We start from the raw sequence: 55,888 nt of genomic DNA, 5'->3' as shown, positions 1-55,888 counted from the left end.
TGGTGCCTTCGGAGCCGGCCTTGGCGATCCCAGTGTGCAGGTACGCAAGGATCTCTGGCCACCATGTCCCGACGGTTGTGGCCAGGCGCTGCAGTTCGGGAAGGTCGGCGTCGGCGCATCGGCGGTAGAACCGGTACAGCAGATCGCGGACCTGTTCCCGGTCTGGGCGGGTCCGGGCGGTGGCAAGCAGGTCCAGGAGGTCTTCCTTGGCGTTCCACGCAACGGTGATCGGCGCGCCGATCACCCTGGGCAGGTTGGACAGCTCGTCGAGGAGAGCGTCGACGTGCTCGCCGCGCATCCGGGCGGCGGAGCGGGTGAGCCGGTCGCGCAGTTCCCACTCGCGGTTGCCCTTGCGGCCGCACCGGCCGCGGTGGGTCACGGTGACCCGGCGGCGGACCTCGGTGAGGGTCTGGTTCGCCAGCTGCACCAGGTGGAAGTAGCCCACGACCAGGGTGGCCTGCGGCAGGACCCGGCGGATCGCCGGCCTGAAAATCGTGCACGTGTCGACCGCGACGTACTAAACCGCGTCGCGCCAGGCTTGGTCGCGGTCGGCCAGCCAGTCGATGACCGACTGGGCGTGCGGCCTCCGACCTGCCCGAGCAGGCCCTGCTTGCCTGACAGGTCGACGAAGCCGACGTGCCAACGGTCCACGGCGGTCTGCCAGATCCCGGTGGCCTCATCGGGGATCCATCTCGGCCGGCCTCGGCGGATCTCGTCGATACCGAGCGCCTGCACCGGCTCGGGCTGGGCCGGCAGCACCGCCCGGGCGTGACTGGTGAACGCCGCCGCAACGACCGGCCAGGAAAGCGCATAGTCGCGGGCCGCCTGGACGACCGTGCGGCCCTGATCGGCCACCGCCGCCCCGGCCGCAGCCCGTAATCGTGTGGTAAGCCGCTTACGTGGTGGTACTGGCGGGACCGACCCGGTGAACGAGCGACGCCGGCGCCGGCACGCCAGCTCGTCGCCGCGCCAGCGGCGCTTGGCCCACACCAGCCGCGGTCGGCGGCCACCGACCGACAGGTCACGCGGCCGGGTCACCCGCCGGCCCCTCGACCGCCGCACCCGGGTGCCGCAGTCTGGGCAGTGGCGTGCCCGCTCATCAGCGGTGACCAGATGCACCACCGGCCCGTCGGCGACCCCGACCACGGCCAGGCCGTCAAGGCCCAACAACCGCGTCCTATCGTTTGCCACGTCCGTAGCTCTTCTGTTGTGATCATCTTGCTTCGACAACAACATGACCTACGAGAGCTGCGGGCATCTGTCAGCCAGGGTCCACAGTGGAACCCCGTCCGGCGCTCAAACCCCCACCAATTTCGAAGAGCCTCTATGCGGGGGCGTGGCCTGAGTGGGTCACTCCCCCATTGAACGACGGCATTGAGGTGTTCGCTCTGCCGGTCCGGTTGACCCGAGCGTTGGCCAACGCCAGTCCCAGCGAACTGATGCCACCTCAAAGCCTTCTTGTGGTCCAGCGAGTGGCAAGCTCGACCCATCGCCTTGAGGAGCCGGTGGTCAGTGCGCGCGGCTTCGGGTGGGCCCCGCAGGGTGAGGCGTCCGCGGTCCCGGCGTGACACCCGGGCTCCGGGCCCTGGCCGGAGACCTCGGGAAGACAGGTGTTGCCCGGGACGCTGAAGCGTTCCTGGCCCAGGGCTTCCCCACCGGATGTCCCTGAACGGCGAATGAGATCATGGGGGCCGGAAGCGCCGCCGTGCGGCGACGCGGGGGAAGGACACAGCGTGGCCCAGGGGCGGATGACGTACAACGTGCGGTACGGGACGTCCTTGCCGGTCGTCGTCCGCCACGGAGACGGCGCGGAACGCGAAGGGCATATCGCCATCGGGCTGCTCTGCCGCATGCCCGACGGCCACGGAGGCGCCGCGCACCCCTCCGCCCGTACCTTCGACGTCGTCGGTGACGGCCAGACCGCGATCGCCCGGGTGTCGACGGAGGAGACAGGCTCGCGCGTGAACGGACGCCCCGCCGTGTACCGTGTCGACGACCCGTACGGCGCCCCGCTGGGCCGGATCACGTACCGACGCGGACGCGCCCTGCTCGGCGCCCGCGCGCGCTGGACCGTCGAGTCGGTGACCGGACACTCCGTGCGCGGCTTCCGTGGGCGCCTGTTCTGGTGGGCGGTGTGGTGGCCCGTCGGCCTGCCCGTGAGCCTGGTGTGGCTGATCCTGTCCCTGCTCGGCGAGGGCGACGACGCCTTCGGCAAGCCGCGCAGGGTCATCTGGCGCGACTCCTCACGCCGGGCGCACCTCGTCTTCCGGGGGGTCGCGGACGAGTACCGGGTCCTCGACGGAAGCTGGGACCCCCGGCTGGTGGCCGCGCTGCTCGGACTGCACCAGTCGTACGACCCGTCCGAAGGCAGCGGCGAGAACGGCTGGTACGCCAGGCCCTGAGCTTGTCGTCTGACGTCCGGTCCGCTCCGGGGCGGGGCAGTCGAGCCGGGCGATCCGGTGCCTGCTGCGGCGCCGGGGCATCGCCGCCATGATCCCCGCACGCCGCGACCAGCCGGCCAACGGCAGACGACGTGGCGCTCACGGTGGCAGGCCGCCCGCGTTCGACAACGTCGTCCAACGCGACCGCAATGTGGTCGGACGATGCTTCGCCCGCCTCAAGCAATTCCGCGCGATCGCCACGCGGTTCGACACACTCGCCGACCGCTACCGAGCGGAATCGTCCTGGTCTCCCTGATCAGCTGGCTCGGCGAACCAGCCAGATGATCTTTTATCGGGCGGGGCCTGGGCCACGGGGGACCACGGGTCCCGACTACCAGCGGACGGCACTCTGCCCGTAGCCGAGATCCGTCACCTCGGCTCCAGCAAGGACCTCCGGGACGGCACTGAGCCGGTCCGTCCGGAACTGCACTCGGTCCGGGCGCGGGCCCGTCGGCAGCCGGCCGTACAGGACCAGCGCGTCATCGTCCTCTTCCGCTGTTTCGCCGCCCAGATCGACGAGCAACGCAACGGTCATGTCCAGCTCCCGCGCGATCAGCCGCTGAATGGCGCCCTCTGCCCGGTCATGCTCATTCTTGGTCAACCCGTGGAGTACGAAGGTGAGGATCTGGGTGTCCGGCGCCACGTACCTGACATCGCACACCACGTCCACGTCAGCCGACAGCCAGAACTGCAGGCAGAGCGGCCCTACCGACAGGCCGACAAGCTCCAGAATGCGCTCGGGGGGCAGCTTCACCTGCTCCCCCACGACGTCCAACAGCATCCCGCAACCCAGCGTCGGGTGCTCGACGGTCATCCCGGACTCGGCCAGGAGGTCGGTCACCGGGCGGAACTCGGCCTCGTCCATCCGTCCCTCGCGGTACCAGGACAAGTAGGTCTCAGACACCGTCAGCACTCCTAACTGTCAATTTGTCATTGCCTGACATCTTGGAGAAGACACCCTCACGGATACCGGCCACCCTCCTTCAACAGGCATCTGACGTCGAGAACCGCACAAGTGATCAATTATCAGACAGGTTCCAGCCCCCCGTCATCTGACACCTCTGGAGGCACCCGTGTCCGTCCGCCGAGTCGTTCCCAACATCCTCACCGACGCCGGAACCATGGTCCGAAGCGCGGAGTTCTACGGCCTGCTGGGCTTCGAGGAGGTCATGAACCTCGGCTGGATCATGACCCTCGCCTCACCCACTCACCCGACGGCCCAGATCAGCGTCATCACACAGGACAGAACCGCCCCCGTCACACCGGACGTGAGCATCGAGGTGGACGACGTGGACGCGGCCTACGCGGCAGTCCTGGCGAGCGGCGCGGAGATCCTGCACCCCCTGCGGGACGAGGAGTGGGGGGTACGCCGCTTCTTCACCCGCGACCCGAGCGGACGCGTGATCAACGTACTGAGCCACTGACAGAACTGTCCCTCGGACGTGCGGTACGCGCCGTGCCCGGGCGCGCCCCGGCGGTCCGTCACACAGTGAGGACGACCTCTGAGCGCGCGTGCTCCACTTCGACATACCGGATGGCTTCGGCTGCCTCGCTCAAGGAGTACGTCCGGTCGATACCCGGGGCAAGCTCCCCGAATCCGCGAGCTCACCCAGGGCCGCCAGGTTCTCCCTGCTGGGTGTCGCCGTGAGTACGAGCAGGCGGTGGCGGACGAAGCGATTCGTCGCGTGCCCCTTGCGGATGAGGCCCATCGGCCCGATGAGACCGCCGCCGCCGGATGTACCCCCGCCGGAGAGCACGAGCGTTCCCGCGGGTGTCAAGGCGCGTCGGCATTCGGTCAGCGAACGGTTACCCACCAGGTCGAACACGACGCCGTACCGCCGCCCGTTCGGGCGATGTCCTCTTCGGTGTACTCGATGACGTGATCCGCGCCCAGCGACCGGACCAGTTCCACGTTCCTCGTGCTGCACACGCCGGTCACCTCCGCGCCGATCGACTTGGCGATGTGTACGGCGGAGGTGCCCACACCGCCTGACGCCCCATTGACCAGCACGTGCTGTCCCTGACCACGTCCACCCCAACCGCACCAGCCGTGGCATCCCCGCCGCAGCCGTCGCCGAGGCGATCGGGCAGACACTCGCCACGTAGCCACGACCTCGCGAGAGCGCCCCGGCGACCGTACGGGGCGCTCTCGCGCAACCCCATCCCTGGACAACGGGCAACACCAAACCCTGTCCATAACTCGGTTCGCCCGCCCAGCCCGGCCGCAGTTCAGGTTCGGGCACGGGAGTGCTCAGCATCGGGTCCGGCAGCGTCCACGTCACACCGCATTCCCTTCCACCAAGATCCAGTGCCATCCCATCCGGTCGGCGGTGGCTGCGCCCGGGCGGAACCGCACGCCGGCCAACCGGCGGCCACGGCGTGAGGAGGGTCGAGCTTGTCTGCCTCTGCGGGAGGTAGCGACGCGGACAGCCCCGGCCCCTGTCGGGCCGGGGCTGTCATCGGGAGGCCGGGTCAGCTGGGCTGGTCTCCGGTGTAGCGGTAGATGCCGCCGGCGGAGTTGACGCACCACACGGTGCCGTCGGCGGCGGCGCCGATGTCGACGGCGGCACCGGGGATGCCGACCCAGGGGTTCGCGTCGTGGTTGGTGTAGCGGTAGATCTGGTCGGAGGAGTTGACTCCCCATACGGTGGTCCGGGATCCGGCGGTGATGCGGGTCAGGCCGCCGGAGACGCTCACCCAGTCGGTCGAGCTCTGGTCTCCGGTGTAGCGGTAGATACCGCCTGAGGAGTTGACGCACCACACGGTGCCGTCGGCCGCTACGCCGATATCGACGGCCTTGCCCGGGATGCCGACCCAGGGGTTCGCGTCGTGGCCGGTGTACCGGTAGATCTGACCCGACGAGTTCACGCCCCACACATGGGTGCGGGAACCTACGGAGATCCGGGTCAGGCCGCCGGAGACGTTGACCCAGCTGGTCGAGCTCTGGTCCCCGGTGTAGCGGTAGATGCCGCCGGCGGAGTTCACGTGCCACACGGTGCCGTCGGCGGCGACGCCGATGTCGACCGCGCTGCCCGGGATACCGATCCACGGGTTCGCGTCGTGGCCGGTGTACCGGTAGATCTGACCCGACGAGTTCACGCCCCACACATGGGTCCGGGACCCCACCGAAATCGTCGTGAGACCGCCAGAGATATTCTTCCAGTCAGCCATGCCAGGCCCCTTTTCGTTCGGCTGTGACGTTCTGGTACGTGCCGAGCATCAGGGACACACGGGCGGCGGCATAGACCGATAGGCCGTTAAAATGATCCAGAAAACGTCGTTTGATTCCCCCCTCTCCACCGGGTGCACGGACAGATCGTGATGCGTACTGGTTGCGGAAGTCCGAAAACGCCGTAACCCACAAGGATCCCTCTACGGCGTCTAGTTGACGTTCGGCTCTTCGGCTCTCAGCGCAGGCCGGCCGGAGCGCGCAGGACCCGGGACCGGATCAATCAGGTCCAAGTTCACGCGTGCTTCACCAATGCTGACGTATAGGTGCGCCCACCCGGAAGCACGCCGTGCAATTCGGTGTTCGGTGGTGATGGCGACCTGGTCACCGCAGGTCCGCGGCTCATCGGCGATCCGGTCCACAGCCGCGGCCGGAGATCGGCACCCCGTCCACGTAGGCCGGGGTGAGCATGGCGCGTCCCCGGGCTTCACATCTGTTGCCGGGGTGGTCTCCGACCTGAACGGGGCTGGACCCTTTGCCTGGGGCGTGAACTCCTCAGCCAAGCTGCTCCCCTTGCCAGTCGGCGCCATGCCGATCCGCGCGGATCACTGCATGACTGCAAGTTATGAGACCATCACCGAGTGCGAGAGGTCCGGTCGGGCCGCCTGCACCAGGGGCACCCCTCCTCGACCAGTCCCGCAAGGACAGCCTTCATCCCAGCTACCGGTTCTCGTTCAAATGCTGCCGTGCCCACGGCAGACAAGCACGGCCGTCAGGGGCCCACTTCGAAGCTGATCCCCAGTTCCGGCTTGCGCATCGTGACCTGATCGGAGACTTGGTCGAACAGGATCACGGAGGGTGTCGCCCGAGCTGCGCCCCACTGAGCGTCACCGCCCCCTCCGGCGTCGCAGTATCGGTCGCCTGCGGCAGCGGTCAGCGGCTCATTGGCCCCGGGGTCGATCCACAAAGACACCTGCGGAAACGTCAGTCGGATCGGTTCGGTCGCCAGCACCTCGCCGCTCTGCGATCGTCGCCTACCGCGAACCCGACAAGAAGCGGGGCAAGCAGATAATGCGAGCCGTGACCGACTCCGTCGCCAGCGGCGTCCCGGCCGGGTCCGGATGGCATTCAGCGACCGGGAATGAACCGGGAACCGGACGGGAATGAGCTTGCCCCGCCCGTGCGAGTCAGCACCCGGGACGCCGCCCCGAAGTAGTACGCCTGCGCCTGGCCGTACCGGCTACTGAGATCAGCGCACAAACGCAACGCATCATCGCTTCGTTCGCCGTCGCACAGATCGCACCACGGCCGATCACCAGCGTCCAGCCGTCGAGTTCGGGGCTTACGCACACCCGGGCAAGTCCGTCCGAGTTCTCCTCCGTCTCTCCGTGGCCGTCCTCGTCGATGGCGGCGGCGGCTTCCGCGAAAGTGGCGCTCTCCCCGGTGTCGGGCACGAAGGCGGCGATGTACACCAATGCCTTGACCTTCGGTCGTCGGCCGGAGCCTGACTGCTGACCGCTCTGCCGTAGGAGTGACCCACCAGCACGACAGGCCCGGTGACGCTGTCCAGAACGCTGCGGATGTAGGCGGAGTCGCTCGGCAGTCGGCGCAGCGGCAAGGCCGGTGCCAGCCCACGGCATGCGTTCGACGACCGCGCTCCAGCTGGAGGCGTCGGCGAACGTGCCGTGGACCAGGACGATGGTGGGCCGTGAGCTCGAGAGAACGCGGCATGGTCATCAACTCTCGTACGTCAAATGCACGTGAGGCCAAATGCGCGCGCTTACACCCACGTGAGATGGCCTTGCCGCCGGGCCGGGCCGGATCGAATGATCGAGAACCGGCCCGGCGGCAACAATGGTGATCAGCTGGCGATGGTGGCGAGATTGCCGGGCTCGTAGGCGCCCCCCTGGTTGTTGAGGATCACACCGAGCCGGTTGGTCGCGTTGATCATGGCGACCAGGGAGACGAGCGCGATGGTCTGGTCGTCGTCATAGTGCTTGCGGACCTGGGCCCAGGTCTCGTCGGAGACGCCTTCGTAGCTGTCGATGAGGCGGGTGCCCTCCTCGGTGAGGGCCAGCGCGGCCCGCTCGGCCTCGGTGAACACGGTGGAGTGAGGCCAGGTGGCGACCAGGTTCAGTCGGGCCGCGGTCTCGCCGGCGGCTGCGGCGTCCTTGCCGTGGATATCGACGCAGAATCCGCAGCCGTTGATCTGGCTGGCGCGCAGCTGCACCAGCTCCTGGGTGGGCTTGGGCAGCGGCGACTCGTGGATCACCTGGCTCACGGCGAAGATCCGCTTGCCGATCTTGGCGCCGGTCTCGTTCGCGAACAGGTTCATACGGGGTTCCATCACAACGTCCTCGTCTGTGGAATCGTGTGCCGCGCGGATCGTCCGCGCAGCGGCTTGACGCCCATACGGCGCCGGCCGCCCCGGCGCTGTGACAGCACGGCGATGTGACGAAGGCCACCGAGCTTCTGTGTCACGAGAGAGCGCGGAGCGGCGACTTGTGCGCGACACCGAGAAGAGAAGCAACGGACAGGAGCCGACGATGGACGAGCGCACCGAGCAAGCGGCCGACGTGACCAGGCACAGTCCTCACGCCGGGGGTGCGGACCCCGCCACCGAGGCGTTCGTCGCCCATCGCAACGTGCTGTTCACCGTTGCCTACGAGATGCTCGGCTCCGCCGCCGACGCCGAGGACATCCTTCAGGAGACTTGGCTGCGCTGGGCGAACATCGACCACGACACGGTTCGGGACCCTCGCGCCTTCCTGGTCCGCATCACCACGCGCCAGGCATTGACCCGGCTGCGTACGTTGCGTCGCCGCAAGGAGTCCTACGTCGGCCCCTGGCTGCCCGAGCCCCTGCTCACCACGCCTGATGTCGCCGAGGACATCGAGCTTGCCGACAGCGTCTCCATGGCGATGCTGCTCGTGCTGGAGACGCTCGCGCCGACCGAGCGGGCCGTATTCGTGCTGCGCGACGTCTTCGATCTCGGGTACGACGAGATCGCGCAGGCCGTCGACAAGACTCCCACCGCGGTCCGGCAGATCGCCCACCGCGCACGGACGCACGTCGCGGCGCGCCGACCGCGCGAGGCCATCTCCCCAGCTCAGACGCGCCAGGTGCTCGCGGCCTTCCAGCAGGCAGTCGAAACAGGCGACTTGCAGCGCCTGCTCGACATGATCGCCCCCGACGTCGTGCTGCTGACCGACGGCGGCGGAGTCGTACAGGCCGCGCTGGAGCCCGTCGTGGGTGCCGAAACGGTGGCCATAGTGCTCAGCAGGCTTACCTCCGCGGCCTTGCGGCCAGCACATGTCAACGGCCACCCCGCCTTGATCCTGCGTAAGGGCGGCGAGATCGACACCGTCCTGGCGGTACGCCTCGAAGGCGGCCTCATCACCGGGCTCTACGCCGTCCGCAACCCCGAGAAACTGTCACGCATCGACCGGGAGACCGCAGTGGGCCGCTGAGCCCGAACCAATCCGCCTCGGGCGACCTGAACAGGTTCAGGCGGGTGCCGATCTCGACCGCAGTTCATTCGGGGTCGAGAGTTGGCCAGGGTGCACGACTCGCGGTTCGTGCCAGCCGACGGAGGTCGTCTCTCGTCGAGGAGCCCTTCGGCGCGCCGGTCGTGTGCTTCCGCGACATCGGCCAAGTTTCACACCCGACGGTGTGTGGCGGGCACGGCGTAGCTCTCATCCATGCAAGACGGGTTCTTGCGGGACCAGCCAGCCTGCACCACGCCTGTTGCGGGCGTTCCATTGTTCTATCCAAACCACTGAGCTGCAAGAACGCTGTCGAGGGCCTGCATCACGCGCAGCCACCCCCAGAAGGCCCGCATCCTCACTGGGCCCAAGACTCACCAGCGTGCCCGGGACCGGCCAGGGTGGACCGGTGGCTAACGGCGGCGTGCACGACAACGGCTCCACGGCGCATCGCTGACGTCGGGGGGGGCCGCGACAAGGCGAGGGGTTGTTCTTCATCGAAGCTCTGTCCGGCAAGTGGGGTGTCGGCGAGCGCCACCCGGGAAGACCGGATGGTGCGAGTTCGCCGGGAGGCGGTGAGGCGACAGGGCCTTGTGGGCTGTCAGGCCGTCCGGCATGATCGCGAGCATGATGACCAGCCGAAAGGCCCATGCCGCGTAGACGGCCCGGCGCGCTTCGCGCCGAAAATACGATCCCGCCCGTCTGGGGCCCGTGGACCGATCGCATTCCCGGGCTGTCCGAGCGCACCTGCGCCGAGATCAACCGCACGGAGCGTGAGCACGATGACTCCTGGGCCGGGCTGTGGGACGGCTTGTGGGAGGGGGCGGTGGAAGCCGCGCTCAGACACTACCGGGGGTTCCTGCGACAGCCCTGCCGCTACCTGGACCTGTGCTTCCCAGCTTCTCCCCATCCGGAGTCCTCGCTCGTCGACGTGGCGAACGCCCGGGACATTCTGCAAGAAGCGTTGCGTTCGCTTCCACACCCGTCCCGCGGCGAACTCGGGCGAGTGGTGGCGTGTCTGGACGCAGATCTCCGCCGCCGGACCTTGCCCGACCCACACGCCTACCGGCGCATGCAGTGGCATGGCGAATGGTGGCACCGACGCCTCTACGACGGTGAATTCCGGTGGTGAGGGGCTGCAGACCGACCAACAATGATCGTGTCGGGCACGGGCCCAGGGGGCGATCCCGGGCCGTCGGGGCGACGATGGGGTGTGTGGAGGATGCGCAGCTGCAGGCCGTTCTTGTCGAGCGGCTGCAGGAGCGGACCGCGGCGCCTTTCTGTTCGTGGGCAGCGGGATATCGCGCCGTTGTCCGAGGCTGCCCGGCTGGGAAGAGCTGCTGGAGCAGTTCGCCGCTCACCTGCCCACACGCGTACCACCGGGCCACGGCTTATGGGGACCTGCCGAGGGCCGCCGGCCCCATGGCGCCGGACTTCCACGGGATGTGGTGGTCCGTCGGCTGTGCGGATCGGCAGCGGCGCCCGTGCGCCGATCGGCCCCCAATCCGCTCTGATGGCCGCGCGATCGCGTCTGGCCTTGCTTCGCGCTCACACTTGTCCCTGCGAATGTCTCTACGGCCTCCTTCGCCACGGACCTGGTCAGCCGCAACGCAACACACCGGCTGCCCGAGAGGGGTGGTTGCAGGATGCATGAAGGGATGCCTTTCGAGGAGCTGATCAGCGGAGCCGCCCAGGACGCTGGAGGGTGGCTGGGAGCCCTGCCGGTGGCGCTGGTGGCCACCAGTGGCGACGGGACGATCGTGCGCTGGAGCTACACCGCGCAGGAACTGCTCGGCTACACCCCGCCCCAGGTACTGGGGCGGCACATCGCCGATCTGCTCCATCCCGGGGCCGACCGCAGCCTGGGTCGGGCTCTGTGGGAGACAGCCGCCACCGGGCGCGGGGTGATGGGCACTGTCACCGCCTGGCACCGCGACGGACACCCGCTGGAGCTGGAGATCTGGGCCTGCCCCGTCCTCGACCGGCGCCACGGCGCCTCGGCGGTGCTGGTCTTCGCAGCCGACGCCCATGCGACCCGCCGCATCCGAGGGTCGTCGGCGGTATGGGACGGGTTGTTCGCCCGCTCACCCGTCGGTATCGCCGTTCTCGACACGCAGCTGCGGTTCCTGCAGGTCAATCCGGCACTCGAAGCGATGAACGGTCTCACGGAGTCCGCCCACGTGGGCCGGCGCCTGGCCGAGGTGCTGCCCGAGGTGAACGCGGGCGAGATAGAGGAGGCGATGGGCCAGCTCCTGGAATCCGGTGTACCCGTCCTCGGCCTGCGCCAGACGGGCCGAACGCCCGCCGACCCGGAGGACGACCGGGTTTGGTCCTGCTCGTACGTGCGCGTAGAAGACCCCGGAAACCAACCCATCGGCGTGATTGCCTCCCTGGTCGACATCACCGAGCAGCAGCGCGACCACACCGAGGCCGAGGCGGGCCGCCGCAGGCTGGCCCTGCTCAGCGAGGCCAGCGTCCGCATCGGCGCCAGCCTCGACCTGGAGCGCACCGCCCAGGAGCTGGCCGACCTCGCCGTCCCACACGTCGCCGACGCCGTCACCGTCGACGTGCTGGACACCCTCTCCCGCGGCGACGAACCGGGCATGGGACTAGCCGGGGGCATAGCCCTGCGGCGCTTGGGCAAGGCGCCCCTGACCGGATCTGCCGTCACCCACATCCTCGCCCCCCTCGGCAGGACCCTCACCTTCCCCGCAGCCGCCCCCTACACCCAGGCCCTCGCCGACCGGCAACCCTTCCTGATCACCCACCTCGATGAGCGGGCCATCGCCCCGGCCGCTCGCTACTCCGCCAAACCTACCCAGCTGCTCAAGACTGGCGTGCACTCGTTCATGATGGTCCCGCTCGTCGCCCGGGACGTGGTGCTCGGCGTCGCCACCTTCTACCGAACACGGCCCGTCGGCCCCTTCGGGCCGGACGACGCCACCCTTGTCAGCGAGCTCGCCGCCCGGGCAGCCATCAGCATCGACAACGCGCGCCTCTACCAGCGCGAACACGAGACCGCGGTCGTCCTCCAGCGCAGCATGCTCCCGCAGCACGTCACCCCGCCCCCCGGCATCGAAATAGCCCACCGCTACCTGCCGGCCAGCGACGTCAACGAAGTCGGCGGCGACTGGTACGACGTCCTCCCCCTCACCGGCGGCAGAGCCGCCCTCCTCATCGGTGACGTCATGGGCCACGGCATCGCCGCCGCCGCGGTCATGGGGCGGCTCTCCGCAACCGTCCGGGCCCTCGCGCGCCTCGACATGCCCCCAACAGCGCTGCTGCACCATCTGGAAGCCACCCTCGCCGACCTCGTCGAGCCGATGCTCGCCACCTTCCTCTACATCGTCTGCGACCCCGCCACCGGACACTGCTCCATCACCCGCGCCGGACATCCGCCACCGGCCGTGGCAGAGCCCGACGGCACCGTCTACCTGGTCAAGACCCCACCCGGCGTCCCCCTGGGGGTCGGCGGCATCGACTTCACCACCACCGACATCACCCTGCCCCCCGGCAGCCTCCTCGTCCTCTACACCGACGGCCTGATCGAAGCCCGCAGCCGCGACATCGACGCACGTCTGAACGAGCTCACCCGCCTGCTCACGGAACCCCAACGACCGTTGGACCACCTGTGCGACTCATTGATCACCCACCTGGTCCCGGCTTCCGCCGACGATGACATCGCCCTGCTCGCCGCTCGCATCGGCAAGAACATGCCTCGGCCTCATGTGTAGGACAGCACCGTGCGATGAGGTGTCGACGCTCGCGTCATTCCCCAGCCAGAAGAGAGGTAGTGAGAGGAGGCCGTCACGGACGCAGTGATCGTCAGCGCGTCGGCCGCGAAGAGGCGGAGCGTGCGCCCGGCTGATCGTCTGGTCCCGGAGGCCAAAGGGGGTCCGAAAGTTTCGAGTGATATTCGGAAACTCGACCCTCACGGATCATTCAGAGAAGTGACCGAGCATGTCAACACCGTTCACCGAACCAGGCTGACACCTGCTCCACCTCGGGCTCCGACTTCGACACTTTCGCCGCAACTAGCGAATCTTGCAGGGGGTATTGACGAGGTTCACCGGCCCCCTATCATCCAGGTTGCTCGATAGTTCGATCCATGTTCGACATCCCGAACGACTAGGGCTCCAAGAGCACCAACCACAACGGCCGAGCGGCAAGGAGTCACGACACTGGCGCTTCCCCTGGGAGCGCTCCCAGCACGCGCACAGCCCCTCCTCAGCGCGCCGCACGCTCGGGACAAGAGCGCTCGACCCATCCCTGCCAGGAAATCGAGGTAACTTCATGCGCCGCAGACTCCACACCCTGCTGGCCTCGCTCGTCGCTCTGCCGCTGGCGCTCGCAGTGGCACCATCCGTACACGCGGCCGACCCGACCACCATGACCAACGGGTTTTACGTGGACCCCGACTCGGCCGCGAGGAGGTGGGTCGCCGCCAACCGCGTCGACGGCCGGGCACCGGCCGTCGAGGCTTCCATCGCCAATACCCCGATGGCCCGCTGGTTCGGCTCCTGGAGCGGCGCCATCGGCACCGCCGCAGGTGCGTACGTGGGTGCGGCGGACCACTCGGACAAGCTGCCTATCCTCGTCGCCTACAACATCTACAACCGTGACTACTGCGGCGGGCACTCCGCGGGCGGAGCTGCCTCGCCGTCCGCCTACGCAAGCTGGATCGCGCAGTTCGCCGACGGGATCGCCAACCGCCCGGCCGTCGTCATCCTCGAACCGGATTCCCTCGGGGACTACGGTTGCATGACCCAGGCTCAGATCGACGAGCGCGAGGGAATGCTCACCGGCGCCCTCGCCGAGTTCGGCCGTCAGGCCCCCAACACCTGGGTGTACCTCGACGCCGGCAACCCGGGCTGGGCAAACCCGGCGACCATGGCCCGGCGCCTCCACGAAGCCGGCCTTCGACAGGCTCACGGCTTCTCCCTCAACGTCTCCAACTACTTCACCACGGCCGAGAACACCGCCTACGGCAATGCCGTCAACAGTGAACTGGGAGCCCGCTACGGCTACACCAAGCCGTTCGTCGTGGACACCAGCCGCAACGGCAACGGCTCCAACGGCCAGTGGTGCAACCCCTCAGGCCGCCGCATCGGCACCCCCACCCGGACGGGCGGAGGCGCCGAGATGCTTCTGTGGATCAAAACTCCGGGCGAGTCCGACGGCAACTGCGGCGTCGGCGCGGGCTCCTCGGCCGGCCAGTTCCTCCCCGAGGTCGCCTACAAGATGATCTACGGCTACTGACCAGGACTTCCATGGCCTGGTTCATCCCAGCTTCGCCACCGGGCCCCGGGCGCGTCCGCCTCGCCACGGGCGGGTCCACCGCTCACGGCTTTTCGGCACAGGCAGACGACAGCGCGTCCAATGGAAGCGCTTTTCGACGACGTCAACGGGGAGCTCCGCACGACGGGCCTGTCACCCAATCGCCCACTCAGCACTCAGCACTCAGCACTCAGCGAAGGAGAGTCCCAGATGATTGGCATGCGCATGGCATACACACCCCGACGGTGGAGGCGCGGCAGACGAACAGCGGTGCTCTCCGCGGTGACCGCCCTCCTGGCGGCACTGTTGTCCGCGATCGGTGCCGCCGGTCCGGCGCAGGCGGCCACCGTGGATCCCAATGCGTGGTACACGCTGGTCAACCGGGGCAGCGGCAAGGCGCTCGACGTGTCCGGCGCGGACACCGGCAACGGCGCGGCCGTCCAGCAGTGGACCCGCACCGACAGCGCCAACCAGCGATTCCAGTTCGTCGACTCGGGCGGCGGCTACTACCGGCTCAAGGCACAGCACTCCGGCAAGGTGCTGGACGCCTACAACTACTCCACCGCCGATGGGGCGGACATCGTGCAGTGGAGTGACCTCAACGGCACCAACCAGCAGTTCCGCCTGGCCGATTCGTCGGACGGTCACGTCCGGCTGATCAACCGCAACAGCGGCAAGGCCGTCGAGGTGCAGGGCGCCTCCACCATGGACGGCGCCAAGGTCGTGCAGTACGCGGACTGGGGCGGGGCCAACCAGCAGTGGCAGCTGGTCCGCGTCGGCAGCGGCAGCGGCGCGCTGCCGACGACGTTCCAGTGGTCCTCCAGCGGTGCCCTGGCCGGTCCGAAGCCGGACGCACAACACCCGCAGGCGCTGGCGATCAAAGACTTCTCGATCGTGCGGCACAACAACCAGTGGCTGACGTACGCGACCACCGCCAGCCCTTCCGGCTGGGGGCTGGTCCAGTTCAACTTTGCCGACTGGTCCCAGGCCGGCTCCGCACAGCACACCTACCTCGACACCGCCTCCGCCATCGGTCCCGGTTACCGGGCCGCGCCGCAGGTGTTCTACTTCGCGCCGCAGAACCTGTGGTACATGGTCTACCAGACCGGTCCGCCCACCTACTCCACCAGCACCAACCCCGCCGATCCGCGCTCCTGGTCCGCGCCGCGCACCTTCATCTCCCAGGAACCGCCCATCGTCACCCATAACAAGGGCGACGGCACCTGGATTGACTTCTGGGTCATCTGCGACACGGCCACTTGCCACCTGTTCTTCAGCGACGACAACGGCCATATCTACCGCGCCCAGACGAGCCTGGCCAACTTCCCGAACGGCTACGGGAACACGCAAATAGTGCTGTCGGACACCAAGTTCAACCTGTTCGAGGCGACCAACGTCTACAAGGTCGCAGGCCACAACCAGTACGTGCTCATCCAGGAGGCCATCGGCTCCACCGGCCGGCGCTATTTCCGCTCCTTCACCTCCACCAGTCTCACCGGCACCTGGACCCCTCTGGCCGCCACGGAGAACGCCCCCTTCGCCGGCCGCGCCAACGTCACCTTCCCTGGCGGCGCATGGACCCAGGACATCAGCCACGGCGAACTCGTCCGTGCCTCCAACGACCAAACCCTGACCATCAACCCGTGCCGACTGCAGTACGTCTACCAGGGCATGGACCCCAGCGCCGGCGGCGACTACCTCCGCCTGCCCTGGCGCATGGGCCTGCTCACCCAGACCAACTCAACCTGCTGACCGAACCATCGCTGAGGAACCACGCGCCCGCCGGTGGACCCGACGCCGGCGGGCGCGACACTTGTCGGGAAGGAGGCGGCGGTATCCAGGACGTCATCTGAATGAGCGGCTGGGCACACTGCGGCTGACATGCCCTTCAGGAGCGCTGCGGCTACTACCCAGGCGGTAGCGGCAGCACTCCTACTTGCCGGTCAAGCGAGCATGGGGCGAGGCCGACGCCGAGGCCCCCATGCCACGGCGGCGTGGTCGGCAGGCAGGCCGGGACTGGTCTGGTGCCGTACGGCTCCACACGTGCGTAGCCGCTGGAGTGGTCGCGGTCTTCGATCTCGATCACGGCGTCGTATAGGTTCGGTCAATCACTTCGTAGGTTGCTTCCGGGACACTCTTCTGGGCGAAGCGCCGCAGCGACTCGGAGTGGAAGAGCGCCGCACGCCGACGGAAGAGGTGGCCGGTCGCGATGTGCAGTTCAGGGATCTCGTCCAGGTCCGGCTTCGAACATAGAGAAGTCCGTTGCCGGCGGCAGAACTCCTACTGCCTCCCGCTCCCGGGGGTGAGCTTGGCCCCGCGTTTGGAATCCTTGTCGTTCAAGCCTTCGCTACGAAGATCTTGATCATTTCAGGGAAGGCGTCCGACTGCCCGAGGGGATCGGAATTCCGTTCCAACTCCCGGCGGTACGGGTGGAGTGATCTGGCTGGGGCTTGCCAGATCAATCCGTGGTGGAGGAGGGCGGTAGTCCGCGCGCGCCGCTGGTCTTGGCCCGGGTGAGCTTGGCTCCGGTCAGCTGTGCCCCCCGCAGGTCAGCATTGGTGAGGTCTGCTCCGGTCAGGTTCACACCGCGCAGGTCAGCGTCCGTCAAGTCGGCGCCGACCAAGTCAGCGTTCGTCAGGTTCGCGCTTTCCGTGACAGTGCCAGAGAGGATTTTGGCTTGCAGGGATTTGTCGGCAGCGCTGAACTTCGCGCCGTGAAGATGAGCCCCGGCCAGGGACGCGCCCGTCAGGTTGGCATCAATCAGGATCGCCCCCGCGAGGTTGGATCCGGCAAGGCTTGCACCTGTGAGATCCGCATCCCAGAGCACCGCATCGGCCAGATTTGCCGGTTCGGTGGGGATTGGCGCGTCCGGTGCCCCCAGTACCGCCTCGCGCAGGATCGCGCTGCTGAGATCTGCACCGGTCAGATCCGTCTCAAGAATATTCGCGCGGGTCAGGTCTGCTCCGTTCAGCTGGGCATCGCTGAGGTCTGTGCGCAGGAACTGTGCTCCGCTCATGTTGGCCTCGCTGGCGAACACGCTCCGCAGGTCCACTCCGGAAAACGTTGCATGTCGCAGGTCTGCACCCTCCATGTTCGCGTAGCTGAATGAGGAACGCGTGCTTGGTAATTCGCCCCCCTTGGGGATCCTCGCGATGTCCCTGACGTCCCAGGTGGACAACCACAGGCCCCGGAGGTCTGTTCGATTCCAGTCGACCTGAGCACCCCCGTCGTGGCGAGGAGGGCGGTGGGCCAGCACATTTATCACAGCCGCCACATCAGTGGACAGGCGGAGTTTTGGTACCCCCTCCATGCCCTCGGGCTCCTTCGCGAAGCCGGTTGCCGGAAGGGCTGCGTGGCGTCGTACGTACGCCGAGAGGACCGAGACGATCCGGGGCTGATCGCGAGGTGAGTCCTGCATGATGCGCTCCAGCGCATAGATCCCCCCGAAGCGCACGTCCAACGACTGCGACCCGAGGTTGGTGATCGCATCGTTGAACCGACTTGTGAGTTGTCCCTGTTCGGCGACCCGCACTTCTCTCCACGTGAACAGCAGTGCCAACACTGCGGCCAGGCCGGGCAGCGTGGCCGCCATGAGCACAAGCCATTGAGACCGTCCCGAACCGCCGGCATCGTATACACCTGCTCCTCGGCGGCGACGCCTTTGTCTGGCCTCGCGCCTGCGCGCGATCCGATTCAGCCATCCACGACGCGTATTTCCCCTCACCGGTCCATGGCAATCGACGGACCCCAAAACGAGCTGACGCCACACCGTCGAGGCACCCGATCGACGCAGATGCCGGCTCCTGACGGTACGGACGGGCGGAGAGCCCACTCCGCAGCGGACAAGGTTCGGTCGGTGGGGGCGTTACGGACCGAGACGTGCCAGACGTGCTCGGCCGGACGCGGGCCGCAAGATGATCCCCACCTGGGCAAACACTGACCCTAACGCTTATGCGAGGGCCTTCACGTGGGGTCGGCGCAATCGGCAAACGGGTGCTCCAAGGGCTGCCCGTGCGACCACGTCGCAGTGGCGGGGAAGGGATCGAGGCTGATGCCGGAACCAGCCGGTACCACGGTAGAGAGGAACCGCACGATGGAGACATCTGAGCTGGAGAGCAAGGTCCAGAAGCTGGAGACGGGTCTGGCCGTGCAGGAAGCGGCCATGGCCGGAGCCCAGGCAACGCAGGCCGCGGCCCAGGCGGGGATGACCTCGACCTTCGCCGCCACGCAGAGCGGGACATGGGCGGTGATGACCGCGGGCAGCGCCGCCCTGATCATCGGAATCTTCCTCGGAATCGCCATCGCCAAGGACTGACGGCCCGCTCCCGCCCTACCGAGAACACCGTCCCCCGTCGGATCTATGGTCCGGCGGGGGCGCTCGCTACGAAGGGCCGGCTGGTGCCTGCAAGGACCAACAAGTCTGCCTCGTGCGATCAACGTTTCCCCCGGGGGCGAGGGAGGTGACCGCGGCGGTCCAGATCACCCGTCGGCGGTCACACGTCACGGCTACCCCTGCCGCCCGTGGCCACTGTCTTGCCAGGTTGCCGAGCGGTGTCAGGAGTCGTAATGGTCGCGGCTGCCAGACTTGGCCAGTCCGCGGCTGATCATGTACCCGATGGTCAGGAGCACGATGTACAGCCAGGCCTGGTCGGCCCGGAAGTAGTCGGCATGGTCGTCCTCGGTGCCCACGACCATCGAGGCAATCAGCACAGCGATGACGCAGGCGATGTAGGCGAAGAACTCGGTCGTTTTCAGGGCCGACTTCGTCTCGGTCGCCAGGCGGCGGGTCCTTGTACCGGCAGGGTCGGCGCCGGTGCGGTGTCCAGGGGAGTCGGCCGGGTTCGCAGTAGCCATGGCACGCATCCATTCCTCTGTGCGAAACAACGTCCTATACAAGTAAAGCCCTCATATGGCCTGATAGCACATGGAGCAGTAACCGGCCGGTAGATCTGCAGTCGGGATCCGGCATCAGCCGTTCGCCACAAACCCGACAGTTCCTGTCGCGGAGCGGAGCGCTGCCCCCACCCCAGAGCTGAAAGTTCCCACCCATTCGGATTTGATTGCAGCATCGCGTGACGCGACTGCGGTCACGAGCAAGGGGGAACGGCTTGTTCACATTCGGTGTGCTGGCCCTGATGCTGGTCATCGTGGCCATCGTCTGGGCCGTCCTCGGAGTGCACGGTCTGCTTCTCGGCCGCATGGCCACTGGCTGCAGCAACGAGTGCGGCATCCGAGGGTCTGGGGAGCGGGCGCCCTACTGATGCTGGTCAGCTGGAACGCGCACTCACCATCACTCCTCGCCGTGGGAATCGGCCTCGTCGTGCTGGGGCATGTCATGAAGCCCAGGTGATGAATCCGCGCTGGCCGGGAATCTCCAGAAGTTGAACGACACGCGTTCCTCGAACCGTGCTATCCCGTCCGGTGTCTTCGCCAGAGAGGAGCGCCCGAGACTCCAGCCGCGACGACCAGGCGTCGGCTGACGACCTCGTACACGCTAAGCATTCAGGCGCGCCAGAGGTGCCCGCCGTCGAGGGACGAGGCTGGCTCTACTGATCCCATGGATCTCTGGAGCGAGTCGGCTGGCGGGTGGTCGAAGCAGCGTGCCCGCCATCCATCCGGCTGGCCGTATCGACCCGCGCGTCTGCACGTCGAGATCCGAGGGGTTGTTCACTGCTCCTGCCCGGCTCGCCAGACCGCACCTAGTACTGCAACGGCGTTTGGCGTGACTGGTGGCCAGGTTGGTCGTTGGGCTGATTATGGGTGGGGTACTTGGTGATGTGAGGGTGTGGGCGGCAGGTCTGGGTGAGGTGCATGAGCGGTTCGTGCACCGGTTTGCCCGGTCGGAGCCGCGGGAGTCGGCGCTGGCGTATATGCGGGGGCTCATAGCGCCGTTGGAGCGAAAGAACGGCTGGACGCTCGCAGAGGAGGCTGGGCATGGCAGCCCTGACCGGATGCACCGGCTGCTGAACCGATGTGACTGGGACGCCGATGAGGTCCTGGACGACGTGCGTGACTACGTGGTCGAGCAACTGGGTGACCCCGGTGCGGTGCTGATCGTGGACGACACGGGCTTCCTGAAGAAGGGGGTCCGCTCGGCCGGGGTCCAGCGCCAATACTCGGGAACGGCGGGACGGACAGAAAACTGCCAGGTGGGCGTCTTCCTCGCCTATGCCGGCGAACGCGGCCGCACGTTGATCGACCGGCGTCTGTATCTGCCCACATCATGGACCGATGACCGGCAACGCTGCCGGGCCGCGGGCATCGAGGACGCGGTCGCCTTCGAGACGAAGGTGGCCATCGCCAAGACGATGGTCCGCCGGGCGATCACGGAGAAGATCCCGTTCCGGTGGGTGACGGCGGACGCCGCCTACGGTTTCAGCAAGGGCTGGCGGACCGAGCTCGAGCGGGCTGACGTCTTCCACGTCATGGCCACCACCCGGCACGACACGGTCGTGACCCGCTGGGCCATGGATCATCCCGTCCATGACCTGTTTCCCGGGCTGCCGAGGCAGAAGTGGAAGCGTCGTTCCTGCGGCAACGGAGCCCACGGGCCACGCGTCTACGACTGGGCCAGGGTCGAGGTCCGGCCCTGGCACCGTGAGGACCGTCGGCATTGGGTCATCGCTCGCCGCAGCGTGAGCCGGCCCGATCAGATCTCGTACTACATCGCCTACTGCCCAGCCGACACAACTCTCGACGAGCTGATCCATGTCGCGGGCAGTCGGTGGGCGGTCGAGGAATGCTTCCAGACCGCGAAGCAGGAGTGCGGCCTGGACGACTACCAGGTCCGCCGCTACCCCGGCTGGCACCGCCACATCACCCTCGCCATGGCCGTCCACGCCTGCCTCACCGTCCTGCGGGCCCGCGCACTCGACACGGAGAAAGCAGAAACGGATCCTCCCAGCTCATCGCCCTGACCCTCCCCGAAATCCGGCGCCTGACCACCCGCCTGGCCCGGCCCCACGCCCACCTCACCGACCACGTCCTGCACTGGTCACACTGGCGCCGCCGACGACAATTCCAAGCCCGCATCAGCCACTACAAACGACGCGGCCACACACCACCCGAAACTGCCCAACCATCAGAACAAAGACCGTTGCAGTACTAGCCTGTCCACACGGGCTGGTCGCTATTCCGGAGCACGACCCGAGCACGTGTTCCGGGACCTGCCGACTGCCGGACTCAGCGACCCCGACGCCGACGCCGGTAGTAGGCCACCGTGACTACCGCGAGCAGCGGCCCCCAGGCCAGTAGTGGCAGATAGCAGGCGGTCATCAGCCAGTAGTGGCCGCCGTCGGGGGATCCGGCGGCGCCCATGTTGTCCGCGTCGTTCCAGCCGAACGCACCGGTGAGCGTGATGAGGGTGACGAGCACCGCACCGAGCGAGGCAGGGATTACCGCAGCCGATACGGGTATTCTCCGGCCGCCCAGCACCGGTACCCAGCGCGGGAGTTCCTCGCCCCATCTGTGGACCAGCCCCAGGGTGAGCAGCCCGAGCGCCTCGGCGAACAGGCTGAGTCCGATCAGATAGGGGGACCCTTCGCCTGGGAAGTTCTCCGGGCGAAGATCCTCGTCGGTGAATCCGGAGTCCCAGCCCAGGGCGATGGCGATACGCCACAGCCCGGACGGCACCAGGGTCAGTGCGGCTGCGTGCGCCGCCAGGCGGACGGAACGGGAGACCTGCGGAGCGGCCGGTACGGGCGTCCCGGCGGCAAGAGCGTCAGCCACGGGGGATCGCCGCCCCGGGCTGTGCGGGAGACTTGGTGATCTCGGCGTGGAACACCTTGAAGCCACCCTTGATCACGGTCGTGAATGGTGCGGCGGCCATGCACGTACCGGACTGTGGCCGTAAGAGCCGGCCGTTCTCGTCCACGTGCTCGGGGTCGACGTTCACCACACCCCAGGAGAAGCCGAGCCGGTCCGGCTCGTCCTTGGCGCCCTGCTGGACGCTGATGCCCAGCCGGGCGCCGATGTCCTCGACGTTCGACTTGGTCACGACTGCGGTCAGGGTCGCCATCCGGCCGCTGGTGACCAGGCAGTCCACCCGGGCCTCCGCCCACCCCGTGGCTCCGCCCTGGGGGGTGTGGGAGAACGTCAGCGTGCCCCGGGCGTCCGTGGGCAGTCCATGAGGGAGCTGGGGGAACAACGGCCGGGTGAACGGCGTCTGTTCGGCGTGGATGGTGAAGCGGATGTCGTCGTTGATCGACTCGATGTAGGAGATTCGCGCTTCCCCATGGACGCTCGCGGTCTTCGTCACCTTCTTCTCGACGGACGCAGCCGGGGCTGCAGGAGCGGGCCCGGCAGCGACCAGCCCTGCGAGGACGGCGATGGCTGCCGTAGCGCCGACTGTGGTGTTGCGCATGATGAACTCCCGTGTGTGGAGAAGTATGTGTCGCCGTGGTCGGTTGAACGGCTCAAGCTTCGCCCTACCGCAGCCGCGATCCCATCCGCCGATCGGCACAAAGACCGCGCGGCCGCCCGGCTTTCCTATGCCGTTCGGCAGAGAGCCCTGCCGGATCGCCAGCCCGTACGCTGACCACCGTGTGGGAATCAACCGGCCCGGCCGTCAAGGTGCTGGGCGCTCTGCCGTCGCTCGCGGCCGCAAGCACGCTGGTGTGGGCCGTTGCCCGCTCCCGTGCCGCAGTTCGTCAGCGGCTCGGCCGCCTCGCCCGCCCGGCCACGGCCTGCGCGGCCCTTTCCCTGATCACCAGCTTCGCCGTACCGACGGCCGGTGCCTACGCCGGTTGGAAGCTGGCGGAGAGCGCCGTCCTCCTGCTCCTCCTGGCCGCGATCACCCGCTGGTCACCACGGAGCGAACTCAAGTCGGCCCTCCCGCTGACCGCCCTCGCAGTGACCCTCTGGCCCCTGCCGCTGGTCACAGGTGAGTCGTTCCTGGAGGCCATCGGGATTGCCACCTTCTGGCTGATACCCGTAGTCGCCGCGGTGGTTGCCGGCGCCTACCCCCGCCGCCAGGAACTCCGTCGCCGGCGTGCCGTGGCCGAGGCCCGCAGCGCCCAGCGCCTGCACCTCTCCCGTGACCTGCACGACTTCGTCGCCCATGACATCAGCGGGATCATCGTCCAGGCCCAAGCGGCCCGCTTCGTGGCCGCCGCCGACCCCTCCCACGCGGTGCTCGCCCTGGAACGCATCGAGAAGGCAGGCCTGAGCGCCCTGGCCGCGATGGACCGGACCATACAGATGCTGCACGGTCCGGAGACACCCACCACTGAGCCGCTCCCCGATGTGTCCCAACTACGCTCCTTGGTAGAGAACTTCACCTCCGCGGGAGCCACCGAGGCACATCTGGACATATCCCCCCGAGCCACGGAGGCGCTCTCCCGTGAGGCGGGTGCCGCCGCGTACCGCATCGTCGTCGAGGCGCTGACCAACATTCGCCGACACGCCCCCGACGCCCCCCACGCCACCATCACACTCACCCCCACTGCCACCACCGTGGAGATCCGGGTCACCAACGACCGCGGCGCCCGCCCCGCCGCGATCCGCCACCGCGCCTCCCGAGGCGGCCTCGGCCTCCCCGCCCTCACCGAACACGCCCAGGCCCTCGGCGGAACCCTCTCGGCGGGTCCGCACGGCAACGGTGGCTGGCAGCTCACCGCCGTCCTGCCGGTCACGCTCCCGAAAGAGACACCATGACGACGCCCGCCGCCCCGACCCGCATCCTCATCGCCGACGACCAGGACGACATCCGCAGCGGATTCCGCCTGATCCTCGGCTCCCAGCCCGACATGACCGTGGTCGGCGAGGCCGCAGACGGCCTCACCGCCGTCCACCTCGCCCGCACCCTGAGCCCGGACCTGATCCTCGCCGACATCCGCATGCCGGGCCTGGACGGCCTCGAACTCACCCGGCGCCTCGCCGGCCCCGACGTACCCAACCCGATGCGTGTCCTTGTCGTCACCACCTTCGACCACGACGACTACGTACGCACGGCACTGCACGACGGCGCATGCGGGTTCCTGCTCAAGCGCTCGGGCCCCGGGCTGCTGATCGAGGGGGTCAGAGCGGCGATGGCCGGGGACATCCTCATCAGCCCCCAGATCACGGTCCGCCTGCTCCAGACCCTTGCCCCTGCCCCCACCCCCGCGGCAAACACGACTCCGTCGCCTCTCACCGCCCGAGAGCAGGAGATCGCCCGTCTGGTCGCCGAGGGCCTCACCAATGCCGAGATCGGCGAGAAACTCTTCATCTCAGCGGGCACAGCCAAGACCCACATCGCGAACGTCCAGGCGAAGCTGAAGGCCCGCAACCGAGTGGGCATCGCCGCCTGGGCCTGGGAAAGCGGTCTGGCCGGCCCAGTCCAACAGAAATAGGGCGCATGCCCGTGCCTGGGCATTCGTGGTCCCGCTGCTGGGCGTCCTGATCGGCGCGTGCGCCGTGACAGCCCTGGCCGCCCAGAGCAACGCGCTGCGTGAGCACTTCCGCCGCACGCTGGCCTGGATCACGGCCACCGCCGCCCTCTGGAGCGGGCGAGCCACCCCGGCCGCAGGACTTCGCCTGTGCTGGCGGGCGCAGCCGTCCTGATGGACCTGACCGGTACCTGGCTCGCCCACCCCTTGCCCGGCCGCTCCCTCCGCAGCCGGAAGTTGGAGTTCGACGCGGAGCATATGGTCGAACACATCAGGCTGTCGCTCGCCGATCCAATCGTCGCGGCCGCAGCCGTCGCCAGCATCGTCCGGCTGGTCCGGCTGGTCCGGCTGGTCCGGCTGGTCCGGCTGGTCCGGCTGGTCCGGCAGCGTCCTGCAGCGTCCTGCACGCACTCGACGTCGCAGGACTGGTGGGGCGAGCGTTCACTACGACGATGGGTAGCTCTGCGTTGCCCGCGCGTGCTCCCGAACCTGGCTCCGGGAGCACGATGGCGCCGTCAGGCTGTTGTCGCCGCGCCATGTTGAGCGGAGATTCACCCAGACGCTCGCGTGGCTGAGCGGCTCGTAACGGCGCTGCGCCGGTATGACAGTGAACGACAGCAGGTGGCCGCGGGCGCTCGATATGCCCAGGCTGCATTTCTTATATGTAACGGGAGCCCTGAGTGACTGCATCGACCACTGAGCCGCCGACTCTGGTGCCCGTCGAGGGCCGGCGGCGGGGCGGTGTCGTCGTCACGTGGATGACTACGACGGATCACAAGAAGATTGGGCACCTGTACCTGGGCGCGTCGTTCTTCTTCTTCATGATCGGCGGCTTGATGGCTTTGCTGCTGCGCGCAGAGCTGGCCCGCCCCGGTATTCAAATCATCTCCAACGAGCAGTACAACCAGACGTTCACGATGCACGGCACGATCATGCTGCTGCTCTTCGCGACCCCCACTTTCGCCGGATTCGCCAATGCCATCATGCCGCTGCAGATCGGTTCGCCCGACGTGGCGTTCCCCCGGCTGAACATGCTGTCGTTCTGGCTGTTCCTCTTCGGCGGCCTGATCGTTCTCGGAAGCCTGCTGACACCACAAGGCGCAGCCGACTTCGGCTGGACCGCCTACACCCCGCTCAGCGGCGGCGAGCGCACCCCTTATGTCGGCGGTGACATGTGGGTGATGGGCTTGGCGCTGACCGGTTTCGGCACGATTCTGGGTGCGGTCAACTTCATCACGACGATCATCTGCATGCGCGCACCCGGCATGACCATGTTCCGGATGCCGATCTTCACCTGGAACATTCTCCTGACGTCCGTGCTGGTGCTCCTGGCCTTCCCCATGCTGGCCGCGGCCCTGCTGGTCCTGGAGGCGGATCGGCGTTTCGGCGCGCAGGTGTTCAATCCCGAGAACGGTGGCGCACTTCTGTGGCAGCACCTGTTCTGGTTCTTCGGCCATCCCGAGGTGTACATCATCGCGTTGCCGTTCTTCGGGATCGTCACGGAGATCCTTCCGGTGTTCTCCCGCAAACCTGTTTTCGGCTACATCGGGCTGGTGGCGGCTACGATCGCCATCGCGGGCCTTTCGGCCACCGTGTGGGCGCATCACATGTTCGCCACGGGCGCGGTGCTCCTGCCGTTCTTCTCCTTCATGACCTTCCTCATTGCCGTTCCGACCGGCGTGAAGTTCTTCAACTGGATCGGAACGATGTGGAAGGGGTCGCTGTCTTTCGAGACGCCGATGCTGTGGTCGATCGGATTCCTCGTCACCTTTCTCTTCGGTGGACTGACCGGAATCATTCTGGCCTCGCCCCCCATGGACTTCCATGTCACCGACAGCTACTTCGTGGTGGCCCACTTCCACTACGTGGTCTTCGGTACCGTGGTCTTCGCCATGTTCGCCGGGTTCCATTTCTGGTGGCCGAAGATGACCGGAACGATGCTTGACGAACGACTCGGGAAGATGCACTTTTGGACTCTGTTCGTCGGCTTCCACACCACCTTCCTCGTCCAGCACTGGCTGGGGGCCGAGGGCATGCCTCGCCGGTATGCCGACTACCTCGCGGCCGACGGTTTCACCGCCCTGAACACCCTCAGCTCCATCGGCGCCTTCCTGCTGGGCGCCTCGACGCTGCCGTTCTTGTACAACGTGTGGAAGACCGCGAAGACGGGCAAGCGCATCGATGTCGACGATCCCTGGGGATTCGGCCGTTCGCTGGAGTGGGCAACCTCCTGCCCCCCGCCGAGGCACAATTTCCTCACGCTCCCCAAGATCCGCTCCGAGTCCCCCGCCTTCGAGCTCCACCACCCGGGAATCACCCAACTCGACGAGGCCAAAACAGCAGGGCGGCGAGACGTCTTCGAGCCAGGTGAAGGAACCGCTCACCCGCTCGGTAAGAACCGGGACGACAGATGAGCCCCACCGTCTCCGTACCGCCGGACCCTGCCGCAGGCATCCGCGAACTCGAGCGTTTCCTCGCGTCAGAGGCGCAACGCGCCCGGGCCCGGCAGGCAGCGGAGGCCTTCGCCTACCGCATGCCTCACCTCTCCCCCGCTGAACACCGGCAACTGGTGCACCTCCACACCCGGGAGCAACTCGCCAACTCCCAGCATCTCCAAGCCGTACTGGCGCGTCAGCGTGCCACCCAGGAGGCACGCGAGGCGCTCCGCCGCCGATGCACCACCGTCGCGAGCCTGATCGGCATAGCCTCTGCGTGTTTTGCGCTGTTCGCTTTCCATGCCTTCGTTACTCACTGAACACGGCACCAGCGCGACGCTTGACGACCTCGTGCACGGTTGGCGTGACTCGGGTCGTGCGTGGTCGTTGAGCTGTTCGTGGTGGGGACTGCGGCTCGCGGGTTGATCATGTCTGAGCATGCGCTTTCGGCGCCCGTGCTTGCTGATCCGGTGGTGGAGTTGGGGCTGGTGTGGCAGGCCGGGCGGAATGCCGAACTCCTTGCCCGGCCGCGTCGGCGGGCGGTCGGTGCCGGCGCGAAGTACAGGCTGCTCTTCGTCGATCGCTTGCTGGCTGCGCTGGTTCATCTGCGGCACGGTTTGACGCACGACGTGCCGGCCTGCTGGTTCCAGGTGGACTGCTCCACAATCACCAGGGGGTCGGCGAGACCCGGCCCCCGCTGGACGATCGCGGCTGCCGCATCAGTTCGGGACTGAGACTGCGTACGCTCGCCGATGTCATCGCCCACCTCGGAGCAACCGGCCAGACCGCACTCATGAACGCCACCGGCATCCGCGTCCGCAGACCCTCGGCCCACCGCGGCGGACGCAGCCGCTGCATCTCCGGCAAGAGCCGCATCAACGCGATGAAGGCCCGGGTCATCACGGATCCGCACGGCCCCTTGTTGTTCTGCGGCGAGGTCTGGGCGGGTTCCGTCGCCGACATCACCCAAGCACGCGACGCCGGCCTCACCGATCTCCTCGCCGACTCGATGGACCTGCAGATCCTGGCAGACGCCGGCTACCAAGGGCTGGGCGCGCAGACTTGCGGCCAGGTCGTCACACCAATCCATGTCGCCAGCGGCGACGCCGTCCGCTGGAGGACCGGTTCGGGACCCCTCGTCCTGCCTACTGCTTGCGCAACAGCGCGCAGACGAAGTTCTCCTCCACGGTCCGCAGCCGCTCCAGCAGTTCCGGCTTGTTCGTCTTGTTGACCTGGGTGGTGAGGGAGACGGTCAGCGACCGTTCGCCGTCCGGGGTGGCTGCGACCAGCTGCGTGTAGCCGGGGAAATTGCCCGTGTGGCCGTACACCACGCCGCAGCGGGTGGTGTACCGGAAGATGGCCAGACCGGCTTTGTTCTTGCCGGGACCCGCGGGTTCGGATGCGCCGTTCACCCAGTTCAGCTGCTGATGGCGTGTCCGGTCGGAGATCAGCCGTCCGCCGGCGTAACCGCGGATGAAGGCCGTCATGTCCTTCGGCGTCGAGATGATCCCGCCCGATGCCCACACGCCCGACGCACTCAGTACCTCGCTGATGTCCTCGGGCGGGTTCGGCGGGGTGACGTCGTAGCCGTGCATGTACGGCTCGGGCACCCGGTAGCCCTGCGGCAGGCTGGTGCTGCGCAGATCCAGCGGGCGGTACACGAGCTGGGCGAGCAGATCTTCGTAGCGGCAGCCTGTCACCACCTCCGCCATCAGCGCAACGGCGATGTTGTCGGAGTTGGAGTAGGCGTACCGGGCCCCCGGACGGAACACCAACGGCTCGTCGGCCACGAAGTCCAGCAGTCGGCGGGAGTCGAAGTGGCGGCGCGGGTTCTCGGTCAGCAGGGCCAGGAACTGCGGGTCCGCGGTGTAGTCCGGCAGTCCGCTGGTGTGGTTCAGGAGCTGCCGCAGGGTAACCCGATGCCATGCACGCGGCAGCCGGGGAAGCACCTTGCCGATGGTGTCGTTCAGGCGCAGCTTCCCGCGGTCGACGAGCTGGAGGGAGACCGCGCCGCTGTACGCCTTGGCCGTACTGGCGATGCGCATGTGGTCGGTGACCTCGATCGGACGGTCGGTGCCGGTCTCGGCAACGCCGGCCCGGTAGACCTGGGTGCGGGACTCGCGCTTGAGGACGGCAATCGCTCCGGGCGGTCCGCCGGGAGCGGTGGTCAGTTCCTGCAACTGCCGTCGCAGTGCGCGGTGGTCGTCGGCGGGGACATCCGCGGCTTGGGTCGGGGCATGCACCAGCCCGGCCATGCAGGCAGCGGCCAGCAGAGCGACAAGGGGCAGGCGGCGGACCTGCGGGGAGCTGGGAACTAGCACGAAAGGACTCCTGGAAGTGAGCGCGATGGGACGTCCAGCTTCACCCGTAGGTCAGGAACCTGCGCGCGGCTCTGCTCCAACCGGCCGAGAGCGGTACGCGGGGGACTCCGAGGCCCGCGCAGAGCTTCGCTTCCCTGATGCCGTACCCGCGGCTCCGCGTTCACTGCCGCCCCGACCACCTGCGCAAGCCCCCGCGTCGCCGAAGTTCTTACGGGAACCCGCCGGGCACCGAGTGCCGGCCACGTGCACGACACCACGTGGATCACGTGGATCACGTGGTCCGCGCTCCTGTCCGCCAACGGACAGTAGACCGACCGCTCGGCATGCGATGCACGCCAGGTAGCGGCGATGACATCTACGGGGCCCGCAAGGGGCGAAGTATCGGCACCGGTGACGGGCAGCCAGCGTTTCCAGCGGTTCAGGTGCCCGGGCCTTGGGCCGGTCCCCGGTCGCCGCCCTGAACCGGGGAGTCGCGGTGGCGATGCGCGACGGCCGAAAGGCCGGACCGGCCCTCCTCGACGAGCTGGCCGGCGAACCCCATCTGCGCGCCTACCCCCCTTACGTGACGGCCCGGGCTGATCTGCTGCACCGCCTCGGCCGCCGTACGAAGCCGCGACGGACCAGGAGACGCTCGGCCTGCGAACACGGAGCCTGAACGCGCCCAGGTGCTGGGAAAGCTGTCCGAAGTCGATCGGCAGACGACGGGCGGCTGACGGCTGACGGCCCGCCCGGTCCGGGAGAGCGCCCCTCGTACCTGATGTCACGTCAGGACCCGTAGGGGCAGGGCGTCAAGTCCGAAATCCCCGGGCCCTGTCACCGGCTTCACGCGAAGATCTACAGGCCCTTCTCGGGCGCAACCCTGCCGCAGAAACGATTCCTCGGAGAGCCCATGCGCCGCGCCCACCTATTCTCCGCCGCTGTCCTCCTGCTCTGCACCGCCTGCTCCGGCGGTCCGGACCGCGACTCGGGGGAGAGGGCGAAGGAGGCCGTGGATCACGGGGCGGCCGTGCGCGCAGCGATCGAGAGGACGAACGCGGACAGCGCCCGCGTGGACGAGAAGATCGAGCTGCAGTCCGCCGACAGCCCCACGACGTACGTGTTCGCGATCGCTGGCGCCTTCGACCTGGCGGGTGACAGGGGCCGACTCACGGTGGAGCTCGAGGACAGCGGCATGAACCCCGTCGGGGAGGTCTTCGTCGGCGACACCGTCTATGTGCGGGGCTCGCGGGCGGTGGACGAGGGCAAGTGGGCCTCGGCCGTCCGGAGCGAGGCCCTGACCCGCTATTTCCTTCGGGCGCCGCTCAACGACCCCGAGCACTTGCTCCGCCAACTGAAGGCGATGCGGCAGGTGTCGAACGAGGGCAAGGAGCAGGTGAACGACGCCCCCGCGGTGCACTACCGGGGCACGATCGACCACGCGACCGCGACGCTCCGGATGACGAGGGAGACGAAACAGGGGCTGGACGACCTGCGCGAGAAGCTGGGGGACGACGTGCCCGTCTACGCGGACGTGTGGGTCGACGGGAAGGGGCGCGCAGTCCAGGCCCGGCTGTCCTTTTTCGGCGGTATGAAGGCCATGACGACGATGACGCTGTCGGACTTCGGGACGCCGGTGAAGGCCGAGGCGCCCTCCGCCAGGCTGGTCGTCCCCGTGACGGCGGGCGAGGACGTCCTGCTGGCCTGAGCGGGTGTGGCCCGGCGCGGGGGGCCACCCTGGGCGACGGTCGGACTGAAGGGGTCGGCGACGGGGACGACACCGCCGGCCTGCTGTGGGCACTCAACGACGTGGTGAGCCGACTCGTCGATACCGAGCAGTTCGACGCAGTGGTCCCCTACGCCCGTGAACTGGTCGATGATCCACGGAGGTTGCCGGCCAGGAGGCAGCCGAGTGGCGGCGCAGCATGACGAGTGTGCTCTACATGCAGCTCAACATGGTGCAGGAGTCGTCCGACCAGCCCTACATCCTCAAGGAGATGGCAGTTCGCGGAGCTGTGTGACGGGCTCGGCGAAGTTCTCGACGATGAACTGCTCAGGAGCTTCGGAAAGAGACTCATCGACCTGATCATCCTGTTCACGGAGAACGACCCAGCCTCAGACCTCCGTGGACCTTGCGGAGGTGGCGTTCCGCCTGCCCAGCACCCTGTCCAGGCACGCGCCCGAGGGCGGGGAGCAGGGCTTCCATACGGAGCCTGGTGACGCTCGGGGAGTGTAATCAGCTCGCCGAGTCGGATGGGTGACGCCGTCGTCGTGCTCGTCCGGGGCATCGAATCGGCCCAGCGCCTGGGGAGCGAGGGCATCGAGTCGAGCGCAGGCTACGGGGCTGGCCGCCTCTGCCGACCCGCGGGCAGCAGAGGCCGCGTGGAACCAGGCGGTGCAGGGAGTAGCGTTCCCCGAATTCCACTTCGACAGGAGGGCGAGAAGTAGCGGCAGTGAAGCCGCCGGTCAGGGCTTCGGTTGTCTGGCGGCGGCGGGCCTTGAACTTTCTCTGCACCAACTCGAAGGGTGCCGAGTGTCTGCGTGAGAGGTCAGGCCGGGGTGCGCAGCCCTGCCAGGAGCCGGTCGAGCGCTTGCTCCACGGCCTGCGGGTCCCCGCCCCGCGCGATCCAGAGTGCGGCCTCGTTCATCGCTCCCGAGAGCAGCCGGGCCAGGGGCTCCACCGGCTGCTCGGCGATGATCCCGGCTGCGACGAGCGCTGCCAGGGCATCCGTGAGGTGCCGGGCGGAGGACTCCTCGTCCAGGGTCCGCCACTCGTCCCAGCCCAATACGGTCGGGGCGTCGACGAGCAGAATTTGTCGCACAGCCGGATCGGTGCCCGCGGCCAGGAAGGCACGGCAGCCGGCTCGGAGCTGCTCCCAGAGGTCCTCATGCCGCTCGGCTGCGGTCGCGACCCGCTCGCCCAGTTCCCGCTGAACCTCGGAGACGACGGCCCGGAAGAGCCCCGCTTTGCTGTCGAAGTGGTGGTAGGCGGCTCCCTTGGTGACCCCGGTGGCCCGCGCCACCTCGGCCAGCACCACGTGGTGGTACCCGTCGGCGGCGAACCGCCGCTGTCCTTCGGCCAGCAGCGCCTGCCGCGTGGCCGCCCGCTGCTCCGCCCGGTTGACCGCCATCGCGCCCGCACCGCCCTTTCCATTTCGCGTACCGGGGGTATGCTAACGCCACGATTCACATACCCGGGGTATGTGAAATAGATCCGAAGGACCTCTGTCATGACGAACGAACCCACGACCATGCCCACGACCAAGCTCGTCGGCTTCTACCCGGTGCTCGCCACCCGGGACGTGGCCGCCTCCCGCGACTTCTACACCCGCCACCTCGGGTTCGAGGTGACCTTCGAGGCGGACTGGTACGTCAGCCTGCGCCGCCCCGACGCCCCCCAGTACGAGCTGGCCCTCCTGGACCACGCGCACCCGACCGTCCCCGAAGGCCACCGGGACGCACTCCGGGGCGGCTTGCTGCTGAACTTCGAGGTGGACGACGTGGACTCCGAGCACCAACGACTCATAGTGAAGACCGGCCTGCCCGAGGTACTACCGCTGCGTACGGAGGAGTTCGGCCAGCGCCACTTCATTGTCGCCGCCCCCGACGGCGTGCTGATCGACGTCATCACCGTCGTCCCGCCCAGCGAGGAGTACGCCGCCCAGTACACCGACGCCTGATACCTGGTCATGAATCAGGGGCCGGACAGGGACCAGACCAAATCGCAGCCCCAGGGCCCTCCCCCTGTGCGGCGGTAGGGCGGAGACTCGGCGTGCCGACATGCTCCAGCAGATAGTGCAGTCGCCAGGCCAGCTTCCGGCATTCGGCCTGTAGCGCTGCCCGAGCCCTTTGGTCACGATGCCTTCTACTCCCTGGACCTCGGTCCCGGAGGCCAGCCAGTCCTGCGCGACGGCCGGGTCGTTTCGTCATCGGGCACAGCGTCCACGGCGGCGTCAGCCGGTGCTCGGAGAACAGCCCCTCCAAGATGGTGCGCCGATGTTCGTCCGAGCCGTGTGAGCGGGGACAAAGCCATCACCACCGGGGACAGCATCATGCATGCGGCCGTCACCAGGAGGCTGGTGCGCAGCCCCCACTCCTCAGCGAGGAGTCCGGCGACCAGGGAGCCGAGCGGGGCCATCCCCATGCCGACAAACGTGATCGTCGCGGCCGCGCGGCCGTGCATCCCGTCCGGAGTCACGGCCTGCCGCACCGCCATGACCGTGACATTCACCAACTGACCAGCGGTCCCGAACACGAAGTTGATCGCCAGTAGCGCGGAAACCGTCACCGCGGAGGAGCCGTGCAGCGCGGGCACAAACAGGAACACGCCGTCGCCGAGCGCCGCCGCGGACACGAGCACCGTGCCGTAACCGAACCGGCTCGGCAGGCGAGCGGCCAGCAGCGAGCCCAGCAGCGCGCCGGGCCCCATCGCCGCAAGCGCCAGCCCGACGGTGGTGCCGGACAAGTGCAGTTCCCGCGGCAGGAAGAGCAGATAGACGGTCATCACGGCCGCGAAGGAGAACTGGAAGGCAGCCGAGGCGAGGCACACGGTCCGCAGCAAGATATCGCTGACGACGAAGCGGAGGCCCTCATGGATCCGTCGCCATACCCGAAGGGGACGTTCCGAGTGTTCCGGGGCCGCTTCGGTCCGACGGATCCGCCGGATCGACAGGAACGACAGCGCGAAGAACACCGCGCTGGAGGCACCAGCGATCGGCGCCGACAGCAGTGACACCAACGCACCGCCGAGGGCGGGCCCGCCGATCTGCGCCGCGGACCGGCTGCCTTCGAGCGCGCTGTTGCCCCGCAGCAACTGATCGCGTTTCACCAGCCTTACGAGAGACGCCTGATAGGCCACGTCGAAGAACAGGGACAGCGCTCCGACGGCGAAGGCGACCACGAGCAGCGCGGGCAGACCGAACCAACCGAGGAGACCGGCCACGGCGGCGGCACCCAGAATCAGGGTCCGGCCGGCGTCCGCCACCACCATCACCGTGCGGGTCCGCCACCGGTCCACCCACGCGCCGACGAAGAGCGAGAGCAACAGGAGCGGCGCCTGCCCGACCGCGCGGAGGACGCCCAACTCGCCGGCGTCGGCGTTGAGCGTCAGGACGGCGAAGAGCGGGAGAACGATCAGAGTGGTGTGTTCTCCGAGTTGGGAGGCCGTCTGACCCACCCAGAGTCTGCGGAAGTCACGATCCCGCCACAGACTTGGCGGAACAGATCGACTGGAACCGGGTACAGCGGAGGAAGTGGACGGCACGAAGATCCCTTGGATTGCCGACGATGAGGCCCATCACCCGGCACACACCAGATGCGCCTGCGATTCAGGCGGGGGAAGGCTCGCTGTGCCGCATCAACAAGGGCAGCACGCGATGACAGGCCGATCACGGCCTACAACGTCAACGCGCGCTCGGACGACCGACCATGTCTGCAACTCCTCATGGGTCAACTCGCTGCACCCGGACCCTAGCGCTCGGTGGCTCAACGCGAAAGGCAATTCGGGTTCGGGACAGGCGGTCAGACCCCGTTCCGCCCCGGCGGAACCTCCCACAGCCCTGGATGAGGCACTCTTACGGCTCTCCCAGCGCACTCTGGCGTACAGATCGACCTGAGATACCGAACGTTGAGACAACCCGCAGGTCACATAGGGCCATCGAGGACCATGCCTACGTGGTGGCCGCCCTGACTGCGCGCCACCGCCCAGCAGCCTTCGGCGCTTCCTACTCCGGTCTCGCCTCCGTGGTCGCCCGCCGGTGCACGCGTCGCCCGTCGCCGGCCTCCCGCAAGAAGTGCGGGCGACGAGCCTGCGGCCGAGAATAGCGACGTGCTCAGCTCGAACCCGGGCGTCTTCTATCTGGATCCGCTCAAGGCGATCAAGGCCGACGCGAGCGTGCATTGGATCATGTACCGCCCCACCGACCGCGCCGCGAAAGTCATCGCCGTCACCGGCACCGTGCTGAACCCCAGAACCTCCCAGTTCGACCAAAGTCCGATCCTCGCCTTCGCACCCGGCACCCAGGCCCGGTGGACAAGTGCGTCCCCTCCCGGTGGACAAGTGCGCCCCTCCCGCCGGTTCGCCGCTGGCACCGAGTACGAGGCGCTGCCCATCAAGCAGGTCCTGGACATGGGATACGCCGTGGTGGTGACCGACTACCAAGGGCTGGGCACACCCGGAGTCCGCACGTACATGGACCGCGAGGCGCGGGGCCGCGCCGTCCTGGATTCGATTCCGTCCGGCTCCGCCTACAGAGCGTTCTTCAGCTACGCCCTCTCCGGCCTGGCCACCGCGTACGGCATCGCCCCTTACCCCATCGCCTTGAGCAAGCGCGTGACGAACGACCTGCGGGACAGCCTGTGCAGGACAGGCCCTCGCCAAGTACCCTTCCTGAGCTCGCGTTTCCTGACCCCGGACGGGAGCCCGCTGACCGAGCGTTTCAAGCGCGCCCCGTGGGAAACGATCACGGCCGTACAGCAGCGCGGCAAGCTCAAGCCTGCGGTGCCCGTCCTGCTCTCCCGCAGTGCCCTGGACGACGTCGTGCCCCGGCAGGTCGGCAAGAACCTGGCAGCCGACTGGTGCCGCCGGGGCGCGACGGGGCACTTCGTCTGCAACCACATCTCCGGCCGCATCGCCGCGACCGCAGGCGCCGACGCCGACGCCGACGCCGAGGGTCTCCCCTGGCTTCGCGGACCGCTTCGCCGACCGAACCGCACTGCGACACTCCGTCCGTCAGCGGTCCGGAGCGGCAGCGGGACGCGGAAGCCCTGGCTTGGCGAAGGCACATGACGCGATCGGGTGACGTGCCGGGTGAAGTCCAGAGAGGCATCCGATACCAAGACCGCCGTCGGGCGCGACTACGTCGATGATGTCGGCGCCGAACAGGGCTGCACCGTCGATCCGGGCCATAACATCCCCCGCGGGGGTCATCGAACGCGCCCGCAGCTGACCAGTTCCGCAGACGGACATGGTGCACCCGGCGGGGGCTAATTCGGGGAATCCCGCCGTGCCGCGATGTCCGGCCACCGAGAGCCCTCAACAAGCCGGAACCGAACGTGCACCATCGTATTCACGAGCGACGGCATCAGGAGCGCACCGAGGGCCAGGCGCACGTTCTCGGAGTCGATATCAACCGGATCAGGCAGTACGGCAAGAATCCCCCGTCCAGTTGGCCGGCCCCAGTGCGCGTCGAGGAACTGCCGACCCGCGACCGCGGGTACCGCACCCGTCGCCAGCTCTGGCGAACGTGCGCAGCCGACCGGTGGGCTGCGGATTCGGCGTGAGGTCACCAGGTAATGGTCAACCGATTCGAGTATCGAAGTCATCGCAGCGAGATGTCTTCACCGATCGACTGTGCGCGTGCGATGGAGATGACCAGGGCCGCCGCAGCGGCGTCCTGTACTGCTACGCCAACCGATTTGTACAAGGTGATCTGATCCGGTGAGGCGCGGCCGGGTCTATGGCCGGCGATGATTTCGCCCAGCTCGGCATGGACGTGGTCAGCCGTGATGACGCCCTGACGGATCGGCATAAGTAGATCATTGCTACCCGCCGGGAAGGAGGCGAGCGCTGCCTGTCGGGATTCGACGCATACCAGCGCCTCGGCGATCGTGGCGTCATCGATCTCACGGCCGGCCGGATTGAACCCTACCGAGGTGACGTGTACCCCAGGCGTTAGCCAGCGGCGGCGGATGACGGGTTCGACCGCGTGGGTGGCAGCGGCGACCAGGTCCGCGCCGTCCAACGCCTCGGCGTAGGTGGACGCCACCTTGACTTCGGCCTTCAGCTCTTCTGAGAGGTCGTCGGCCAGGGCGGCCGCCTTCGCCGGATTTCGGCCCACCACCCGAATCTGCCGGATCGGGCGGACCTTGCACATCGCGCGGGCGTGGGAGCGGGCCTGCACGCCGGTGCCCAGGACTGCGAGCACCGTCGCGTCCTCACGGGCCAACAGCCGTGCGGAAAGCGCCGAACAAGCTGCGGTCCGCATAGCTGTGACGGCCGTACCGTCCAACAACGCCGTCGGCTCGCCCGTGGCCGGATCGAAGACGACGATCACCGCCTGATGCGTAGGCAGCGGTGTTCCGGCGTTGCGCGGGAAGAGGGAGACCAGCTTGGTCACCAGCGCCGAGGCCGACGGCGCATAGCCCGGCATGGCCGCGAGAAATGCCTCACGTTCAGGCACCAGCGCAGCAATACGGTTGGGAGCGGAAGCACGACCCGCGCTGAGGTCCTCCATGACCGGGGACAGCGCTTCGATAAGCCGCTCCACGTCAAGGAGCGCCTCGACCTGTGAGCGCCCAAGGACGAGCATGCGCCTCAACCTCCCGATAACCGCCGCCCGATGAGGACCGCTCAGCCGAAAGAGTTGCCCACGGCGCCCTCGCCCCGGTTACGGCGCGCCGTCCTCCTGAGCACGTTCATCCGTACACACCCATGCACGTTCACCCTGTACGCCAACAGAAGGTCTCGTTGACGAGCTCGATGACCTGCCACAGCGGCTTGAACAGATGTGATCCGGGCCGCCCGGCCTCGCCTTTGCGGGTGGGCCGCAGCAGCCTGACGACCGTGAAGGGGGCATACCGGGTGCAGCCGTAGACCCCAGCAGTAGCGCGAGTGGCTGGCGCAGTACCCGTACGGGGCTCATCCGGCCAGGTCGGAGCGTTCGACGATCTCGCGGGAGCGGCCGTACTCGACCGGCATGGAGTCCACCACCCATACATCGTCGGTCCACAGCGTGGTATCCGCGGGCCAGCAGACGGGTGAGGCCGCGGATCAGATCAGCCGCCTTGCGAAACCGCTTGTATCCGGGCTGCTGGGGCAGGCAGGGATAGAGATGCCGCAGGTGAGCGCGGGCGTGCCGCAATCACCGGGCCTCGGAGGTGAAGCCCAACATGACCTGCGTCATCGCCGGCGTCACCAGCTCCGCGTCGCTGAGCCGCGGCGCGATGCCCACGGCCGACCGCCACGGGGCCCGTTGCGGCGAGTCCTTCAGCAGATCGTCGGTCTTCACATAGAGCGCGATGGCGAGGGAGTCCAACTCTGCCCACACACACTGACGTTGCACCCCCTCCCTCCAGCCCGCGCGAGCGATCCTCTGGAATGGATCAACCATGGGAGAGCGGTAGCTCCTGCGGACTCAGGCACCCACTGTCCCGTCGACACCCTCACGCAGAAAGTCCGCGTGCCCGTTGTGGCGACCGTACTCCAGGAGCACGTGCACCATCACCATCCGCAGTGATACCTCCTCGCCCCTTCTTGGCTGATACCCGGCCTGGTCCAGGGACTCAGCCCTCCGCTCGATACGGCGCGAGTTCTCCACCTCGGCCTCCCAGGCTACGAATGCCTCGTCCCTGGTCGACGCGCTCGCGTCGTAGGCCGCCTGGAAGTCGATCTTGTCGGACCAGACCATGGGCGCGTCGTTGTCCTCGAACACTCGACGGAACCAAGCACGTTCCACCTCCGCCATGTGCCGCACCAGACCGAGCAGCGAAAGCGTGGACGGTGGCATCGACTGCTGCCGCAGCTCCTCGTCGGTTAGCCCTTCGCACTTCATGGCGAGGGTCGCACGGTGGTAGTCGAGAAAAGCCCGCAGCATGTCGCGTTCGCTGCCAAAACTGGGCGGCCCTATGCGAGTGTCGCTGGTCACTGGTCGTGCTCCTCATCCGCGCCTGCATTCAGGGCCAGAACCTACTCCCCCGGCTCCCCGTACGAGGCCCGTCAACCGGACCTGACCGTCACCGAAAAGGAGGCCGGGTCACAGGAATCAGCAGGCTCATCGGTCACCCGCAGCCGCAACTACCCCGAATCGATCATCTGGTGAACGACCGGAAGGGCGAACCGCCTGACGGAGGCCCGTCTCGATGAGGAGCCAACTGAGCACCGCCGCTTCGCCGGAAATCTCTCAGCTCGGGAAGTCGTCCCCGAGGCGGACGAGGCCGAGCTGGTGGCCGCCGTGCTCCGGGACCAGGACACGGCGATGGCACAGAGCGCGGTGGTCTGCCACATCGACCGCCGGGCCGACCGGCTGCTGACCGACTCCCGGTTCGCTGCCTGGGTTCGCACGATGGCGAGGGCCACCGCGGGGCGCGACTTACTCGCGCGCCGGCTGACCGAGTGGACCCTGCTCAACACGATCGAGCTGGGCAGGCCGTGGGTCTCCGAAGAGCTCACCGCCGCAGCCGGTTGGTGCCGGCGCACCGCCATCACCAGGCAGGTCGCTACCTCACCCGATGCCCTCAGACTCCTCGCGGTGCACGGAAGACCCCGCCGCGTTCGAAACGCAGCCAGCCACCGCCTACGACACCCAGAGCAGACACGCTGACTCGTCCCACAGGCGGTCGGAGCGGTCCTGCCCGAAGGTCCCCAGCCGCCACGAAACGGCACTCCCGGGCCGCAAGGCGTATGCGCTGCAGCAGTGGCAGATCGACCGAGGGTCGGAGTGCGAGCCGGAGGTCATCGGCAACAGAATCTCGGCCCTGCCCCACAGGCCCCGACCAGCTCCACCTCGCCGAGGTGTTCGGGCTCTGCGCTACGCGGGCTCGGCACGAGCCCTGCTGGACCAGGCCGCTGAACAGCAGCTTCGATGAAGAGCGGAAGCCGGTGGCTCCGTGCGGGATAGGCGAGGAAGTAGCCGATCAGCATAGTCACGGCGACCAGGTACCCCGCTTCGGATATGAAGGCCGCGAAGGTGTTCCAAGCCTGGGCCGGCCGGGCGGGGCGTACCCGGCCGAGCGGCGGCCACGGTCTGCCCCCAGACCAGGCGTGCCAGCCCCGCTGCGGCCAGCGATCCGGACAGCTGGGCCGGTGCAGGGCAGGACACAACCTCCGGGGAAGGCGCCCATCAGCCACAGGACTGCGCTGACTGCCGGGTCCATGTGCGCTCCTGCCTGTCGTCCCCAGGAGCTGCTCACCAGGAGGAACAGCAGCACGCCCACGATCACTCCGACGACGGCGAACTCGTACAGCGGGTAGGTACGTGCAACGGCGGGCGCTGGGCTGCCGGGTGTCCCCGCTCGCCGTCAGGGACTTCGTTAACGGATCCGGTCCCGCCCCTCGGCGCCCGCGGTGGCCGTCACTGTGTGCCGGTTGCGCCGGAGTGCTCCCGGTGCCGGCGGATCTCGTCGTGGTGGCGGCGGCCCAGTCGATCAGAGAGGCCACGACGTCGTTGAGGCTGGCGCCCAGCGGGGCGAGGACGTATTCCACGCGTGGCGGCACCTCGGCGTAGGCGGTCCTGGCGACCATCCCGTCCTGGCTCCGCCAGCGCCGCTTCCTTCGACACCTTCCGCCCGGCCGCGGTGCACGTCCCAGCGGGCCATCACCTGCGGTGACCTGAAGCCCGGCGATCTACTTTTCTGGTCCAACCGGTCCGGGTTCACAGCCGATCGTCGCGAACTCGCGCAACAGTCGATGAACTTCGCGCGCCATCCCAACCGCGCTTTCCGGACTACGCGGATCTTGACAGTCACCAGGGCTGGTTGGCTCTGGTGTGCAGGGCCTTGATCAGCGATTCTTTACGCATGATGCTTCCGCCCGTTCAGGAGAAGACCGAGTTGATCGAGGTCGTCCGCATCACCGACCCAATGAGGCATCTCAGCGCGGTGGACCTGGTGGGTGACGATGTTGCGATCTGGGAGTCGGCTCTGGTCAAGGAGGCCCTGGCGTTGATCAGCTCTGCACCGGACAGTGAGCTGCACCGCTGTTTCATCCCGGGCTGGGGTATCCGTGCTCATAGCGCCACCGACCTGGTCTTCCAGATCGCCTTCTGCTTCCAGTGCCATGGCGCCCGCTTGTGGGGGCCGGGCGTGCCCGCCGAGTTGGATGGGATCCACGGCTTTGATCCGGACAGTTCTCCGGCCCTTGAACTGCTCGAACGGTTCCGTGGCTCCACGCCGGGCCCACTCAGAAGGCTCTTGCGACGCAGTTGAGGGCCATGCCTCCCGGGCGAAAGTACCAATCATGAGGCGATCTTCGACACCCAGGGAAAGTGGACGCGATTGTGCTCGACTTTGACCTCGCGACCGCGTTCGCGACTCGGGCAAGGTTTCGACGATGCTGCATGCTCTTTTTCCGGACTAAGGCGACGATCATGATGTGGCCGTCCTAAGAGGGCGTTTGATGTAGCCGAATTGCCGCTTAGGCCCTAGTAGGTTCCTCGCCAGGTTGGTGTGGTCTCGTCCGTTATGCGCTTGGCGAGGTTGTCGATCGAGGCGATGTGGATCATGGCTTCGGAGCTGGCGGTGAGGGTCTCGTAGTCGCGGGCGAGGCGTCGGTGCATCATGATCCAGCCGATGCTCCGCTCGACTACCCAGCGCCTTTTCACGACGTGAAAGCCGCGAACTCCGGGGTTTCTGTTGACGACTTCGACGTCGATTCCGAGGTTGGCGCCGTGTTCGACGACGGTCTTCTTGAAGCCGGTGTCGACCCAGCTCTTGGCGATGGTCGGGTAGGTGCTTTTGGCCTGGTCGAGGAGGCGTATTCCCAGCGCGTTTTCGGAGAGGCTGGCGGCGGTGACGGTCACGGCGAGGATCAGGCCGATCGTGTCGGTGAGGATGCCTCGCTTCCGGCCGACGATCTTCTTGGCGGCGCCCGTCCCCTGGCTGGCGACGGGCACGTTGGTGGAGGTTTTGATGCTCTGGGTGTCGATGACGGAGCCTGTGGGTTCGGGCTTGCGGCCTTCCTTCACGCGAGCCAGCGCGGTGAGGTCGTAATTGAGCTGGGTGAAGATTCCCTCGTCGCGCCACGCGGCGTAGTAGGCGTAGACGGTGCCGTGGCTCGGGAAGTCGTGCGGGACGTATTTCCAGGGAATTCCGGTGCGGTTCACGTAGGGGATGGCGTTGAACACGTCGCGGAGTTCGACTTTCGCCGGCTGTCCGGTGGGGCGACGGTCGAGCCGGCTTTCCGCCATGCCGTCAGGGTCGGCTCGATCAGGGCCCATCGGGCGTCGGACAGGTCGCTCGGGTACGGCTTGCGCTGGCTCACGCCGTAGCGTTGCCACGGGAAGGCCGGAAGGTACCGTTCCGCTGTACATCGGGAGGTTCTGGCGTATCAACAAACCAGACGGAATCCCAGTGGCAGAAGCGAGCGAAACGGACCGCAGGGCCTCGGCGGCAGGAGGCGACGAAATTCGCACACTTCCTGAACCTGGGCAAAGAAGGACAGTGAGCAAAGCCGCTTTCCGGAACGTACCTACGTAAACGCCCTCTGAGACCGTGTCCCACATGGGTCTCAGGCTGTGTGCGTTGGGCACCGTGGCGAATTCCCCGGAGCCGAACCTTTCGAGCGATCTTCGCGACGGTCCGGTCGGCGACGGTGGTCGCGTCGCGCTCCCCGCGCGGGACGCCCGGCCGCTCATCAGCTTCCCCGCTCACCGCCGCCAGTCTCCCCGAGCCTGTCGCCGGTCATCGCGGATCCGGTCCTGCCGGTCCCGGCGGCGGACGAAGTCGCCCGGTTCGAGATCACCTTGCATGAACCGCCCGACCACGAGACCTACGACGCCCAGCCCCAGCACCAGCAGGAAAGCCCAGAAGTCACCGAAATACGCGGCGAAACCCAGCGCCATTCCGGCCATCAAGCCCACCACGGCCCTGCTCATTTCGCGCTCCTTCACTCAGCGGGCTGCACCGCCCCGACTAATGGATCCGCTGCCTCTCCTCCCCTTCGTCCTCCTCGTCGTCCGGCAGCTTCACGTCGCTGACCATGATGTTGACTTCCACGACTTCCCGACCCGCCATCCGCTCCACCGCCGAGATCACGTTCTCCCGCACCGCCCCGGCCACGTCCGTGATCGAGACGCCATAGTCGACGACGATCTCCAGATCGATGGCCGCCTGCAGTTCTCCGACCTCGACACTGACCCCTCGCGTGCCGGACTTGCCACTGCCGGCGCCGGGCACCCGCTCCCGCATGGACCCCATCGAGCGCGCGAAGCCGCTGCCCAGGGCATAGACGCCGGGCAGGTCCCGCGCCGCCATTCCGGCGATCTTCGCGACCACCACATCGGCGATGGTCGTCCGGCCGCGAGAACCGGGCGCAGCACCAAGTCTCACGCTGGTGTTCTCAGCCATCGGGACAGTCCTCTCAATAGTGGTATACAGAGCACTCGTCACTCGGATTATAGTCTTTTAGTACCTTTTGCTCTGGTTGTAGATGTGAGGCGGGGTGGTCTTACGAGTGGCCCGAGTTCCCTGCCCGGACCTCTTACGGACACTCCGGACGGGCGCCGCAGGAAAAGAAGCGGCCGTGGAGAAGGAGGTGAGGGGCCGGTGAAAACCGAGGCATGGACGCAGGCAGCACGCCACCAGCTCGACCTGGGCCGACTACTCCCGCTCGGCGGGTCCGACGACGGGACATGGATCACCGAGCAAGCGGTCGTCCAGGCCCTCGGACGCACTGCCGCGGAGATTCCCGGTGTTCGGCTGGAGTCTCTGCGCATCGGGTCGGCGCCGCTCGAGCCCGTGTCCGCGCCGGCCGTCCGCCGGCCGGCCGGCGCGCTACCGCCTGGGCCGCTCAGGATCGAGGCCACTTTCGCAGCATCCCTCTGGCAGCCGCTGCCCGAGACCGCCGACGAGTTGAGGAGCGCGCTGCTGACCTCGGCCGCCGAACGGCTCGGCCTGGCCACCGTGACAGTTGATCTGCGCGTTACGAATCTCCATGAGGGCCCGGAGACGGGCGTGACGCCACGGACCGCGGCGGTGACCATGAGGCCCACGCCAGAAGCTGCAGCCGCGCGAAGTTCGCCCCCGGTGGCCGGAACGGGATTCATGCGAGGGCTCGCCGGGGAGCTGGCGGACGTCGCGACGGGTGTTCCGGGCGTCGCCCGTCTCACCGCCGTGCTCGGCAGCCGCCCGGTCAAGGTGGAGGACCACGACGATCCACCCGGCCGACACGTCGAGGTTCACCTCGCGGTCACCCCCGGGCGCCATCCGCTGGAAGTCGCCCGCGCCGTCCGGGAGGCCGTAGCCGACGCAGCCACCACTGACACCCCCGGCCCGGTCACCGCCGCCGTCCTCATCACAGAAACCGCGGCCTGAACAGCCCCTCGGCGTCAGAGCTCTGTTCTGGGACCGCGATGGCTCCCTGCACCATGGCATGGGCGTGTGGTGCGCTTGGCCTTTGACCTTCCCCCCGGTGAGTACCCCGCAGGCCGAAGCCGTCACCCAGGGCAGTGGGGGCTCTCCGAACAAATCTCATGAGATGGCACGGCAAGTTCCCCTGACAGTCACGGACGCGCGCAGCAGAGCCATGTCACCGACGAGGGTGCGCTGGAGACTGGGAGGTGCCAAGGAGACGATGGGTGGCTCACACCGCAGGAACATCGCCCAGTCCGTCGCCTTCCTGGCGAGCCTGCCGCCGGGGGTCAACCTCCAGCAGGTCACCATCAAGCCGACCGCTCAGCCCGGATAGCCGCGTGTACGCCTCCGCCCGGTTACGACGTTCGGCGACACGACACTCAGCTCAGCTCGACTCGGTGCTGCCGGTGACCACGTCGACTGCGTGGCGGCGATGCGCGGCGAAGAGATCGAGGGCGGTGTCGGTGTCGCGGGCGCGCAGTGCGGCGACGAGTTCGCGGTGCTCGCGCGGGATGCAGCCGAGGTAGCCCTCGGTGCTGCGGCCGATCCGGGTCAGCAGGAACAGATGGACCTGGCACCGTATGCCGTCCCACGCGTCACCGAGGCGCTGATGTCCTGCGGCGGCGAAGACGGCGTCGTGGAAGGCGATGTCCAAGCGCACCATCTCGTGCGCGTCCGCAGCCCGCTCCATCATGTCGGCCGTTTTCGCGACGGACGCGAGGTCCTCGTCCGATGCGTGCGCGATGACCTGCCGAACGGCGAGATCCTCCAGCGCTCCGCGCAGGCTGTCGAGCTCGGCCACATCGTCGGTGGACAGCGTCGTCACCGTCGTACCCCGGTGCCACGCACAGTGGACCAGGCCCTCGCGCTCAAGGAGCCGCAGCGCTTCGCGCACCGGGCCACGGCTGACATCCATCTCACCGGACAGCTCCACCTCACGCAGCTGCTCGCCGGGAGCGTAGGCCCCGCTGAAGATGGCCTCGCGGATACGGTCCGCGACCTCGTCGGCCAGACCACGACGGCGAGCCGGGGACACCTTGCCCTGATCACCCATGTCCGCTGCGCACCTCCATCAGTGAATGCCCTAATGTTAACATCTTGACGTTGTCGTAATGTCAACATCAGGACACTCGGTCCCCATCGGGGTCCGCGTCCACAGAGAGGAAGTGCCGTGACCGTTCTCGACTCCCCCATCCCACGGTTCCACCTGGCAATGCCGGTCGACGACCTTGCCGCCGCGTGCCGCTTCTACGGCGACGTGCTGGGCTTGGACCAGGGCCGCAGCGCGGGCACCTGAGTGGACTGGAATCTGCACGGCCACCAGTTCGTCACGCACCTCGCACCGGAGCGCGCCCAGCGCATACACAACCCGGTCGACGGTCACGACGTCCCGGTGCCCCACTTCGGCTTGATCCTGACGATCCCGGCCTTCCGGCAGCTTGCCGAGCGGCTGCGCGAGGCGGGCACCGAGTTCGTCATCGAGCCCTACGTGCGCTTCGCGGGCCAGAAGGGTGAGCAATGGACGATGTTCCTCCTCGATCCGGCCGGCAACGCACTGGAGTTCAAGGCGTTTGCCGACGACTCCCAGGTGTTCGCCGCCTGACCGGCGGACACCGCACCCCTTCCCCCATCCGAAAGGCGAGACGAGATCATGAAGGTGTTCCAGATCGGCGCAGCCGGAGGAGTCGGCCGCCGCCTGACTCAACTCCTCGCTGCCCGGGGCGACTCGGTGACCGGCATGCACCGAGGTCCCTCACAGGGCGAGACCGTACGGGAAGCCGGGGGGACTCCAGTGATCGGCGATCTCATCGCCGACTCGGTGGAGGACCTCGCGCAGAAGATGCAGGGCCATGACGCCGTGGTCTTCTCGGCCGGCGCGCACGGCACGGGGATGGACAAGACGACGCTGATCGACGGCAAGGGCCTGGAGAAGGCGGCCGATGCGGCCGCCGCCGCCGGGGTGCCTCGGTTCGTACTCGTCTCGGTGTTCCCCGATGCGCTGCGCGGCGGCCAGGGCGGCGAGGGTTTCGAGCACTACGTCAAGATCAAGAAGACGGCCGACGTGTACCTGACGCGTACGGATCTGGACTGGCTGATCGTCCGTCCCGGAACCCTCCTGGACACCCCCGGCAGGGGACGAGTCACAGCGGGCCCCGCCATCGAGTACGGCGACGTGCACCGCGACGACGTTGCCGCGTTCATCGACGCCGTCCTCCACGAGCCCGCCCTGAACCGCGTGATCGTCGAGCTCACCTCCGGTGACACCCCCGTCGCCGACGCCGCAGCGCAGCTCGCGACCGCCTGATCTCCCATCCCACTCATCAACCGCACCACCAGCCAAGGAGCAGCACCATGACTGCCATCGATTCCTACAGCCACGACGTCTCCGGTGAGAAGGAGTTCGGTTTCGCCCAGGCCATCAAGGTCGGCGAGACGATCTACGTCTCCGGGCAGCTCTCACACGATGACGAGGGCAACTTCCTCTACCCCAACGACTTCGACGCTCAGCTCCAGCAGTCCTACAGGAACTTCGGGAAGGTGCTCGCCCACTACGGCGCCACCCGCAACCAGGTCGTCTCCGAGACCCAGTTCATCGTGGACCTGCCGAAGTACAACATGGCGATGGCCGCGGCGAACCTGGCCTATTTCGGTAACCACCGCCCCACCAGCTCCACCATCGGTGTCGCCTCGCTGTTCTTCCCCGGCCAGCTCATCGAGGTCAACTTCGTCCTCGACACCCGCCTGCCGGCCTGAGCATGAACGTCGTGACAGCCGGAGGGCACGGCAAAATCCCCTGACAGGAGTCGACGCTGTGGTGTTCGCCGCAGGGGCCGGGCCTGGCAGTTCGGCGGCCCGCAAGGAGAGCGTCGACCGCGGCGCCGCGGTTCTGCCGGCGGATGCGGCCGAGGCCGCAGGTGTGGGCCGCTATTTGCTGGTCTCTGCCATGGGCGCGGACCTGAGGGCTGTCGCGGACGACACCCTCGACCCGGTCTTCCGCACCTACTGCGGGCCAAGATCGCTGCCGAAACTCTCTCCGCGCCCGTACCGCTTTTCGGACGGCCATCGTGCGCCCCGGTCTGCTCAGCGACAAACCCGGCACCGGGAGGGTGACGCTGGCCGAGCGGGGCCGCCGCCGGCCCCGCCCCTCGCGAGGACGTCGCCGCCGTACTGCTCGCCCTGCTCGACGAACCGAGCCATGACGGCCGGACCGTCGAAGCCATCGGCGGCGACACCCCAATCCCGGACGCCACGGCATCCCTCGCCGCCCGCTGAACGCTTCCCACCACTCCCCCCTTCAACGTCGGCCTTCATACGGCCTGCCATTCCCCACCCGAAAGAGAAACACCGTGAGCCTGCTGTTCACCCCCCTCACCCTGCGATCCCTCGAGATACCCAACCGGGTCTGGATGTCCCCGATGTGCATGTACTCCGCCGCCCCCGAGGGCCCGGATACCGGTACGCCGACCGACTTCCACCTCGCCCACCTGGCCTCACGTGCCGCGGGCGGCGCGGGCCTGGTCATGGCCGAGGCCACCGGCGTCCGGCCGGACGGGCGGATCAGCCCCTGGGACCTGGGACTGTGGAACGACCGTCAGCAGTTGGCGTTCGCCCGCATCACCGAGGCCATCAAGGCACACGGTGCCGTCCCGGCCATCCAGCTCGCCCACGCCGGCCGCAAAGCGTCGGTGGACAAGCCCTGGCTTTCCGACCGGTACGTGCCCGAGGCCGAGGGCGGCTGGCAGCCCGTCGCTCCCAGCGCGATCGCGTACGACGGCCTTGCTGTCCCGCACGAGTTGAGCGTGGACGAGATCCAGCAGCTCGTACGCGACTTCGCGGACTCCGCGCGGCGCGCGCTGGCCGCGGGTTTCCGGGTGGCCGAGGTGCACGGTGCCCACGGCTACCTGATCAACTCCTTCCTCTCCCCGGTCTCCAACCACCGCACGGACGCCTACGGCGGCAGCTTCGAGAACCGGATCCGTTTCGCTCTGGAGGTCGTCGACGGTGTCCGCGCGGTGTGGCCCGACGAGCTGCCGGTCTTCTTCCGCACCTCGGCCACCGACTGGCTGACCGAGAACCCAGAGGACGAGCGCGAGGGCTGGACCGGTGAGGACACCGTCCGCCTCGCCAAGGAGCTCCAGTCCCGCGGTGTCGACCTGCTCGACGTGTCCACCGGCGGCATGGTTCGCGACGCCAAGATCGTCGCCGGACCGAACTACCAGGTGCCCTTCGCCGCCCAGGCCCGTGACAGTGCCGGACTCCCCACCGCTGCCGTCGGCATCATCACCGACCCACGGCAGGCGGAGGCGATCCTCGCCGGCGGGCAGGCTGACGCCGTCTTCCTCGGCCGCGAGCTGCTCCGCAACCCCTACTGGCCCCAGCACGCCGCGCTCGAACTCGATGCCGAGCCCCGCTGGCCCGACCAGTACGCCTACGTCGTAAGGCGCCGCAAGCGCTGACCTCCCCACCCCGACTACAGCCTCTGCCGTCCTGCCCTCACCAGGGAAGACGCGCTGAACCACCGCACTGGGAGATCCCCATGAACCACCTTCAGGGCAAGGTCGTCGTCATCACCGGCGCCTCCTCCGGCATCGGCGCCGTCAGCGCCAAGGCCCTCGCCACTCGCGGCGCCAAAGTCGTCGCCGCCGCCCGCGGCCAGGAAGCCCTCGACCAGCTGGTCGCCGACATCGAGAGGGCGGGCGGCACAGCCGTCGCCCGGGTCACCGACGTCGCCGACGCCGCGGACATGCAGGCGCTGGCCGACTTCACCACCGACACCTACGGACGTATCGACGTCCTCGTCAACAACGCCGGCCTGATGCTCTTCTCATACTGGAAGGACCTCGCACTCGACGACTGGAACCGGATGCTCGACGTGAACATCCGCGGCTACCTCAACGGCGTCCACGCCGTCCTGCCCGTGATGCTCCGCCAGAAGTCCGGCCACATCCTGAACATGGACTCGGTGGCCGGTCACCAGGTCGGCGACGGCGCCGGTGTGTACAGCTCGACGAAGTTCTTCGTGCAGGCCATGACCGAGTCCATGCGCAAGGAACTCGGCGTCCACGAAGGGATCAAGGCGTCCACGATCAGCCCCGGCGTCATCGACACCGGCTGGGCCGACAAGGTCACCGACCCCGCCGGGCGGCAAGCCGCCCAGGAGCTCAACGCCATCGCCATCAGCCCCGAGTCCATCGCCGATGCCGTCGTCTACGCCCTCGACCAGCCCGCCGACGTCACCGTCAACGACCTGGTCATCTCCCCCACCCGCCAGAACTGGTAACCCCCCGGCCCTGATCGAGGGCCCGTCGGCACCATCGACGATTGCGGCCGTGAGGCAAGGGAGAATCTGGATGCCGGAGCCTGCCTTCGGCACAGAGCGAGTTCGATCCCTGCGCTCGTTCCGTGAAATCGGATCAGAGCTCAGGTGCCCCTCATGGCGCACCGCGCCATGACGGGCGAGGTCAGGCGGTCACCGGGCCCGCACAACGTGCGGGGCACGCGCGCCCGTCGGGGAAGGGGTACGACCTGTTTCTCTCGGCCGTCTCCCTTGCCTGGACCGCTTTCGATCAGTGACCTGGCGCTGTCGGTGCTGCGGAGTGGGAGTGCGCACTGGGCCATGTGGTCTCCCCCGGCGCGCAGCAGGGGACCGCCTGCACGGGTCCGAGGTCCTGGTGCCGCCCGGACTATCCCGGCGTACCACCGGGCGCCGGGATGACGCCGAGCTGCTGCAGGAAGCCGAGAAGATCCTTGTCCGACCACTTCTCCGCGAGCCTGCCATTTTCGATGCGGTGAATCACCGTCGCCGTCATCGTGAGCTGGTTACCGGTTGCGGGAATGCCGGGAAGGTCCCTCTCGTGCACGCCGCGGGCCGTCAGCCGGGTCACCACTTTGTCGCCCTCCGCGATCTGGTCCTCGATCTTGTGGGTCCCTGGCGTGGCCTCCCAGAAGAGACGGAACACCTGCTTGAGCCCCTCGCGACCGGACCCGAGCCCCGGAAACGGTGGCGGTGAATGGTCCAGGTAGTCCTCGGCCACGAGATCGTCCATGGCCTCCACGTTCCCCTTGTCGATCTCCGCGTAGAAGCGGCGAACCAACCTCTTGTTCTCTTCGTTCGACACGGGACTCCTCTGCGCGCGTTTCGTACCGCAGGAACCGGCGTTACGCCCGGAAGCATGACCCGCCCAGCCATGGGACGACACCTCAGGCGCGCCGTGGTTCCGTGCGCGATCACCCGGAAGCAGCCACGCACGTAATTCATCAACACGCCGGTAGGCCGAACGTTGCCTGATGCGGCACTGGGAACCGGACCGCGCGGCGATGGTCGCACCGGAACGCGGGCTCCGGCGCCCGTACGCGATCCGGACCGGGTCACCAACCGCACCCGCGGAATCAGGGAGGAGGGGAGTGTATGGGGCCGCATGGGCCAGGTGGATGGGGAAGCGGAACGGCGTGCTGGTTGGCGTGAGGTCATCGGGAGGGCTCAGGGCGTTTTCGTGGCGGGTCGCTTAGCGCCTTTCGTCTTGTTGGTGCCCGTACTGCTCCGGGCAGGCCCGGCGGGCGCGCTCTTCCTCTTCGTGGCTCCCTCTGGGGCTGCTGCCACCTGCGATGATGCTGTCCGGGTCGGCGCGGTCGACCACTTGAACTCGATCTCCAGCTCGATCTTCCCGTCGCCGACTTCGACTTCCATCTCGCTGTGAAGGCGGTCAGGGACCCGCAGGCTCAGGTTCACGGCGCCGAGTTCCAGTTCGACATCCCCGTCTTCCCTCAGGGCAGCTGCGAGAGCTGTGAGCTGGTCAGCTGCCTCCAGGCGCGACAGCGAGCGCTTCTGCTCGAACTTGAGGTCCTTCATGGAATGTCTCCAATCCCTAGAAAACGCAGACAATGTCAATTGTGATGTCATGCGTGGAATTGGACATCCCGGTGGCCAGGCGAAGAGCTGGAGATACCTACGTCGGACAACCCCGCTCGGTTGCATGGACGCGACTCATGACGGCCGCCGGTTCTCGACTGGCGATGGGCAGGGAGGGCAGAGACTGACCGCTCCCCCGGTCAGTGCCCGCTCGCCGACATCGGCGGCCCGCTTCAGATCGCGCCCTGCCGTATCGCCACCACACCTCGTTGCACGAGCCATGCTGCCGCTGCTCACAGCCCGTCGGTTCACTCGCGGAAGCCGGCCCCGCCCGGGTGTCCTGACGCCCTGACGCCCTGACGCCCTGACGCCCTGACGCCTTCGGGATAGTTCGTCTCCAGGCGCAGCCGGGGCCGTCATCGAGCGCGTCTGCCGCCGTATCGGACTGTCCTCTGACCCCAGGGGGACTGACCTCAGAAGGCTCGTGTCTCAGTCCGCCAAGCGGTGGACCCCTGGGGCGGGTCGGGCATCGCCCTTCGGGGCGGCTGAGACGATGCACCCCATGGCACCCGGGGCAGGTACTGCTGAACGTTCGGCAACGGCTCGACTCGTCCTGTTGACACTCGCAACCGGCCAGTTCCTGATGGCGCTCGACAGCTCTGTCATGAACGTCTCGATCGCGGCGGTCGCCAACGACGTGGGCACGACTGTCACGGGTGTCCAAGGCGCCATCACGGCCTACACACTCGTCATGGCGATGTTCATGATCCCCGGTGGCAAGGTCGGGGCGTTGATCGGCCGCAAACGCGCGTTCATGATCGGCTGTGCCATCTACGGCTGCGGTTCCCTCACCACTGCTCTCGCGCCGAACCTGCCCGTGCTGCTGCTGGGCTGGTCGTTCCTCGAGGGAATCGGGGCGGCCCTCATCCTGCCCGCGATCGTGGCGCTCGTGGCAAGCAACTACGCCACCGAACGCCGTCCGGCTGCCTATGGACTCGTCGCGGCCGCAGGGGCTGTGGCGATCGCGGTCGGGCCGCTCATCGGGGGTGTCGCCACCACGTACTTCTCCTGGCGCTGGGTCTTCGCCGGCGAGGTCGTGATGGTGCTCGGCATTCTGGTCCTCGGGCGCCGCATCACAGACGCGCCGATCGGCGAGCGCCGGCGCGTCGATCTCGTGGGCGCCGCCCTCTCCGCGCTCGGGCTCGGGATCTTCGTCTACGGAGTACTCCGCTCGGATGAATGGGGCTGGTTCCAGCCGAAGCCTGACGCGCCTTCGTGGATCGGAGTCTCGCTGGTCGTGTGGCTGATGCTGGCGGGTCTTCTGCTGGTCTGGCTCTTCCTCCGCTGGGAGGCCCGCCTGGTGGAGCGGGGCAGGGAACCGCTTCTCGATCCGGGCATGCTGCAGAACAAGCAGCTCACCGGCGGGCTGACGATGTTCTTCTTCCAGTACCTCGTGCAAATGGGTGTGTTCTTCGTCGTACCGCTGTATCTGTCGGTGGCCCTGGGCCTGTCCGCGCTCATGACCGGTGCCCGTATCCTCCCGCTCTCACTGACACTGCTGGCGGCCGCCGTGCTGATCCCACGCTTCTTCCCGGACGTCTCACCGCGGCGGGTGGTGCGCCTCGGGGTCTTTGCTCTGCTCGCGGGAGCGGTGGTACTGATGGCCGCGCTCGACGCGGCAGCCGGCGCCGAAATCGTCACCCTCCCACTCCTGCTGATCGGGCTCGGCATGGGCGCGCTGGCATCCCAGCTCGGGTCGGTCACCGTGTCCGCGGTACCGGAAGAACAGAGCGCGGAGGTCGGCGGCGTGCAGAATGCGGTCACCAACCTGGGCGCCTCGATCGGTACAGCACTCGCCGGTTCGATCATGATCGCCACGCTCACATCCTCGTTTCTGACCAGCGTCGCGCAGAACCCGCAGGTACCGGCCGACGTCAAGAGCCAGGCGACCGTCGAACTCCAAAGCGGCGTACCGTTCCTTTCTGACGCCCAGCTCAAGTCCGCCGCCGATGAAGCGGGCACCAGCACGGAGGTGACGCAAGCGGCACTTGACGCGAACGCCGACGCCAGGATCGACGGCCTGCGCGCCGCACTCGCCATCCTCGCCCTCGCCGCTCTCCTCGCCATGTTCTTCACACACCGCATCCCGACGAGCCAGCCCCGCTCGGTGAAGCCGTAGCTGCAGGCACCCGCCCGGCGTCCCGAGACGCAACGAGCGACGCACCTCATGCGCAAGGCCCGGATGCGTTCTAAGGTTGGGGAAAATCATCACGTTTGCGACATCCGTACCTCCCCCACTCAGGCGCGAAGACGCATCCGGAGGGCATACGCCTTGTTCACTTTCCGAGACCCTGCCGGGACGCCACCCTCCCGCCGCTGATGCCGAGACCGAAGTCCAGGTCCCGGCGGCACACGTCCACCCGGCATCGTGGCCCAGCACGGCCGACGGTGGAGGAACACGCGAAGCCGTTCCGGGCCGCTGCGCCCCCCCCTTGGTGGGGGGTCTCGACGGCCGCAGGGCCAGGCAGGAGAGCCTTCGATGACCGAGAACGCGACCACGGCGATGCGCGCAGCACCGCACGCCACGCCTGAGCAGCGCGCTGCCCTGGGCAAAGAGGCCCGGCGCCGCTCCCCAAGATCGAGCCATGCCGTGTACGAGCAGTCTCCCGACAGGCCGGACCCGTTGGCCATCCTGGAAGCGCAGTCTGCGGCGCGGGTGCCTGAACTCGTCCCGATCCGCTACGGCCGAATGGCAGAGTCCCCGTTCCGCTTCTACCGGGGCGCCGCCGCGATCATGGCGTACGACCTGGCCAACACTCCACGATCGGGACTCACGGCCCAGCTGTGCGGAGACGCGCACATGCTCAACTTCCGCCTGCTTGCTTCGCCGGAGAGGCAGTTGATGTTCGACATCAACGACTTCGACGAGACGCTGCCGGGCCCCTGGGAGTGGGACGTCAAGCGGCTGTCGGCGAGTCTCGTCATCGCGGGCCGGGCGAATGGCTTCGACGACGCGGAGCGTGCCCGGATCGTGAGCTCCACGGTCCGCTCGTACCGTGAGGCGATGATCCGCTTCGCGGACATGAGTAACCTGAACGTCTGGTACGCGAAGATCGACGCCGACCGCCTTGAGGCCCTGGCAACAGCCAGCTCTACAAAACGCGGACAGAAGAACCTGGCCCGCGCCATGGACAAGGCCCGTACCCGCGACAGCCTGCAGGCCTTCGACAGGCTCACCGAGACGGCCGACGGCCGGCCCAGGATCGCGGCGGACCCTCCGCTGCTCGTCCCGGCCGCCGACCTGCTGCCGGAGGTCGAGCGCAGCGCGCTCGAGGACCAGTTCCGCGGTCTCATCGAGCGCTACGGTCGCACCCTGCCTTCCGACCGGCGCTTCCTCCTGGAAGGCTACCGGCTGGGGGACGTCGCCCGGAAGGTAGTTGGAGTCGGGAGCGTCGGCACGCGTTGCTGGATCTTCCTACTCCTCGGCCGGGACGACAGAGACCCGCTTTTCCTCCAGGCCAAGGAGGCCGACACCTCCGTGCTCGCCGCACACGTCGGCGCGAGCCAGTACCCCAACCAGGGCGAGCGAGTGGTCTCGGGCCAGCGGTTGATGCAGGCCGCGAGCGACATCTTCCTCGGCTGGGAACGGGTGGACGGGATCGACGGCAAGCAGCGGGACTTCTACGTGCGCCAGCTGCGCGACTGGAAAGGCATCGCCATGCCGGAGAGGATGCAGCCGAAGGACATGACTGCGTTCGGCGAAGTGTGCGGGGCAACGCTGGCTCGTGCGCACGCACGGTCCGGCGACCGCATCGCGATGGCCGCGTACCTGGGCAGGGGCGACACGTTCGACCGCGCACTCACGACCTTCGCGGAGTCATACGCCGACCAGAACGAGCGTGACCACCAGGCCCTCATCGACGCGGTGCGCGCAGGCCGGCTGCCCGCGGAGGAACCGCCGACGTCCTGAATGTTCCGACATGGGACCCAAGGCCCACCAGCCATCTGACATACAGACGACTCCCATCACACCGACGGTCTGGATCGGATGTCCTTGAGAAGTCATCTCATTTGAGGAGCTGCGATAGCAGATGAGGGTGCAAGCGATGCTCGTGAAGGCGAGGAAGCGCTCGGTTTTGCGCTCGTAGCGCCTGTGGAGACGACGGCAGCCGGCAAACCAGGACATGGTGCGTTCAACGGTCCAGCGATGGCGGCCCAGTCGCTGCGAGGACTCGAGCACGATCGCAGCCAACACCTCACGGGCACCACGCCGACGCCGACCGCCGCCCTGGGGTCTGAGACGGCGCCTCCGGCACCACCCGCTGGAACAACTCCCGCAACTCATCCGGCACACGCCGCGCAACGATCCCCACCATGACCAACAGCCCACTCAGTCAGCCGAATATGATGACTTCCCAGGATATCGATCGCAACGCCGTCCGTCATTCCCCCGGTGATGCCTGGACACGCCTGCGACGGGCGCGCACGACCGACGGTGTCC

At 67.7% G+C, this 55,888-nt stretch carries 51 protein-coding genes and 10 pseudogenes (1 of these 61 cut by a window edge); 32 read left to right on the top strand and 29 right to left on the bottom strand.

Features of this window, described 5'->3' with window-relative positions:
- Together ACFWSK_RS18145 and ACFWSK_RS18140 are read right to left on the bottom strand one after the other, a co-directional pair.
- Positions 1 to 505: pseudogene (locus tag ACFWSK_RS18145) on the bottom strand (transposase); its annotated part reaches 119 nt to the left of the window's first position; the annotation flags it as partial.
- Between the two features lie 275 nt (positions 506 to 780).
- A pseudogene (locus tag ACFWSK_RS18140) lies at positions 781 to 1,236 on the bottom strand (transposase family protein); the annotation flags it as partial.
- Positions 1,237 to 1,733: 497 nt separating this feature from the next.
- Between ACFWSK_RS18140 and ACFWSK_RS18135 the strand changes: the two are divergent.
- Together ACFWSK_RS18135 and ACFWSK_RS18130 are read left to right on the top strand one after the other, a co-directional pair.
- Complete coding sequence (locus ACFWSK_RS18135; protein ID WP_383786827.1) at positions 1,734 to 2,402, top strand: hypothetical protein; 669 nt, start codon at positions 1,734 to 1,736, stop codon at positions 2,400 to 2,402.
- Between the two features lie 40 nt (positions 2,403 to 2,442).
- Positions 2,443 to 2,726 (top strand): annotated as a pseudogene (locus ACFWSK_RS18130) (IS5/IS1182 family transposase); the annotation flags it as partial.
- A 46-nt stretch (positions 2,727 to 2,772) separates the two neighbouring features.
- On the opposite strand, the gene ACFWSK_RS18125 reads toward ACFWSK_RS18130, so the two are convergent.
- Positions 2,773 to 3,306 (bottom strand): hypothetical protein, encoded by a 534-nt coding sequence (locus ACFWSK_RS18125; RefSeq protein ID WP_383786824.1) that lies wholly within the window; start codon positions 3,304 to 3,306, stop codon positions 2,773 to 2,775.
- Between the two features lie 208 nt (positions 3,307 to 3,514).
- Here ACFWSK_RS18125 and ACFWSK_RS18120 point away from each other — a divergent pair, with 208 nt between their 5' ends.
- Positions 3,515 to 3,865, top strand: a complete 351-nt coding sequence (locus ACFWSK_RS18120) for a VOC family protein (RefSeq protein WP_383786822.1) — start codon at positions 3,515 to 3,517, stop codon at positions 3,863 to 3,865.
- A 58-nt stretch (positions 3,866 to 3,923) separates the two neighbouring features.
- Here ACFWSK_RS18120 and ACFWSK_RS18115 read toward each other — a convergent pair whose 3' ends face one another.
- From ACFWSK_RS18115 to ACFWSK_RS18085, 7 genes and pseudogenes are all read right to left on the bottom strand, one after another.
- Positions 3,924 to 3,998: a hypothetical protein gene (locus tag ACFWSK_RS18115; protein ID WP_383786894.1), complete on the bottom strand. Its 75-nt coding sequence runs from the start codon at positions 3,996 to 3,998 to the stop codon at positions 3,924 to 3,926.
- Complete coding sequence (locus tag ACFWSK_RS18110) at positions 3,995 to 4,255, bottom strand: hypothetical protein (RefSeq protein ID WP_383786891.1); 261 nt, start codon at positions 4,253 to 4,255, stop codon at positions 3,995 to 3,997. Before ACFWSK_RS18110 ends, ACFWSK_RS18115 begins: the two co-directional genes overlap by 4 nt.
- Positions 4,237 to 4,452, bottom strand: coding sequence for a zinc-binding dehydrogenase (locus ACFWSK_RS18105; protein ID WP_383786819.1), 216 nt, complete (start codon positions 4,450 to 4,452; stop codon positions 4,237 to 4,239). Before ACFWSK_RS18105 ends, ACFWSK_RS18110 begins: the two co-directional genes overlap by 19 nt.
- 461 nt (positions 4,453 to 4,913) lie before the next feature.
- Positions 4,914 to 5,633, bottom strand: a pseudogene (locus ACFWSK_RS18100) (tectonin domain-containing protein); the annotation flags it as partial.
- A gap of 749 nt (positions 5,634 to 6,382) precedes the next feature.
- Entirely contained in the window at positions 6,383 to 6,622 is a 240-nt protein-coding gene (locus tag ACFWSK_RS18095; RefSeq protein WP_383786816.1) for a hypothetical protein, read from the bottom strand.
- 418 nt (positions 6,623 to 7,040) lie between these two features.
- A pseudogene (locus ACFWSK_RS18090) lies at positions 7,041 to 7,310 on the bottom strand (alpha/beta fold hydrolase); the annotation flags it as partial.
- A 161-nt stretch (positions 7,311 to 7,471) separates the two neighbouring features.
- The gene (locus ACFWSK_RS18085) at positions 7,472 to 7,957 is read right to left on the bottom strand and encodes a carboxymuconolactone decarboxylase family protein (protein WP_383786813.1); all 486 of its coding nucleotides are present in this window, start codon (positions 7,955 to 7,957) and stop codon (positions 7,472 to 7,474) included.
- 199 nt (positions 7,958 to 8,156) lie between these two features.
- Between ACFWSK_RS18085 and ACFWSK_RS18080 the strand changes: the two genes are divergently transcribed.
- The 4 genes from ACFWSK_RS18080 to ACFWSK_RS18065 all read left to right on the top strand — a co-directional run bounded on the left by ACFWSK_RS18080 (position 8,157) and on the right by ACFWSK_RS18065 (position 16,124).
- Positions 8,157 to 9,080, top strand: coding sequence for an RNA polymerase sigma-70 factor (locus ACFWSK_RS18080; protein ID WP_383786810.1), 924 nt, complete (start codon positions 8,157 to 8,159; stop codon positions 9,078 to 9,080).
- Between the two features lie 1,673 nt (positions 9,081 to 10,753).
- The gene (locus ACFWSK_RS18075) at positions 10,754 to 12,829 is read left to right on the top strand and encodes a SpoIIE family protein phosphatase (protein WP_383786808.1); all 2,076 of its coding nucleotides are present in this window, start codon (positions 10,754 to 10,756) and stop codon (positions 12,827 to 12,829) included.
- Between the two features lie 559 nt (positions 12,830 to 13,388).
- Positions 13,389 to 14,354 carry a glycoside hydrolase family 6 protein gene (locus tag ACFWSK_RS18070; RefSeq protein WP_383786805.1) on the top strand — a complete coding sequence of 322 codons (966 nt, stop codon included), beginning with the start codon at positions 13,389 to 13,391 and terminating at the stop codon, positions 14,352 to 14,354.
- A 237-nt stretch (positions 14,355 to 14,591) separates the two neighbouring features.
- Entirely contained in the window at positions 14,592 to 16,124 is a 1,533-nt protein-coding gene (locus ACFWSK_RS18065; RefSeq protein WP_383786888.1) for a non-reducing end alpha-L-arabinofuranosidase family hydrolase, read from the top strand.
- Between the two features lie 706 nt (positions 16,125 to 16,830).
- Here the strand turns inward: ACFWSK_RS18065 and ACFWSK_RS18060 are convergent.
- Positions 16,831 to 17,964: a pentapeptide repeat-containing protein gene (locus ACFWSK_RS18060; RefSeq protein WP_383786802.1), complete on the bottom strand. Its 1,134-nt coding sequence runs from the start codon at positions 17,962 to 17,964 to the stop codon at positions 16,831 to 16,833.
- 501 nt (positions 17,965 to 18,465) lie between these two features.
- On the opposite strand from ACFWSK_RS18060, the gene ACFWSK_RS18055 reads away from it, so the two are divergent.
- On the top strand, positions 18,466 to 18,687 hold the full coding sequence (locus tag ACFWSK_RS18055; protein ID WP_383786799.1) for a hypothetical protein: 222 nt from the start codon (positions 18,466 to 18,468) through the stop codon (positions 18,685 to 18,687).
- A gap of 239 nt (positions 18,688 to 18,926) precedes the next feature.
- Here ACFWSK_RS18055 and ACFWSK_RS18050 read toward each other — a convergent pair whose 3' ends face one another.
- Positions 18,927 to 19,226 (bottom strand): hypothetical protein, encoded by a 300-nt coding sequence (locus ACFWSK_RS18050; RefSeq protein WP_383786796.1) that lies wholly within the window; start codon positions 19,224 to 19,226, stop codon positions 18,927 to 18,929.
- A 254-nt stretch (positions 19,227 to 19,480) separates the two neighbouring features.
- On the opposite strand from ACFWSK_RS18050, the gene ACFWSK_RS18045 reads away from it, so the two are divergent.
- A complete protein-coding gene (locus tag ACFWSK_RS18045) occupies positions 19,481 to 19,633 on the top strand; it encodes a hypothetical protein (RefSeq protein ID WP_383786793.1) in 153 nt (50 codons plus the stop codon).
- A gap of 495 nt (positions 19,634 to 20,128) precedes the next feature.
- The gene (locus tag ACFWSK_RS18040; protein WP_383786791.1) at positions 20,129 to 21,289 is read left to right on the top strand and encodes an IS701 family transposase; all 1,161 of its coding nucleotides are present in this window, start codon (positions 20,129 to 20,131) and stop codon (positions 21,287 to 21,289) included.
- A gap of 265 nt (positions 21,290 to 21,554) precedes the next feature.
- On the opposite strand, the gene ACFWSK_RS18035 is transcribed toward ACFWSK_RS18040, so the two are convergent.
- Entirely contained in the window at positions 21,555 to 22,100 is a 546-nt protein-coding gene (locus ACFWSK_RS18035) for a hypothetical protein (protein WP_383786788.1), read from the bottom strand.
- A complete protein-coding gene (locus ACFWSK_RS18030; RefSeq protein ID WP_383786785.1) occupies positions 22,093 to 22,734 on the bottom strand; it encodes a hypothetical protein in 642 nt (213 codons plus the stop codon). The genes ACFWSK_RS18035 and ACFWSK_RS18030 overlap by 8 nt, the downstream gene beginning before the upstream one ends.
- A 209-nt stretch (positions 22,735 to 22,943) precedes the next feature.
- Here ACFWSK_RS18030 and ACFWSK_RS18025 point away from each other — a divergent pair, with 209 nt between their 5' ends.
- The 5 genes from ACFWSK_RS18025 (at position 22,944) to ctaD (ending at position 27,153) form a co-directional block, all read left to right on the top strand.
- Positions 22,944 to 24,026 carry a sensor histidine kinase gene (locus ACFWSK_RS18025; protein ID WP_383786885.1) on the top strand — a complete coding sequence of 361 codons (1,083 nt, stop codon included), beginning with the start codon at positions 22,944 to 22,946 and terminating at the stop codon, positions 24,024 to 24,026.
- A complete protein-coding gene (locus ACFWSK_RS18020; RefSeq protein ID WP_383786782.1) occupies positions 24,023 to 24,703 on the top strand; it encodes a response regulator in 681 nt (226 codons plus the stop codon). The genes ACFWSK_RS18025 and ACFWSK_RS18020 overlap by 4 nt, the downstream gene beginning before the upstream one ends.
- A 25-nt stretch (positions 24,704 to 24,728) precedes the next feature.
- On the top strand, positions 24,729 to 24,914 hold the full coding sequence (locus ACFWSK_RS18015) for a hypothetical protein (protein ID WP_383786779.1): 186 nt from the start codon (positions 24,729 to 24,731) through the stop codon (positions 24,912 to 24,914).
- On the top strand, positions 24,890 to 25,282 hold the full coding sequence (locus ACFWSK_RS18010; RefSeq protein ID WP_383786777.1) for a hypothetical protein: 393 nt from the start codon (positions 24,890 to 24,892) through the stop codon (positions 25,280 to 25,282). Before ACFWSK_RS18015 ends, ACFWSK_RS18010 begins: the two co-directional genes overlap by 25 nt.
- Positions 25,283 to 25,497: 215 nt before the next feature.
- The gene (gene ctaD / locus ACFWSK_RS18005; protein WP_383786882.1) at positions 25,498 to 27,153 is read left to right on the top strand and encodes a cytochrome c oxidase subunit I; all 1,656 of its coding nucleotides are present in this window, start codon (positions 25,498 to 25,500) and stop codon (positions 27,151 to 27,153) included.
- Between the two features lie 65 nt (positions 27,154 to 27,218).
- Here ctaD and ACFWSK_RS18000 read toward each other — a convergent pair whose 3' ends face one another.
- Positions 27,219 to 27,779 carry a hypothetical protein gene (locus ACFWSK_RS18000; RefSeq protein ID WP_383786897.1) on the bottom strand — a complete coding sequence of 187 codons (561 nt, stop codon included), beginning with the start codon at positions 27,777 to 27,779 and terminating at the stop codon, positions 27,219 to 27,221.
- Here ACFWSK_RS18000 and ACFWSK_RS17995 point away from each other — a divergent pair.
- Complete coding sequence (locus tag ACFWSK_RS17995) at positions 27,663 to 27,908, top strand: transposase family protein (protein WP_383786879.1); 246 nt, start codon at positions 27,663 to 27,665, stop codon at positions 27,906 to 27,908. The two genes, ACFWSK_RS18000 and ACFWSK_RS17995, sit on opposite strands and share 117 nt — an antisense overlap.
- A 59-nt stretch (positions 27,909 to 27,967) precedes the next feature.
- Entirely contained in the window at positions 27,968 to 28,405 is a 438-nt protein-coding gene (locus ACFWSK_RS17990; protein ID WP_383786774.1) for a transposase family protein, read from the top strand.
- On the opposite strand, the gene ACFWSK_RS17985 is transcribed toward ACFWSK_RS17990, so the two are convergent.
- Positions 28,320 to 29,429, bottom strand: a complete 1,110-nt coding sequence (locus tag ACFWSK_RS17985; RefSeq protein ID WP_383786876.1) for a serine hydrolase domain-containing protein — start codon at positions 29,427 to 29,429, stop codon at positions 28,320 to 28,322. The two genes, ACFWSK_RS17990 and ACFWSK_RS17985, sit on opposite strands and share 86 nt — an antisense overlap.
- A 547-nt stretch (positions 29,430 to 29,976) precedes the next feature.
- On the opposite strand from ACFWSK_RS17985, the gene ACFWSK_RS17980 reads away from it, so the two are divergent.
- Together ACFWSK_RS17980 and ACFWSK_RS17975 are read left to right on the top strand one after the other, a co-directional pair.
- Positions 29,977 to 30,150, top strand: a complete 174-nt coding sequence (locus tag ACFWSK_RS17980; RefSeq protein WP_383786771.1) for a hypothetical protein — start codon at positions 29,977 to 29,979, stop codon at positions 30,148 to 30,150.
- Positions 30,151 to 30,384: 234 nt separating this feature from the next.
- Positions 30,385 to 31,179 (top strand): hypothetical protein, encoded by a 795-nt coding sequence (locus ACFWSK_RS17975; RefSeq protein ID WP_383786768.1) that lies wholly within the window; start codon positions 30,385 to 30,387, stop codon positions 31,177 to 31,179.
- 841 nt (positions 31,180 to 32,020) lie between these two features.
- On the opposite strand, the gene ACFWSK_RS17970 is transcribed toward ACFWSK_RS17975, so the two are convergent.
- Entirely contained in the window at positions 32,021 to 32,602 is a 582-nt protein-coding gene (locus tag ACFWSK_RS17970; RefSeq protein WP_383786765.1) for a TetR/AcrR family transcriptional regulator, read from the bottom strand.
- Between the two features lie 99 nt (positions 32,603 to 32,701).
- Here ACFWSK_RS17970 and ACFWSK_RS17965 point away from each other — a divergent pair, with 99 nt between their 5' ends.
- A complete protein-coding gene (locus ACFWSK_RS17965; protein WP_383786762.1) occupies positions 32,702 to 33,151 on the top strand; it encodes a VOC family protein in 450 nt (149 codons plus the stop codon).
- A 185-nt stretch (positions 33,152 to 33,336) separates the two neighbouring features.
- Here the strand turns inward: ACFWSK_RS17965 and ACFWSK_RS17960 are convergent, their stop codons facing one another.
- Positions 33,337 to 34,734, bottom strand: a complete 1,398-nt coding sequence (locus ACFWSK_RS17960) for an MFS transporter (RefSeq protein ID WP_383786759.1) — start codon at positions 34,732 to 34,734, stop codon at positions 33,337 to 33,339.
- A 564-nt stretch (positions 34,735 to 35,298) separates the two neighbouring features.
- On the opposite strand from ACFWSK_RS17960, the gene ACFWSK_RS17955 reads away from it, so the two are divergent.
- A complete protein-coding gene (locus ACFWSK_RS17955; RefSeq protein WP_383786756.1) occupies positions 35,299 to 36,258 on the top strand; it encodes a lipase family protein in 960 nt (319 codons plus the stop codon).
- Positions 36,259 to 36,790: 532 nt separating this feature from the next.
- Here ACFWSK_RS17955 and ACFWSK_RS17950 read toward each other — a convergent pair.
- The 3 genes and pseudogenes from ACFWSK_RS17950 to ACFWSK_RS17940 all read right to left on the bottom strand — a co-directional run bounded on the left by ACFWSK_RS17950 (position 36,791) and on the right by ACFWSK_RS17940 (position 39,115).
- Complete coding sequence (locus ACFWSK_RS17950; RefSeq protein ID WP_383786753.1) at positions 36,791 to 37,780, bottom strand: ornithine cyclodeaminase family protein; 990 nt, start codon at positions 37,778 to 37,780, stop codon at positions 36,791 to 36,793.
- Positions 37,781 to 37,928: 148 nt separating this feature from the next.
- Positions 37,929 to 38,518: pseudogene (locus ACFWSK_RS17945) on the bottom strand (IS982 family transposase); the annotation flags it as partial.
- Between the two features lie 87 nt (positions 38,519 to 38,605).
- Positions 38,606 to 39,115 (bottom strand): DinB family protein, encoded by a 510-nt coding sequence (locus tag ACFWSK_RS17940; RefSeq protein WP_383786750.1) that lies wholly within the window; start codon positions 39,113 to 39,115, stop codon positions 38,606 to 38,608.
- 297 nt (positions 39,116 to 39,412) lie between these two features.
- Here ACFWSK_RS17940 and ACFWSK_RS17935 point away from each other — a divergent pair, with 297 nt between their 5' ends.
- Positions 39,413 to 39,790 carry a hypothetical protein gene (locus tag ACFWSK_RS17935; RefSeq protein ID WP_383786747.1) on the top strand — a complete coding sequence of 126 codons (378 nt, stop codon included), beginning with the start codon at positions 39,413 to 39,415 and terminating at the stop codon, positions 39,788 to 39,790.
- 131 nt (positions 39,791 to 39,921) lie between these two features.
- Here the strand turns inward: ACFWSK_RS17935 and ACFWSK_RS17930 are convergent, their stop codons facing one another.
- Positions 39,922 to 40,710: a winged helix-turn-helix transcriptional regulator gene (locus ACFWSK_RS17930; RefSeq protein WP_383786744.1), complete on the bottom strand. Its 789-nt coding sequence runs from the start codon at positions 40,708 to 40,710 to the stop codon at positions 39,922 to 39,924.
- A 275-nt stretch (positions 40,711 to 40,985) separates the two neighbouring features.
- Between ACFWSK_RS17930 and ACFWSK_RS17925 the strand changes: the two genes are divergently transcribed.
- On the top strand, positions 40,986 to 41,393 hold the full coding sequence (locus ACFWSK_RS17925; protein WP_383786741.1) for a hypothetical protein: 408 nt from the start codon (positions 40,986 to 40,988) through the stop codon (positions 41,391 to 41,393).
- A gap of 215 nt (positions 41,394 to 41,608) precedes the next feature.
- Here the strand turns inward: ACFWSK_RS17925 and ACFWSK_RS17920 are convergent.
- From ACFWSK_RS17920 to ACFWSK_RS17910, 3 genes and pseudogenes are all read right to left on the bottom strand, one after another.
- A pseudogene (locus tag ACFWSK_RS17920) lies at positions 41,609 to 42,447 on the bottom strand (IS5 family transposase).
- Positions 42,448 to 42,832: 385 nt separating this feature from the next.
- On the bottom strand, positions 42,833 to 43,060 hold the full coding sequence (locus ACFWSK_RS17915) for a hypothetical protein (RefSeq protein ID WP_383786739.1): 228 nt from the start codon (positions 43,058 to 43,060) through the stop codon (positions 42,833 to 42,835).
- A 37-nt stretch (positions 43,061 to 43,097) separates the two neighbouring features.
- Positions 43,098 to 43,532, bottom strand: a complete 435-nt coding sequence (locus ACFWSK_RS17910) for an Asp23/Gls24 family envelope stress response protein (protein ID WP_383786736.1) — start codon at positions 43,530 to 43,532, stop codon at positions 43,098 to 43,100.
- A 198-nt stretch (positions 43,533 to 43,730) separates the two neighbouring features.
- Here ACFWSK_RS17910 and ACFWSK_RS17905 point away from each other — a divergent pair, with 198 nt between their 5' ends.
- Complete coding sequence (locus ACFWSK_RS17905) at positions 43,731 to 44,498, top strand: hypothetical protein (protein WP_383786733.1); 768 nt, start codon at positions 43,731 to 43,733, stop codon at positions 44,496 to 44,498.
- A gap of 424 nt (positions 44,499 to 44,922) precedes the next feature.
- On the opposite strand, the gene ACFWSK_RS17900 is transcribed toward ACFWSK_RS17905, so the two are convergent.
- Positions 44,923 to 45,591 (bottom strand): GntR family transcriptional regulator, encoded by a 669-nt coding sequence (locus ACFWSK_RS17900; RefSeq protein ID WP_383786730.1) that lies wholly within the window; start codon positions 45,589 to 45,591, stop codon positions 44,923 to 44,925.
- 117 nt (positions 45,592 to 45,708) lie between these two features.
- Between ACFWSK_RS17900 and ACFWSK_RS17895 the strand changes: the two are divergent.
- The 6 genes and pseudogenes from ACFWSK_RS17895 to ACFWSK_RS17870 all read left to right on the top strand — a co-directional run bounded on the left by ACFWSK_RS17895 (position 45,709) and on the right by ACFWSK_RS17870 (position 49,818).
- Positions 45,709 to 46,140, top strand: a pseudogene (locus ACFWSK_RS17895) (VOC family protein).
- A 48-nt stretch (positions 46,141 to 46,188) separates the two neighbouring features.
- Positions 46,189 to 46,842 (top strand): NAD(P)H-binding protein, encoded by a 654-nt coding sequence (locus tag ACFWSK_RS17890; protein ID WP_383786727.1) that lies wholly within the window; start codon positions 46,189 to 46,191, stop codon positions 46,840 to 46,842.
- A 47-nt stretch (positions 46,843 to 46,889) separates the two neighbouring features.
- The gene (locus ACFWSK_RS17885; protein WP_383786724.1) at positions 46,890 to 47,291 is read left to right on the top strand and encodes a RidA family protein; all 402 of its coding nucleotides are present in this window, start codon (positions 46,890 to 46,892) and stop codon (positions 47,289 to 47,291) included.
- Positions 47,218 to 47,436, top strand: a pseudogene (locus ACFWSK_RS17880) (hypothetical protein); the annotation flags it as partial. The gene ACFWSK_RS17885 and the pseudogene ACFWSK_RS17880, both read left to right, overlap by 74 nt.
- A 448-nt stretch (positions 47,437 to 47,884) precedes the next feature.
- Positions 47,885 to 48,994, top strand: a complete 1,110-nt coding sequence (locus tag ACFWSK_RS17875; protein ID WP_383786720.1) for an NADH:flavin oxidoreductase/NADH oxidase — start codon at positions 47,885 to 47,887, stop codon at positions 48,992 to 48,994.
- Between the two features lie 80 nt (positions 48,995 to 49,074).
- Positions 49,075 to 49,818 carry an SDR family oxidoreductase gene (locus ACFWSK_RS17870; RefSeq protein WP_383786717.1) on the top strand — a complete coding sequence of 248 codons (744 nt, stop codon included), beginning with the start codon at positions 49,075 to 49,077 and terminating at the stop codon, positions 49,816 to 49,818.
- A gap of 403 nt (positions 49,819 to 50,221) precedes the next feature.
- Here the strand turns inward: ACFWSK_RS17870 and ACFWSK_RS17865 are convergent, their stop codons facing one another.
- Together ACFWSK_RS17865 and ACFWSK_RS17860 are read right to left on the bottom strand one after the other, a co-directional pair.
- On the bottom strand, positions 50,222 to 50,656 hold the full coding sequence (locus tag ACFWSK_RS17865) for an ester cyclase (RefSeq protein ID WP_383786713.1): 435 nt from the start codon (positions 50,654 to 50,656) through the stop codon (positions 50,222 to 50,224).
- Positions 50,657 to 51,018: 362 nt separating this feature from the next.
- Positions 51,019 to 51,387: an amphi-Trp domain-containing protein gene (locus tag ACFWSK_RS17860; protein ID WP_383786711.1), complete on the bottom strand. Its 369-nt coding sequence runs from the start codon at positions 51,385 to 51,387 to the stop codon at positions 51,019 to 51,021.
- A 562-nt stretch (positions 51,388 to 51,949) separates the two neighbouring features.
- On the opposite strand from ACFWSK_RS17860, the gene ACFWSK_RS17855 reads away from it, so the two are divergent.
- Together ACFWSK_RS17855 and ACFWSK_RS17850 are read left to right on the top strand one after the other, a co-directional pair.
- On the top strand, positions 51,950 to 53,566 hold the full coding sequence (locus ACFWSK_RS17855) for an MFS transporter (protein WP_383786708.1): 1,617 nt from the start codon (positions 51,950 to 51,952) through the stop codon (positions 53,564 to 53,566).
- A gap of 360 nt (positions 53,567 to 53,926) precedes the next feature.
- Positions 53,927 to 55,357 (top strand): DUF2252 domain-containing protein, encoded by a 1,431-nt coding sequence (locus ACFWSK_RS17850; RefSeq protein WP_383786705.1) that lies wholly within the window; start codon positions 53,927 to 53,929, stop codon positions 55,355 to 55,357.
- 111 nt (positions 55,358 to 55,468) lie between these two features.
- Here ACFWSK_RS17850 and ACFWSK_RS17845 read toward each other — a convergent pair.
- Positions 55,469 to 55,732: pseudogene (locus tag ACFWSK_RS17845) on the bottom strand (transposase); the annotation flags it as partial.
- Positions 55,733 to 55,888 lie beyond the last annotated feature (156 nt).

The organism is Streptomyces sp. NPDC058620 (assembly GCF_042717135.1).
GTDB lineage: Bacteria > Actinomycetota > Actinomycetes > Streptomycetales > Streptomycetaceae > Streptomyces.
The sequence above is the reverse complement of the archived record's forward strand: the minus strand, read 5'-3'. Positions and strand labels throughout refer to the sequence as shown.

Bases quoted from the DNA above. Each gene is read 5' to 3' on its own strand.
- ACFWSK_RS18125 (WP_383786824.1), bottom strand. From the start codon at position 3,306: ATGGACGAGGCCGAGTTCCGCCCGGTGACCGACCTCCTGGCCGAGTCC.
- ACFWSK_RS18085 (WP_383786813.1), bottom strand. From the start codon at position 7,957: ATGGAACCCCGTATGAACCTGTTCGCGAACGAGACCGGCGCCAAGATC.
- ACFWSK_RS18080 (WP_383786810.1), top strand. From the start codon at position 8,157: ATGGACGAGCGCACCGAGCAAGCGGCCGACGTGACCAGGCACAGTCCT.
- ACFWSK_RS18075 (WP_383786808.1), top strand. From the start codon at position 10,754: ATGCCTTTCGAGGAGCTGATCAGCGGAGCCGCCCAGGACGCTGGAGGG.
- ACFWSK_RS18070 (WP_383786805.1), top strand. From the start codon at position 13,389: ATGCGCCGCAGACTCCACACCCTGCTGGCCTCGCTCGTCGCTCTGCCG.
- ACFWSK_RS18065 (WP_383786888.1), top strand. From the start codon at position 14,592: ATGCGCATGGCATACACACCCCGACGGTGGAGGCGCGGCAGACGAACA.
- ACFWSK_RS18060 (WP_383786802.1), bottom strand. From the start codon at position 17,964: ATGGCGGCCACGCTGCCCGGCCTGGCCGCAGTGTTGGCACTGCTGTTC.
- ACFWSK_RS18055 (WP_383786799.1), top strand. From the start codon at position 18,466: ATGGAGACATCTGAGCTGGAGAGCAAGGTCCAGAAGCTGGAGACGGGT.
- ACFWSK_RS18050 (WP_383786796.1), bottom strand. From the start codon at position 19,226: ATGGCTACTGCGAACCCGGCCGACTCCCCTGGACACCGCACCGGCGCC.
- ACFWSK_RS18040 (WP_383786791.1), top strand. From the start codon at position 20,129: ATGGGTGGGGTACTTGGTGATGTGAGGGTGTGGGCGGCAGGTCTGGGT.
- ACFWSK_RS18030 (WP_383786785.1), bottom strand. From the start codon at position 22,734: ATGCGCAACACCACAGTCGGCGCTACGGCAGCCATCGCCGTCCTCGCA.
- ACFWSK_RS18020 (WP_383786782.1), top strand. From the start codon at position 24,023: ATGACGACGCCCGCCGCCCCGACCCGCATCCTCATCGCCGACGACCAG.
- ctaD (WP_383786882.1), top strand. From the start codon at position 25,498: ATGACTACGACGGATCACAAGAAGATTGGGCACCTGTACCTGGGCGCG.
- ACFWSK_RS18000 (WP_383786897.1), bottom strand. From the start codon at position 27,779: ATGAACCAGCGCAGCCAGCAAGCGATCGACGAAGAGCAGCCTGTACTT.
- ACFWSK_RS17990 (WP_383786774.1), top strand. From the start codon at position 27,968: ATGAACGCCACCGGCATCCGCGTCCGCAGACCCTCGGCCCACCGCGGC.
- ACFWSK_RS17985 (WP_383786876.1), bottom strand. From the start codon at position 29,429: ATGGCCGGGCTGGTGCATGCCCCGACCCAAGCCGCGGATGTCCCCGCC.
- ACFWSK_RS17980 (WP_383786771.1), top strand. From the start codon at position 29,977: ATGCGCGACGGCCGAAAGGCCGGACCGGCCCTCCTCGACGAGCTGGCC.
- ACFWSK_RS17975 (WP_383786768.1), top strand. From the start codon at position 30,385: ATGCGCCGCGCCCACCTATTCTCCGCCGCTGTCCTCCTGCTCTGCACC.
- ACFWSK_RS17970 (WP_383786765.1), bottom strand. From the start codon at position 32,602: ATGGCGGTCAACCGGGCGGAGCAGCGGGCGGCCACGCGGCAGGCGCTG.
- ACFWSK_RS17965 (WP_383786762.1), top strand. From the start codon at position 32,702: ATGACGAACGAACCCACGACCATGCCCACGACCAAGCTCGTCGGCTTC.
- ACFWSK_RS17950 (WP_383786753.1), bottom strand. From the start codon at position 37,780: ATGCTCGTCCTTGGGCGCTCACAGGTCGAGGCGCTCCTTGACGTGGAG.
- ACFWSK_RS17930 (WP_383786744.1), bottom strand. From the start codon at position 40,710: ATGGTCGCCAGGACCGCCTACGCCGAGGTGCCGCCACGCGTGGAATAC.
- ACFWSK_RS17925 (WP_383786741.1), top strand. From the start codon at position 40,986: ATGATGCTTCCGCCCGTTCAGGAGAAGACCGAGTTGATCGAGGTCGTC.
- ACFWSK_RS17915 (WP_383786739.1), bottom strand. From the start codon at position 43,060: ATGAGCAGGGCCGTGGTGGGCTTGATGGCCGGAATGGCGCTGGGTTTC.
- ACFWSK_RS17910 (WP_383786736.1), bottom strand. From the start codon at position 43,532: ATGGCTGAGAACACCAGCGTGAGACTTGGTGCTGCGCCCGGTTCTCGC.
- ACFWSK_RS17900 (WP_383786730.1), bottom strand. From the start codon at position 45,591: ATGGGTGATCAGGGCAAGGTGTCCCCGGCTCGCCGTCGTGGTCTGGCC.
- ACFWSK_RS17890 (WP_383786727.1), top strand. From the start codon at position 46,189: ATGAAGGTGTTCCAGATCGGCGCAGCCGGAGGAGTCGGCCGCCGCCTG.
- ACFWSK_RS17885 (WP_383786724.1), top strand. From the start codon at position 46,890: ATGACTGCCATCGATTCCTACAGCCACGACGTCTCCGGTGAGAAGGAG.
- ACFWSK_RS17870 (WP_383786717.1), top strand. From the start codon at position 49,075: ATGAACCACCTTCAGGGCAAGGTCGTCGTCATCACCGGCGCCTCCTCC.
- ACFWSK_RS17860 (WP_383786711.1), bottom strand. From the start codon at position 51,387: ATGAAGGACCTCAAGTTCGAGCAGAAGCGCTCGCTGTCGCGCCTGGAG.
- ACFWSK_RS17855 (WP_383786708.1), top strand. From the start codon at position 51,950: ATGGCACCCGGGGCAGGTACTGCTGAACGTTCGGCAACGGCTCGACTC.
- ACFWSK_RS17850 (WP_383786705.1), top strand. From the start codon at position 53,927: ATGACCGAGAACGCGACCACGGCGATGCGCGCAGCACCGCACGCCACG.